Here is a 54,455-nt window from a genome sequence, read left to right as displayed (position 1 = left end):
CTGGCGAGATTGCGGATCTGGGTGCTGGCGTCGAAGGCTGGGCCGTGGGCGATCATGTCTGCGTGGGCACGCAAACGCCTTGTGGGGAGTGCCGTGAATGCCAGCGTGGCGAACCGCATAATTGCGACATCAATTGGGGCTTTGCGCCGGGCTTCCCCTTCACGCTGGATGGAAAGCCCGTGGCGTCCTTTGCCAATGTCTCCTCCTTCGCCAGCGAAATCGTGGTGAAGGCGTCGCAGCTGTTCGCCATCGATGACCTGCCGTTGGATCAGGGCGCGCTGATCGGGTGCGCCGTTTCGACGGGTGTCTGCGCCGCGCGCGTTCTGGGCCGCGTGCGCGCCGGGGACACCGTGGCCGTTTTTGGTGTCGGCGGCATCGGCGTCAACGCCATCCAGGGCGCCGCCCGGAACGGCGCCCATGTAATCGCTGTCGACGCCAATCCCGCCAAGGAAGCGACGGCGCGGCAATTCGGCGCGACCGACTTTGTCCTCGCAGACCCCACACAGGACAGCGAAACGGCCGCCGCCGCTTTGGCTGGCAAATATGGCCCTATCGATGTGGTGGTGGAGTGCAGCGGCGCGGTGGGTGCCATCAACACTGCCTTGCGCTGCACGAAGCGCGGGGGCCGGGTGGTGCTGATCGGCATGTCACGCCCCGGCGCGGAAGCGGCGCTGCCGCTCGGCAGCTTCGTCATGGGTGGCGAGGTGATCGCAACGATGAACGGCGGCGCGCTTCCTGATCGGGATTATCCCGAACTCATCGCACAGGCGCGGGACGGCCGGTTGAACATCGCCGACCAGATCAGCGGCATCTGGCCGCTCGATCAGATCAACGATGCCATCGCCGCGCTGAAGGCAGGGGAAGTAACCCGCGCCGTCATCGACCACGAAATGTGATTGACGGGCATCCTACTCCCCTTCGTCACCCCGGGCTCGACCCGGGGTCCCGCTTCTTTTCCGACGCTGCTGAGGTAGCAGGACCCCGGATCAAGTCCGGGCTGACGATCATTCAAACCCGCACATCCTAGGCGTTCAGCATCTGTAGCAACTCGATCCTGTGGCCTTGGGGGTCGAGGATATAGGCCATCTGCAAACCATGTTCGGGTACGTCGGTCGCACCGAGTTCGATCGTCGCACCGGCGGCGGTCGCAACCGCCAAAGTCGCGTGAAGATCATCCACCACGAACCCCGTCGTTGCCTCTCCGGTGGCGGGGCAATTCCGGTTGGGATAGCTGACCAGAATGAAATTGGGCGCGGGCGGCTGAGCGCCAGCAGTCTTGAGGATCACCTCGTTCATCAACGCTTCGCCTTCGCCAAGATTGATATACCCCACCACCTCAAGGCCGAACAGCTGGGTGTAAAAATGTTCGGCCGCTGCAAGGTCCTTGACGATGATCTTGGTGAAACTGAAGGCTAATGCCGTCATTCCTCAACCCCTTCCATGTTACGCATTTATGTGAGACAATCTCCATATCAGCGCCTGAAAATGGCGTAAACCAATCCATCTAATACGCATATAGGAGAGTATGGTGACCGGACAGGAAGGTGGAGAATTGCGGTTGTCGGCCGTCTGGCGGACTTTCTGCGACCAGCTGGCACAAGCGGGCGACGTTCTGGACCGCCCCAGCGCACCCGGCACCGCGATCGATCAGGCGGAGGGATTGCGTTATCTTTCCCGGCTCACGCGGTCGGCTCTCAACATGCTGGTCGATTCCAGCGATCCGGATTTTCCGCGCATTTTCCTGCTGACCGATGACGCGATCAAGATTGGGGCCGATAATCCGGACAATCTCTATCAGCAAATGGTCGTCCGGGGTGATCGCGACTATCGCATCACTGGCAAGCGGAACAGCGTGCCCTATTTTTCGATCGGGTCGAAGGCAAACCGTTACGCGATCGATGGCACAATGGCCTCCACGGGCGAGATCGAACTTGCTGACATGCAGGTCGGGCCGGATGGCAGCTTCGAGATCATCGTCAGCAAGACGCAAAAGCCCGGCAACTGGCTGCCCATGGCGGACGACACGACGCTGCTGATCATCCGTCAGACGTTCAATGACAAGCGCGCGGAAGTCGCGGCGGACGTGCGTATCGAACGGATCAGCGAGGGGCCTGCCGTCCCCGTCATATTGGCGCCCGAAACGATCGAGGCGCAGTTGAACGGCGCTGCTGCATGGGTGCGCGGAACAGCGAACACCTTCGCGGACTGGTCGCAATGGTTCATGGAACAGCCCAACCGCTTCTATGATGGCAAGGATCAGCCTTTTTACCAGCGCGCCGGGGGCGACCCGAAAATCTGGTATGGTCACATCTATTACGACCTTGCGCCTGATGAAGCGCTGGTCATCACAGCCAAGCCGCCCCGCTGCCGCTTCTGGAACTTCCAGATCGACAATTGGTGGATGGAATCCATGGACCATGTGAACCGCAAGGTGTGGGTCAACGGCGCACAGGCGAAATATGAGGATGATGGCAGCGTCATACTCGTCTGCGCCGACAAGGACCCCGGCTACGGCAACTGGATCGACCTGTCGGGCCATCGTCAGGGAACGGGCCTCTGGCGCTGGATAGAGGCAGACGAGCATCCGGTGCCGCAATGCAAGGTCGTAAAGCTCTGACCGCCTCGGCCGATCTCGCCGCGCGTATCGCCATCCTTGAAGACCGGGAGGCGATACGCGACCTGATCGCAAGCTATGGTCCTTTGGTGGACGCGGGCGATTGCGCCGGTGCCGCCGCTCTATGGACGGAGGATGGCGTCTACGAAGTCGGCGGGTTCGGCAGCTACACGGGCCGTGCCGCGATCCAGGCTTTGCTGGAGGGTGAAAGCCACCAGAGCTTGATCCATGGCGGCGCCGCCCATGTCCTTAGCCCGCCGGTCATCGATCTGGACGGCGACGGGGCAACCGCCCGGACCTATTCGGTCGTCTTCCGCAAGACGGGCGATAGTTGGGAAGCCCATCGCGCCTCCGCCAATATGTGGCACCTCGTGAGGGTCGGCACAGAATGGAAGGTGGCGCGGCGCATCAACCGTTTGCTTGACGGATCGGCCGAAGCACGTGCGCTGATCGGCGGCGGCACTTCACAAGAAATGTGACAGCCTGCTTTGGATTGTGAGGAAGGGCGGCTCAAACTGGTGAGCCGCCCCTTCTAGTGTTCGTTCAAGCGGTCTGACGAGCGGCCGCAAACTGCTTTTTCGCAAAGGCGCAGGCATCCGCCATCGCCTCCTGCGCGCCCGGCAGGAAACCGATCCATGACACGAACCCGTGCACCATGCCGGGATAGCGCTTCACTTCCACCTCTACACCGGCCTTTTCCAGCACCGGGGCATAGGCTTCCACTGCGTCGCGGATAGGGTCGCATTCGGCGCTGGCGATAAAGGCGGGCGCCAGGCCTTTGTGGCTCTCGGCCTTCATCGGACTGGCGCGAAAATCGTCGTAATCGCTCTCATCCTTGATGTGCAGTTCCCAGAAATAATGCGCATCTTCCAGGCGCAGCACAGGGCCGTTCGCAAATTCCAGCGCGGACCCTTCTTCGGGGATCGGATGGATGCCGGGGCCATACCAGTTGATCTGCGCCGCGATACGGGGTGCGCCCGCGTCTCGCGCCAGAAGGGCGCAGGCGCTGGCCAGCACGCCGCCCGCACTATCGCCAGCAACGGCGATCAGGGCGGGATCGCCCCCCAGTTCGGCCGCATGCGCCGCCGCCCACTGCGTCGCGGCCCAGCAATCCTCGAAGGCCGCCGGGAACTTATGCTCGGGCGCGAGGCGATAGTCGACGGACACCACGATGGTCTCTGCACCCGCCGCCAGTCCGCGCGCGATCATGTCCTGCGTGTCGAGATCGCCGACAACGAACCCGCCGCCGTGGAAATAGGCAGTGACTGGGAAAGGTCCCGCGCCCTCGGGCGTGTAGATGCGCACCGGAATTTCCCCGGCTGGACCTGGAATGGTGCGATCCGAAATAGACGCCAACGATACCTGCGGAGGTGGCATTTGGATCGAACTTGATCTCACCGCCTCCCGCAATGCGGGTACTGGGACCGTCTTGATCGGCGGCCATTCCGGCTGATTGGCGAACATGGCCTCAAGCTGTGGGTCGAGCGGCATCCCTATTCTCCTCGTTTCAATTGTGCATCTTCTTCTTTAATTCGAGAGCGCCGCCAGGGCCACGCACTGAATATTCCTCACCCTCTAGGCTCCCTTGGCATAGCTAATCCGCGTTCAGCGATGATGTTGCGCTGGATTTGGTCTGTTCCGGCGTAGATGGTATCGGATCGAGACATGAGGTGCATGGTTGTGAGGGGACCCATGCGTTCGTCGTTGACGCCGATTTCGCCGGTTTGGCCCATGACCTCCATGGCGAGGTCGCCGAGGGCGACGTGCCAGCGGGACCAGTAGAGTTTGTAGGTGTAAGCGGCGCCGGAGAGGTCTGCGCCTTCGCCATCGGAGAGCATGCGCAGGCCGTTATAGCGCATGATCTTGAGGCCCGCATGGGCGGTGGCGATCTTCTGGCGGATGAGCGGGTCGCTGGCCTTGCCGTTGGCTTTGGCGATGGCGATGATCTCGTCGAGTTCGTTCTTGAACTGCATCTGCTGGGCGAGGGTGGAGACGCCGCGTTCAAAGCCAAGCAGGGCCATGGCGACCTTCCAGCCTTCGCCTTCTTCGCCGATGCGGTCGATCGCGAGCGCCTGCGCGCCATCGAAGAACACCTCGGCAAACTCGGCCTCGCCGGTCATCTGGCGGATCGGGCGGGCATCGACCCCGGGCTGGTCCATCGGGACCATGAGGAACGAGAGGCCCTTGTTGCCGACGCTGCCGGGCGTGGTGCGGGCAACGACGAAGCACCAGTCGGCGATGGTGCCCATCGAGGTCCAGATCTTCTGGCCATCGATGATGTAGCGGTCGCCTTCGAGGCGGGCCTTGGTCTTGACATTGGCGAGGTCGGAGCCCGCGCCGGGTTCGGAATAGCCCTGGCACCAGATGGCGCGGCCATGGGCGATGTCGGGGAGGAACCGGGCCTTCTGCTCCTCATTGCCCATGGCGAGCAGGGTGGGGCCGAGCAGTTCGACCCCGAGATGCCCGGCGCGCGGCGGACCCTTAGCGCGGGCATATTCCTCGGCGAAGATGATCTGCTGCGCGATCGAGGCGTTGCGCCCGCCCCATTGCTCAGGCCAGCCCACGACGCTCCAGCGCGCCGCCCCAAGCGCCGCTTCCCAGGCGCGGCGCTCCTCGACATTGTCGACCTGGTTGGTCTGGCCGCGAATGGACTTGAACGGGCCTGCGAGCTGTTCGTTGAGCCAGCTCGCGGCCTCCTCACGGAAGGCTTTGAGTTCAGGGGCGAAGGCGAGTTGCATGGATCAGGCGACCTCGAACAGACCGGCCGCGCCCATGCCGCCCGCGACGCACATGGAGACGACCACATATTTGACGCCGCGACGCTTGCCTTCGATCAGGGCGTGGCCAACGAGGCGCGAGCCGGTCATGGCGAAGGGATGGCCTATGGCGATGCCGCCGCCATTGACGTTGAGCTTGTCCGGATCGATGCCCAGCGTGCGCTGGCAGTAGATCGCCTGGTTGGCAAAGGCTTCGTTCAATTCCCACAGGCCAATGTCGTCGATCTTGAGACCGGTGCGCTCGAGCAGCTTGGGGATGGCGAACACCGGGCCGATGCCCATCTCGTCCGCGCCGCAGCCTGCGACCTGGAACCCCCGATAGATGCCGAGGATGGGGAGACCCTCCTTCTGCGCGGTGGCAAGGTCCATGACCACCTGCGCCGAGGCGCCGTCGGACAGCTGGCTGGCATTGCCGGCGGTGACATGCTTGCCTTCCTTGATGACCGAGCCGTTCTTGAACACGGGCTTCAATTCCGCGAGCTTCTCGTAAGTGGTGCCCGCGCGGATGCCCTCGTCCTTGGTCAGGGTCAGCTCTTCCTTGCCGGTCTCATTGCCTTCCTTGTCGAACAGGGCCTTGGTGACCGTGATCGGCACGATCTCGTCATCGAACTTGCCTGCTTCCTGGGCGGCGGCGGCGCGCTGCTGCGATTGCGCTGCGAACCGGTCCTGATCCTCGCGCGAAATGCCATAGCGTTCAGCGACGATCTCGGCGGTCTCGATCATCACCATATAGGCGTTGGGATCGCGCGCCTTGATGAACTCGGAGCGGTTGCGGAACGCGGGATAATGTTTGTCGATGGTGAGCGAGACATTCTCGACGCCGCCCGAGACGGCGCAGTCGATCTCGTTGGCGATGATGCCGCGCGCCGCGAAGGCGAGCGCGTTGAGGCCGGACGAGCATTTGCGGTCCATCGAGAACCCCGCGGTGGTGTCGGGCAGGACCGATCCGTGGACGGTCAGGCGGCCGACATTGTAGCTTTGCGTGTTCCACTGGTTGGCAACGCCGAGATACACGTCATCGACGCGGGCGGGATCGATCCCGGCGCGGGCGATGGCGGCGTCCACGACATGGGAGGACATGAACGGCGCTTCGGTGTCGTTGAACGCGCCGCGATAGGCTTTGCCGACGCCGGTGCGCGCGGTGGAGATGATGGCTGCTTCACGCATGTGTATCGATCCTTGGATTAAAAGCCGTGCATGTTGGTGGGACCCCAATAGGCGCGCATTTCGGTCACTTCATTGGCGTCGTTGAAGCGGAAGGTGTCGATGACGTCGATGCGCTTGGCCCCACCATCATAGTTCAGGTTCACCGAGAAGGGGAACACCGCATAATCGCCCGCGACCCGGACGGGGCCTTCGAGCTTCAATTTCGCGCCGGTCTTCATGGACTCGGCATAGAAGGCGCGGATCGCCTCGCGGCCATGGTGGATGGGTGAGCCGATCGGGTCCTCGACCGTCGCGTCTGCGGCATAGAGGGCGGCCACCTGGTCGGCGCTGCCTGCTTCGAACGCGGCGACATAGGCGTGGACGGCGGCTTCCATTTTGACGGGATCAGGCATGGTTTTGGCTCCAACGGGATTGGCGGCGAGAAGGCAGAGGGCGATTACTGCGCCCAAGCTCAGCTTTCCGGAAAATAGCGGTTGATGGTATCGACCACGCAGGCGGGCTTGTCCTTACCCTCGATCTCGACGGTGACGCGGATCACGGCCTGTATCGCGCCGCCCTTCACTTCCTCGACCGAGACGATCTCGCCGGTGCCGCGAATGCGCGAGCCCACGACCACTGGACTGAGGAAGCGGGTCTTGTCCATGCCGACATTGACCCCTGCGGAGAAGCGGCGGACCTCGACGATCTGCGGCATGAACAGGTTGACGAGGCTGAGCGTCAGATAGCCATGCGCGATGGTCGCGCCGAAGGGGCCGTCCTTGGCGCGTACCGGATCGACATGGATCCACTGATGGTCGCCTGTGCAGTCGGCAAAGGCGTCGATGCGTGACTGGTCGATGGTGAGCCAATCGGCGGTGTCGAGCTTGACGCCCTCCTGCCCCAGCAGCGCGCGCGGCGTTTCGAAGATGGTTGCCATCAGGCCCTCTGGCTGGAGACCGCGACGATCTCGCCGGTCATGTAGGAGGAGAGATCAGAGGCAAGGAACATCATGACATTGGCGATTTCCCAGACCTCGGCGGGGCGCTTGAAGGCTTCCTTCTCAACCAGCTTGTCGAGGGCTTCCTGCGTCGTCACCTTGGCAAGGAACGGGTGCATGGCAAGGCTTGGTGAGACCGCATTGATGCGCACGCCATGTTCAGCCGCCTCGATCGCGGCGCAGCGGGTGAAGGCCATGACCCCGGCTTTCGCGGCGGCATAATGGGCCTGGCCTTTTTGCGCGCGCCAGCCCAGCACCGAGGCGTTGTTGACCATGACGCCGGACTTGTTGGCGTACATGCTTGGCAGGAACGCGCGGGTCATGCGGAACAGCGAGGTCAAGGTGACGTCGAACACGCGCGCCCACTGCTCGTCGGTCATGTCGATGATATCGGCCTCGCCGCCCAGGCCCGCATTGTTGATGAGGACATCGACCTTGCCCAATGCGGCGAGCGAGGCATCGCGCAGACCCTGTACCGCCTCTTCGCTGGTGACGTCGCACACGAACAGGGCGGGGCGCTCGCAGCCCACTTCGTCGGCGATACGGTCGGCCGCTTCGTTGAGACGGCGTTCGTGGAAGTCGCTGATGAGGAGCTTGGCCCCTTCTTCAGCCGCGCGCTTGGCGGCGGCAAAGCCGATGCCGGTGCCAGCGGCGGCGGTCACGACCACGGTCTTGCCCTTGAGCATGCCCAGCGGGGTCGGATAGGGGGGAACAGGCGAGGTCGGGGTCATGCGGCGTCCTTCATGATGATCTGTGCGAGCGCTTCGCGATGCTGGTCCGGCGTGCCGAGCCAGCTGGCGGTGGCGCGCGCGCGCTTGAAATAGAGATGGGCGTGATGTTCCCAGGTGAAGCCGATGCCGCCATGGAGCTGGATCGCGTCGCCCGCGACCGAGCGATAGGCGTCGGACACATAGGCGCGGGCGGCATGGGCGGCTTCGGCCAGTTCCTCGCCATTTTCGTCGATCGCGGCGGCGGCATAATAAGCGGCCGAGCGCGAGGCTTCGACCAGCAGCATCATGTCGGCGAGCATATGCTTGTAGGCCTGGAACGAGCCGATGAGGCGGCCGAACTGGACGCGCTGCTTGGCATAATCGACGGTGGCGTCGAGGCTGTACTGCATGCCGCCGGTCTGTTCGGCGGCGAGCAGGCCCGCGCCGATGGTGAGGGTGCGTGCGATCGCGGCGGCCGCGCTGCCGGGCGCGCCGAGGATCATGGCATCGCTCACGTCGCAATCGAAGGTGAGGGTGGCAAAGCGGCGGGTGCGGTCGAGGCTGGGGAGTGCTTCGATGGTGAGGCCGGGGGTGTCCGCTTCGAGGACGACGAGGCTGTCGTCGGCGGTGGCGATGACGATCAACTCGGCGACATGGGCGAAGGTTGCGAACTCCGCCGTGCCGGTCAGCTTGCCGTTCGACAGGGTCGGGCGGCTTGCGGTGCCCGCGAAGCTGGCGCGGGTGCCTGACGCCAAGCGGGGCAGCAGCGCCGCCTTCTGCTCTTCGCTGCCTGCGGCGAGCACCGCCTGCACGGCGAGCACGGCGGTTTCGAAGAAGGGCACGGGTGCGAGCACCCGGCCGGTTTCCTCGAGCACCAGCGCCATTTCGACAGCGCCAAGGCCAAGGCCGCCTTGGGCCTCGGGGATCATCAGCCCGGCAAAGCCCATTTCGCCAAGGCTCGACCACAGGCTCTCGTCAAAGCCGCTCGTCCCTTCGACGGCGGCGCGGATGACGTCCGGGTTGGCGGCGTCGGTCAGGAAGTCGCGCGCGGCTTCCTGGATCGCGCGCTGGTCGTCGCTGAGCGCGAAGTCCATCAGGCGGCTCCGTAGACGGGCTTTGCAGGCTCGCGGGTCTGGAGGAGCCCGCGCACGATCGCGTCCATTTCGCTCGCTTCAATCCGCGCGCCCTTGTCGAAGGCAGGGCTGTCGGTCCACCCCTGCGAGAGGACGACCTGGCCGCCCTTGAGTTCAAAGACCTGGCCGGTCACCCCCTTCGACTGTTCGGAGACGAGATAGGCGACCAGCGGCGCCATATTTTCCGGCGCGAACAGGTCGAACTCGCCTTCCTTGGCGTCCATGTCGAACGCGCCGGTATTGGTCATGCGGGTGCGGGCGTTGGGGGCAAGGGCATTGGCGGTGATGCCAAGGCGGCCAAGCTCGGCGGCCTGCACCAGGGTGAGCGTCGCGATGCCGCCCTTGGCCGTCGAATAAGCCGACTGGCCGACCGAGCCCTGCAGGCCTGCGCCCGAGGTCGTGTTGATGATGCGCGCATCGACCGGATTGCCGGCCTTCGACTGCGCCCGCCAATATTCAGCGGCATGGCGGCTCGTGCAGAAATGGCCGCGCAGATGGACGCGGATCACCGCGTCCCATTCTTCAGGGGAGCAGGTGAAGAACATGCGGTCGCGCACGAAGCCTGCATTGTTGACCACGGCATGAAGCGCGCCGAAGCTGTCGAGGGCTTGCTCGACCATGCGCTTGCCCGATTCCCATTCGGCGACGTCGTCGGTGTTGGCGACGGCTTCCCCGCCCATCGCGCGGATCTCGTCCACCACCTGCTCGGCTGCGCCCTTGGTCGCGCCTGCCTCGCCATGGGTGCCGACGCCAAGGTCATTGACCACGACCTTGCAGCCTTCTGCGGCGAGGCCCAGCGCATAGGCTTTGCCAAGGCCATTGCCCGCCCCGGTCACGATCGCAACACGTCCTTCGCAGATACCCACTTGCCTTACTCCTTCATTGCGCTGCGACGGGGATCAGCAGATGCTGGCTTAAGTCCCCAACCAGATCGAGCAGGGAATAATCCCGCCCGGAAAAATGCCATGCCTCGTCCACCCGGACGAAGGCGTCATGATAGCGGCCCGCGCAGATCGCCTGGAGCGGCAGGGCCGGGGTCGCCTGAAACACGGTATAGTAAGAGCGGCAGGTGGCGGTGCCTGCCGCCTCGTCCACCTCGATAATGGGATTGGTGATGACATGCTTGGTGCGCGGCGTGCCGCAGGGGTAGAGGCGCACATGGGTGCGCCAGAGCGCCAGCATCGGCGCGGAGCCTTCGACCACTTCGCCGCCGCCGGTCTTGATCCGGGCGCGTTCGAACAGGGCGGCTACGGCTTCCAGATCGCCTGCGTCCATCAGTTCGGCATAGCGGTAGAGGAGGTTGGTGATCGCCGTGGCGCTGTTCATGCCTGACCCTCGCGCTTTGCGGCTTGTTTTTCGCGATGTTCGGCGGTGCTGCCCGAAAGGCGCACGGCGATGGCGTCGGAGGCGATGCGCTGCGCCTGCCGCTCGGCGCTGGCTTGGCTGAGCGGCTCGGCTTCGATGAGATCGGTGAGCGCGGCGCGGGCGAGTTTCTGATATTCGCCCTCGCCATTGTTGCGCCAGGTCACCTGCTGCGGCTCGAACGTCTTGACCACCTTGGCCGGGTTGCCGACGACCAGGCTGCGCGGCGGGGTCACCGTGTCGGACTTCACAAGGGCAAGGGCGGCGACGAGATTTTCGTCACCAATGATGGCATTGTCGAGGATCACCGCGTTCATGCCGATCAGCGCATTTTCACCGATCTCGCAGCCATGGATGATCGAGCCATGGGCGATGGTCGCGCCGCGCTTGATGACCGTGTCGCGCAGCTGGTTGGCATGGATCGACACATTGTCCTGGATCGAGCTGTCGCCTTCCACCACGATCCGCCCGAAATCGCCCCGCAGCGAAGCGCCCGGCGCGATGAAGCAGCCCGGTCCCACGATCACGTCGCCGATCAGCGACGCCAGCGGATGGACGTAGCTGGTCGGATCGACGACGGGAACAATCCCCTGATAGGCGTAGGCGGGCATCGGGGCTGGGTCCCTTAGAGCCGCTCGATGATGGTGACGTTGGCCTGGCCGCCGCCTTCACACATGGTCTGCAGGCCATAACGCCCGCCCGTGCGCTCCAGCGCGTTCAGCAACGTCGTCATCAACCGCGCGCCGGTCGCGCCGATCGGATGGCCCAGAGCGATCGCGCCGCCCTGCACATTGACCTTCTCATGCGGGACATCCAGTTCCTTCATCCACGCCATGGTGACGCTGGCAAAGGCTTCGTTGCATTCGAACAGGTCGATGTCGCTGATCGACATGCCAGCCTTCTTCAGCGCATATTGGGTGGCGGGGATCGGCCCGGTCAGCATCCACACCGGGTTGGCGGCGCGGACCGACAGGTGATGGATGCGCGCGCGGGGCTTCAAACCATGTTCCTTCACCGCCTGCTCGCTGGCGATCAGCAGCGCGGCGGCGGCGTCGCAATTCTGGCTGGCGACGCCTGCGGTGATGATCCCGCCTTCATTGACGGGCTTCAGGGACGCCAGGCCCTCCAACGAGGTCGTCGGGCGGATGGTCTCGTCACGGGCCAGGCCCTCAAGCGCCACCACTTCCTTGTCGAACCAGCCATTGTCCCAGGCGGCCTGCGCGCGCTGGTGCGACGCGAGCGCGAACTGCTCCATCGCTTCACGGCTGATGCCCCATTTGTCGGCGATCATCTCGGCGGACTTGATCTGGTTGACCTCTTCCATGCCATAGCGTTCGACCCAGCCCTTCGACCCGTGGAAGGGGCTGTCGAAGCCATATTGCGCGCCCGCGATCATCGCGGCCATGATCGGGATCTGGTTCATCGCCTGGCTGCCGCCTGCGACCACCAGGTCCTGGGTGCCGCTCATCACGCCCTGCGCGGCGAAGTGGACCGCCTGCTGGCTTGAGCCGCACTGGCGGTCGATGGTGACGCCGGGCACTTCTTCAGGGAGCCCTGCGACCAGCCATGCGGTGCGGCCGATGTCGCCCGCCTGGCCGCCGATGGTTTCGGTGCAACCCCAGACCACGTCCTCGACCTGGGTGGGGTCGATACCGGTGCGCTTGACCAGTTCCTTGATCGGGTGCGCGCCAAGGTCGGCCGGATGGACGGCGGCAAGGCTGCCCTTCTTGCGGCCGACAGGCGTGCGGACGGCGTCGATGATATAGGCTTCAGGCATTTTCATGTTCCCGGGCAAAGGTCTGATCCGGCCCCATGGGCTGGGTGAAGATGCGCGTGGCGATGCGCGCGCGGTGTTGGGCGGGGGTGCCCCATGTTTGCGTGAGCGCAACCGTGCGCTTCAAGAACAGATGGACGTCCACCTCCCAGCTGTAGCCCATCGCGCCATGCACCTGGATCGAGGCGCGGGCGGCCTTGTCGGCGGCTTCCAGGGCGACGAGCTTGGCATGGCTGACACGGGCGCGGGCTTGCGTGTCGCGGGCGCCGATTTCGGCGGCGGCGGCGGCGACCACCGGCTTGGCGAACTCGATCGCGACCTGGGCGGACGCCAGGTGATGCTTGACCGCCTGATAGCTGCCGATGGGCTTGCCGAACTGCTGGCGTTCCTTGGCATAATCGACTGCGAGGTCGACCGAACGCTGGGCAAGGCCGAGGCCAAAGGCGGCGTTGAAGAGGGCGGCGCGGTCGAAGGCGAGATCCCAGTCGGCCTTGCCCAGAGCCGTCGCCTTCTCCTTGCTCCACTCGACCGAAAAGAGGCGGCGGAAGGGATCGATGCTCGGCTGCGCCGTCAGCGTCACCTGATCGGGCGTGGCGAGCCAGGCCTCGCCATCGGCATGCAGGAGGATGCCGCCTGCGCTGTCGGCATTGGCGACATAGGGGTTCGACGGATGCTGGATGGCGATCGTCGCATTGGGATCGCTGAGCAGTTCATGCTCGGGTGCCAACGCGGCGAGCATCGGCGCGGCAACGCCTGCGCTTTCAACCAGCGGTTCGGGCAGCGCGACATAGCCCGCCTCTTGCGCGATCAGGGCAAAGTCGGCTTCCGCCAGCCCGATGCCGCCCGCGCTTTCGGGGAGCAGCACCAAAGTCAGGCCGGTTTCCACGATAGAGGCCCAGCGCGCATCGTCGCGTGCGACGCCCGCTTCCATCATCTTGCGCCAATGGTCGGGCGTGCAGCTGTCCGCAAACAGCGTCCGCGCGGTTTCGGCGAACATCAGCTGTTCATCGCTGAGGGTGAAATCCATTTCTCTGTTCCCCCTTAGCGCGGCAGGCCGAGCATGCGCTCGGCAATGATGTTGCGCTGAATCTCGTTGGAGCCCGCATAGATGGGTCCGGCGAGCGCGAAGATATAGTCGTCGATCCAGTCGACGGCCCCAGCGCCGGGCGCTTCGTGCGTCAGTTCGGCCTGCGGCCCCAATATGGCGAGCGCGGTTTGCGTCAGGTGAATGTCCAATTCCGACCAGAAAATTTTGTTGGTGGACGCTTCCGGCCCGATCTTCGCGCCCGCCATCAGCCGCGAGGCGGTCTGGTAGATGTTGAGCGCATAGGCGTCGGCATTCATGTGCGCGCGCACGACATCGGCTTCGAGCGCGGGGTCGGCGGTTTCCTTGTTCGCCTGCCACAGTTCCGCAAGCTTGCTTGCCGCCACCTGGTAGCGGGCGGGCGAGCGCAGCATGAGGCCGCGTTCAAAGCCTGCTGTCGCCATGCAGATATGCCAGCCCTGACCCTCGTCGCCGAGGCGATTGAAGGCGGGGACGCGGACATTTTCGAGGAAGATCTCGGCGAAACCGACATGGCCGTTGATCTTCTTGATCGCGTTGACCGTGACCCCCGGCGCGTTCAGCGGGAAGAAGATGAGGCTCATGCCCTTGTGGCGCTCGGAGCCGGGCTCGCGGAACAGGCCGAAGGCCCAGTCGGCGAACACCGCGCGGCTCGACCAGATTTTGTGGCCATTGAGGATATAGTCGTCGCCATCCCGAACCGCCGTCGCGCGCACGCCGGCAAGGTCTGAGCCCGCCATCGGTTCGGACCAGGCTTGCGCCCAGATTTCCTCGCCCGACGCCATCTTGGGCAGGAAGCGCTGCTTCTGCTCATGGGTGCCGAACTCGATCAGCGTCGGCCCCAGCAGGAAAATGCCATTCTGGTTGACCCGGCCCGGCGCACCCGCGCGATAATATTCTTCCTCGAAAATCAGCCACTGGATGAGGTCAAGGCCGCGCCCGCCATATTCCTTGGGCCATGTCACCATGCCCCAGTCGCCGGACTTCAGGGTCTTTTCCCATTGGCGGTGGGCCTCGAAACCCTCGCGCGTGGCGTCGAAATGCTCCAGCGGCTCGCCGGGCACATGGGCTTCGAGCCAGCTGCGCACTTCGGCGCGGAACGCCTGCTGTTCGGGGGTATAGGTCAAGTCCATCAGAATTTCGCCGCGCCCTTATTGTCCACAAAGGCGTCACGCGCCTTCTGGCTGTCTTCATGCATGTACATTTCGAGCGTGAAGCCCTGCTCGATCCGGTAATGGGCCGACGGGTCGGTCGGCTCGATCAGGTTCAGCGCCTGCTTGGCGATCACCAGCGCCGCCCGGCTCTTGGACGCAATTACTTCGCAGAAGGCGTAGGCCTCGTCCCTGAGCTGCTCGAGCGGCACCACCTTGTGCACCGAACCGTGACGGTAGGCGTCTTCCACCGGAATGCGCCCGCCGGTGAAGAAATTGGCGCGCACCATCTGGACGGGCAGCATGCGACTCATGAAGGCCGCGCCGCCCATCGCGCCGCGATCGATTTCAGGCAGCGAGAAATAGGCCCCCTCCGCCGCGATCAGCGCGTCGCACGCGCCCGCGATATTGACGCCGCCGCCGATGACGAAGCCATGCAGCGCGCCGACCACCGGGATCGCGCATTCGCGGATCGCCTTGAACGTCAGGTAATTATCCTTGTTCAGCTTGGCGATGCGTTCGGGATGCGCCGCCATCTCCTTGATGTCGACGCCGCCGCAGAAACCCCGGCCTTCGGCGCGGATCAGGATGCACTTCACATCCTCGTTCGCTGCGGCTTCGTAAACCAACGCCGGGATCGATTCCCAACCCTTGGTGTCGAAGGCGTTGACCGGGGGATGGTCGAACAGGATTTCGGCGATGGCGCCCTTGACGGTCAGCGTAATCGGCATGTCTTGTCCCTCTTCCTCAGGCGGCGCTGGCCGTCTCGCGGCCCATGGCGGCGAGCGCGGCGAGCCGCTCATGCGCCTCTTCGACGATGCGGTCGACCAGCTGTTGGCAGGTCGGGACCTCGCCAATTCGCCCGCCCACGACGCCGGTCGCCATCACGCCATGTTCGATGTCGCCATCGACCACGGCTTTCTGGATCAGCATCGGCATGGTCGCGGCCATCATCGCCTGCTTCAATGGCATCGCGCCATGGGCGGTCATGCCGCGCGCCGACTTGATGAAATCCATCCAGCTCGCGCCGGTCTGCTTCTTCATCGCCATGCCCGCCTCGATCGCGCGCAGCCACATGGCGAGCGGGCCGGACTTCTCGATCCGGTCCATCAATTTGGTGCGGACCATCCGCTGGGGGATGCCGTCGAGCTTGGTGGTGACAACGATGCGGTCGGTCGAGGCCTTGAGATATTCCGCTTTGGCGCTGTCGGGCACCGGGCTTTCCTTGGTCAGCAGGAAGCGCGTGCCCATGGCAATGCCGACCGCGCCATAGGCGAGCGCTGCCGCCAGCCCGCGTCCGTCGGCAAAGCCGCCGCTCGCGATCACCGGCACCTTGACGGCGTCGAGCACCTGGGGGAGCAGCACGGTGGTCGGGACGGAACCTGTATGCCCGCCGCCTTCGCCGCCCTGGACATTGACCATGTCGACGCCCAGTTCGACCATCTTCTGCGCATGCTTGACCGCGCCGACGGTGGGGATGCACAATATGCCCGCATCCTTGAAACGGCCGATCATCTTGGCATTGGGGCCACGGCCAAAGCTGACCGCGCGCACCTGATCCTTGTTGGCCAGGATCAGTTCGACAATCTGGTCAGCGCCCGGCTGAAAGCTGTGGAAGTTGACGCCGAAGGGCTTGTCGGTGCCCTTGCGCACGGCGAGGATCTTTTCGCGCGCTTCGTCCGGCGTCATCACCGCTGCGCCCAGAAAACCGAACGCGCCTGCATTGCTCGACCCGATCACCAGCGAAGGCTCGGCGACCCAGCCCATCGCGGTCTGGATGATCGGCCAGCGGCAGCCAAGCCGTTGGCAAAGGACTGTGTGCAGCGGATCGCCCATCATTCGCTCGCCTGTTTCTTATTGGCCTCGGCCATCTTCTTGGCGTCGAGGCCCGCGATCGAGCTGCCCTGGACGAGGTCATTCTGGGCATGGGCGAAATGGTGCATATGATATTGCGCGTCCATCGCGTTCCTCTTGCCCATCAGCTCCTCGACATGGTTGATCGCCTGCTTGGTCAGCCAGTTGCCAAGGCGGGGCTGGGCGACGAGCTTGGCCGCCATGGCCGCGACGGTCTCGCGCAGCGCCTCGCGCGAGACGATCTTGTTCACCATGCCGAACTGTTCGGCGCGCTGCGCGCTCATCCGCTCACCCAGCAGCAGGAATTCCTTGGCGATGCGCGGGGGCAGTTCATAGGCGTGGGCGAAATATTCAACGCCCGGGATGCCCATGCGGTTGACCGGGTCCTGAAAGAAAGCGTCGTCGGTGGCGACAATCAGGTCGCACACCCATGCCAGCATCAGCCCGCCCGCGACGCACGCCCCCTGCACCATGGCGATGGTGGGCTTGGGCGCGTCGCGCCAGCGGCGGCACATGCCGACATATTGCTCCTTCTCGCGGGTATAGAGCAATTCAGCGGCGGGCTTGTTCACATGACCCGGCACCAGCAGCCGGTTCTCGAAATGCTGGTGCACGTCGCGGCCGGGCGTGCCGATGTCATGCCCGGCCGAAAAATGCTTACCGTTACCGCCCAGCACGATGCAGCGCACATCGTCATCGTTCGTCGCCTTGATGAAGGCGTCGTCGATCGCATAGGTCATCTGGCCGTTCTGGGCATTGTTGAAGCCCGGGCGGTTCATCATGATCCATGCGACATTGTCGATCACCTCATAGGTGACCGGCTCGTCCGTTTCGTAAACAATGTCGACCTGCTGCGGTTCGACCAGGCGGTCGGTCTCGTTCATCTTCAGGCTGCCCTTCTGTCTCCGGCCGGATTGTCCTTGAACACGGTCGCCCGGACATTATTGGGGTCGATCTTCGCGATCAGCTCCAGTTGCTCGGCCGTCGGCGCAGGGGTGGTCGGGATTTCGCCATCGACCTTTGCCAGCGGGAAGCCGGTATTGTCCTGCACTTCCTCGAAGGTGACGCCCGGATGCAGCGAGATCACGCGGATCTGGTGATCGGGGCCGCCAAAGTCCATCACGCACAGGTTGGTGATGATGCGACGCAGGTCCAGGCCCTGGGGCGGAGCGCCATTGCGGTAGCGTGCCGGATTATAGCCCGCCATGCAGACGAAATCGACTTCGCCTTCCACGAACGCCCGCTTGTTGTGGTTCTGGAAGAAGAAGCTGTTGGGATGGCTGATCGAGTTGCCGGGGAAGCCGCGCGCGCCGAGCATCGCCGCCTTGGGCTTCTTGTGGTCGCCGATCACCGAGATGTTCGCCTGACCGAAACGATCGATCTGGACCGGGCCGACCAGCGCGTGGCGGCGGCCGCTCCAGAGCGCCGAGAAGACGCGGTCATAATTGGCGATGCCCTCGAACTCGGGCTCGGCGGTGCGCTTGCCCGGGCCGACGGGTTCGCTGGTATAGAATACCTCGCCATCGGTGGTCTGGATCGCGGGCGCGAAGGAGAGCTTGGCCACGCCCGCGCCAATGCGGGGGAGGGGGCCGATGCCGGTCGCCATTACTTCGCCATCTTCGCGCCAGACTTCGGCGCAGGCGGCGATGACGAGTTCAGCGAGCGAATAGCTGTTCTGGGTCATGGGTCTCTCGCTTAGTAAATGGGGACGGGGAGCTGCTTGACGGCGTCCGCGCCGCCGATCGCTGCCTGATAGTCGGCTTCCGACACATCGATGAACTTCGCCTTATAGTCGGCCCAGGCCTCGGGCGAGGCGGCGCTTTCGACATAGGTCTTGATGTGCTTGAGATCGAGCTGATAGTCGGGATCGGCGCTCGACGGGTGCGCGCCCAGCGGGGCTTCTGCAACACCATTGATCATCGCCCGCTCGACCAGATTGTAGCGGCTGTTCTTCTTCATATCGAGCTCGCCCGTCGGCACGATCTTCTCGACCGTGGCGAAGCTCCTGGTTGCCGCACGGACCAGCAGTTCGTCGAACAGCGCGTCCTTGCTGAGCGTCAGGAGGTTGCCGCGCTCGTCGGAGCGGTGGGCGTGGATCAGCGCGATGTCGGGCACCAGCGCGGGCATGGCGACGAATTCCTCGCCATCGGCATAGGGGCTTTTCACGAATTTGAAGTCGAAGCCGTCTTGCGTGATGATGTCGGTGCCGATGCCGACGCGGGTCGGCAGGAAGGGCAGCTTCATCGCGCCTGCGCGCAGGCCCCCAATGATACATGCCCTCGTCAAGCTCGAGCACCTCGAAGGCGCCCGCCTGGCGGGCGTTGCGGAAATGGGGTTCCAGCGGATAATGGTCGAGGCTGGCAAAGGCGAAGACCAGCTTCCTGATCTTGCCGGTGGCGGCGAGCAGGCCGATGTCCATGCCGCCATAGCCCGCCATGACGGTGAGGTCCTTGAGGTTCGATCGGGCGATGGCGCGGATCAGCGCCATGGGCTTGCGGCGCGTGGCCCACCCGCCGATGCCGATGGTCATCCCGTCGGAAATCTGGTCGACGATGTCGTCGACGCTCATGCGCTTGTCGAGCATAATGTCAGTCATCCTTTTGCGTCAGTCCTGCTCATGAGCCCATTTATGGCCCCAGTCGCTTACAGCAAGGCTGGTGGTGGGGACCCATGTTTGCGGGTCTATTACCAGGCCGTTCCAGCCATATTCGATGTCAAATCCACCTGGTGTCTGCATGTAGAAAGAGGTCATCTTGTCATTGACATGGCGGCCAAGGGTCGCCGAGAGCGGCACCTTGCCCTTGCTCTTCAAGACCCGGTCATAGGCGCGGCCGACATCCTCGAGGGAGCCGACCTCGAGCATCATATGGACAGCGCCATTGGGGCTTTCGGGCAGCTGGCCGAGCGCCAGGCTGTGGTGGCGCGGGTTGCAGTGGAGGAAGGCAAAGCCCACGCCCGGATCGTCCGCGCCGCCGCCCATAAGGTAGAAGCGGCCAAGGTCGGTGTCGCCAAAGCCCATGACGTCCTTGTAGAAGGCGTGGGTCTCGTCGAAATTGGGGGCGGTCAGCACGACATGGCCCATCCCCATGTCGCCGTCCGCGCCATGGGGGCTGCCGGTCACGAAGCGGCTGACGCCCACAGGCGAGACGAAGGGGGCATAGTCGACGAAGCGACCGTAGAAGATCTCCATGGGATTGCCCGCCGGGTCCGATGAACGGGCGAGTTCATAGACCTGACGGCCACGTGCTTCCATGACGCCCGCCCGTTCCACCGGACGGCCTGCTGCCTCGAGGCGGGCCAGCACCGATTCGAAGGCGTCACGATTCGCGCATTCCCAGCCCGGCGCCACGAAGCGGTCGGCCGCGCCTTTCTGCACCCGCAGGCGCCAGGGCCGGTCGTCCATGCGGAACAGCGCGACGTCCTCGTCCGGCGAAGGGGCCGCCATCAGCCCTGCGATATTGCAGGCAAAATCCTGCCAGGCGCCCAGGTCCCGCGCCTCGATCACTACATAGCCTAGCGATATCACTGCCATTTCAAGCGCCTCGCCTTCTTTCCTGTCTGCCAGCCATGCTCTGCCGCAGAGCGTTGCAAAATGACCTTCCCCATACGCATATGGCAAGCGCTGCCGCCTGTTTTGCACTTGCTGGGGGAGGCGCAGTTAAGCGCGCTCACGAGCTTATGGCAATTCGTTCCCAATCCGCCTATAAGTAACGGCCAAAATGCGCAAGCCCTGTTTGTCTTGACAGTTTGCGTAATGGCATTTTACATAAACTACGCATATAGCAAATCTGAAGCAGAGTCGCCTACAATGGAGAAGATCATGACCGGGGCAGTAGCAAGCCGACCCATTGACGAGGCGAATGCCGCGATACCTTCACCCGAAAGTCTGATCGCCAAAGCCAAGGCGATGATCCCGGTGCTGCGGGAACGCGCCCGGGCCTGTACGCTCGCCCGGGACGTGCCGCCCGAGACCGTCGCCGAGATGAAGGCGGCAGGCTTCTTCCGTGTGCTCCAGCCCAAGCGCTACGGCGGCTATGAGATGCACCCCAATGTCTTCTTCGAGATCCAGAAGGCGTTGGCGCAAGGCTGCATGTCGACAGGCTGGATCTACGGCGTGCTGGGCTGCCATCCTTACGAACTCGCCCTCTTCCATGACGAGGCGCAGAAAGAAGTATGGGGCGATAACCCCGACATGCTCGTCTCCTCCACCTATCAGCCGGTCGGCAAGGTGGAAAAGGTCGAAGGCGGCTTCTATCTTTCGGGCCGCTGGGGCTTCTCGTCGGGCTCCTCCCATTGCGGTTGGGTGCTGCTGGGCGCGATCAATTTCGACACCGATGGCGGCCCGCCCGACATGCGCACCTTCCTGCTGCCGCGCTCCGACTATCAGGTGATCGAAGGCAGCTGGGACACGTTCGGCCTCCAGGGCACCGGCAGCTTCGATATCGTCGTCGAGCGCGTGTTCGTGCCCGAGCATCGCACCCACAAGGCGAGCGACGGCTTTGCCGGCACCAATCCGGGCCAGGAAACCAACACCGCGCCGCTCTACCGCATCCCCTGGGCGCAGCTCTTCATCCGCTCGGTCTCCAGCGCCGCCTTCGGCGGCATCCGCGCCGCCACTGGCGCTGCGATGGAGATCATGGGCAACCGCGTCTCGACCAACACCGGCAAGGCGTCCAAGGCCGACCCCCATCTCCACGCCGCCATCGCCCGCGCGATCGCCGAGGCCAACGAGATGGAACTCACCCACCGCACGACCTTCAACGAGCTGATGGACTATGCCGAGCGCAATGAGCCCGTGCCGATGGAAAAGCGCGCGCTCTTTGCCTATCAGTCCGCCAGCGTCGTGCGCCGCATGGCCGAGCTTGCCGACGGCATGGTCAAGCTGCTGGGCGGCCGGGCGGTCTATATGTCGAGCCCGATCCTCCAGCCCTGGCTCGACCTCCACGCCGCGCGCGCCCATGTCGCCAATGACCCGGCCAACCGCACCAGCGACGTCATCGGCACGATCAATGGCGAACCGCCCGCCTTCACCTTCATCTGAAGCGAGCATCTGACCATCTGACATCTGGACAGCATCGGGCCAGGACAAAAGAGGATATCCATGGGCAGTGAATTGATCCGCAAGACCTATAGCGTTGCGGGCGGATATGAGATTTCGATCGCGGAAATTGCGGGCGCTGCGGCTGATGCCCCCACCGTCATCTTCATCCATGGCAGCGGTCCCGGCGCCTCGGGCGCGTCCAACTTCCGCAACAATGCGCAAGTGTTCGCCGATGCGGGCTATCGCGTCATCCTGCCCGACCTCATCGGCTATGGCGCCTCGTCCAAGCCCGAGACCGACTATCCGCTCGAGCTGTTTACCGAGACTTTGCTCGATGCGCTGAAGCAGCATGGGATCACAGGCGGCCACCTCATCGGCAACTCGCTGGGCGGCGGCATCGCCCTCCAGATCGCGCTCGACCATCCCGACTTCACCATCGGCAAGCTCGTCCTGATGGCGCCGGGCTGCGTGGCGGAGCAGATGAGCTATTTCACCATGCCCGGCATCGCCAAGATGCGCTCGGGCTTTGGCAGCCCGGAATTCAACATCGAGGAACAGCGCCGCCTCATCGGCAACCTCATGCATCCCTCGTCCGCGCACCACATCACCGACGCGCTGGTCGAGGAACGCTTCGCCGTCGCGCGTACCCAGCCCAAGGATGTGCTCGCCCGCGTCAAGACCCCCGACCTTGGGCCGCGCCTGGGCGAGGTCACCCAGCCGATCTTCGTCCTCTGGGGCCTCAATGACGAATTCTGCCCCGAAAGCCATGCGCGTCTCTTCCTCGATGCTTGCCCCGACGTGCGCTGCCTCACCTTCTCGCAGACCGGCCATTGGGTGCAGGTCGAGCGGACAGAAGAGTTCAACCGCTACTCACTGGACTTCCTGAAGAATGGCTGACGCTGCTCCTGCGCAATCCGTGCCTGTTCCAGAGCCTATCGATGTCACCACCGGGCTGAAGGGCGCGATGCGCCGCCTGCCCTCGGGCGTGGCGATCGTCACCGCGCTGGGCGAAGGCAAGGCGCCGGTCGGCATGGCCGCGACCTCGATCACCTCGCTTACCATGGACCCGCCCGCCGTGCTCGTCTGCGTCAACCAGACAGCGGGCATCCACGCCCATCTCTCGCCCGGCTGCCCGGTCAGCATCAACCTCCTCTCGCGCCACCAGCGCGAAGTGTCGGCAGCATTCGGCGGCGCGGTGGCGCGCGAGGCGCGCTTTGGCGTTGGCAGCTGGACCCCCGATGCCCATGGCCTTCCCATCCTTGATGAAGCGCAGGCCAACCTCTCCTGCACGATCGAGAGCATGACCCCCTTTGGCACCCACAGCATCGTCATCGCCCGGGTCAAGGCGGTGCGCCTGTCGGATGCGGTCGATCCCCTCATCTTCCAGGACGGAGCCTATCTGTGAGCGAGACGCTGAACGAAACATTGGCGGACGAGCTCTACCGCGCGCTGCGGGACAAGCGCACCGTGCCGCCGCTCATCGCCCGCCACCCTGAGCTGACCATCGATGATGCTTATGCGATCTCGCTGTGCGCGCTCGACAAGCGCAAGGCGGACGGCGAAAAGGTCATCGGCAAGAAGATCGGCGTTACCTCCAAGGCCGTGCAGGACATGCTGGGCGTGCACCAGCCCGATTTCGGTTTCCTGACCGACCGGATGTTTATCGAGGGCGATATCGATGTCGCGGCAAACGGCCTGATCGCGCCGCGCGCCGAGGCCGAGATCGGCTTCATCCTGAAAGACAGCCTCAAGGGGCCGGGCGTCACGGCCGAGGACGTGATCGCCGCGACACAGAGCATCGTCCCCTGTTTCGAGATCGTCGACAGCCGCATCCAGGACTGGAAGATCGGCATCGTCGACACCGTTGCCGACAATGCCTCCTGCGGTGTCTATGTGCTGGGCGAGGCCCGCGCGAACCCGCGTGACCATGACCTCCCCAATCTCCACGTCACCGTGACCAAGAACGGGCAGCCGCTCTCCGAAGGCCATGGCCATGCGGTGCAGGGTTCGCCAGCGCAAGCGGTCGCCTGGCTCGCCAATACGCTCGGCGCCTATGGGGTAACGCTCGACGCCGGCGATGTGATATTGTCAGGGAGCCTGGTGCCGCTCGAACCGGCACAGGCGGGAGATGTGTTCGAGATGCAGCTCCACGGGGTTGGCAGCTGCACCGCGCGCTTTATCTGAAGATTTATGAAGAGGGTATCGCTGGCACGCGATGCTGTGAGGAGTATCTGATGACGGGCAAGGTCAAGGCGGCGATCATCGGGTCGGGCAATATCGGCACCGACCTCATGATCAAGATGATCAAATATCCGCAGAATATGGAGCTGGTGGCCGTGGTCGGCATCGACGAGGCGTCCGAGGGCCTCGCCATGGCGCGCGAGCGCGGCGTCGCCACCACCCATGAGGGGCTGGAAGGCCTCATGAAGATGGACGTTTACCCCGAGATCGGCATCGTGTTCGACGCGACCTCGGCTTACGCCCACAAGGTCCATGACGAAGCGCTGCGCAAGGACGGCAAGCAGGTGGTGGACCTAACCCCCGCCGCGATCGGCCCCTACACCATCCCCACGGTCAACGGCGAAGCCAATCTCGATGCTGGCAACGTCAACATGGTGACCTGCGGCGGGCAGGCGACGATCCCGATGGTTGCCGCCGTCTCCCAGGTCGCGACGGTGCACTATGCCGAGATCGTCGCGTCGGTCTCCTCGCGCTCGGCAGGCCCTGGCACCCGCGCAAACATCGACGAGTTCACCCGCACGACGGCAGGCGCCATCGAAAAGGTCGGCGGCGCCGCGCAGGGCAAGGCGATCATCATCCTCAATCCCGCCGAACCGCCGATGATCATGCGCGACACGGTTTTCACCCTGTCGGAAGGCGCGGACGAGGACACCATCCGCGCCTCGGTCGAAGCGATGGTCAAGAAGGTGCAGGCCTATGTGCCGGGCTATCGCCTGAAGCAAGACGTGCAGTTCGAGCGCTTTGGCGACAACAACAAGCTCACCATCCCCGGTCGCGGCGAATTCACCGGCATCAAGACCATGATCCTGCTCGAGGTCGAGGGCGCGGGCGACTATCTGCCCAGCTATTCGGGCAATCTCGACATCATGACCGCCGCCGCCAAGGCGACCGGCGAGCTGCTCGCGCAGCGCATCGCCCAGGGCAAGACGGTCGCCGCTTGAAGCGCGCGCCCACGGAGTATCAAGACATGACCAGCACATTCAACGTCGAGGCGGGCGACAAGCTCTACATTCAGGACGTGACGCTACGCGATGGCATGCACGCCATCCGCCACATGTATGGCATCGACCATGTGAAATCGATCGCCAAGGCGCTGGACGATGCAGGCGTCGACGCGATCGAGGTCGCCCATGGCGACGGCCTCAATGGCGCGAGCTTCAACTATGGCTTTGGCGCGCATACCGATTGGGAATGGCTCGAAGCGGTCGCCTCGGTGCTGACCAAGTCGGTGCTCACCACGCTGATCCTGCCCGGCGTCGGCACGGTCGAGGAACTGCGCCGCGCCTATGATATCGGCGTGCGCTCGGTGCGGGTCGCGACCCATTGCACCGAGGCGGACGTCTCCAAGCAGCATATCGGCATTGCCCGCGATCTTGGCATGGACGTCTCAGGCTTCCTGATGATGAGCCATATGATCGAGCCGGACAAGCTCGCTAGCCAAGCCCTGCTCATGGAAAGCTATGGCGCGCAGTGCGTCTATGTGACCGACAGCGGCGGCGCGCTCGACATGGACGGGGTCAAGGCCCGGTTCGAAGCCTATGACCGGGTGTTGAAGCCCGAGACCCAGCGCGGCATCCACGCCCACCATAATCTCTCGCTTGGCGTCGCCAACTCGATCGTCGCCGCCCAATGCGGTGCGGTGCGGATCGACGCGTCGCTCACCGGCATGGGCGCGGGCGCTGGCAACGCGCCGCTCGAAGTGTTCATTGCCGCTGCCGAGCGCAAGGGCTGGAATCATGGCTGCGACGTCAATGCGCTGATGGACGCGGCCGAGGACCTCGTTCGTCCCTTGCAGGACCGGCCGGTCCGGGTCGATCGCGAAACCCTCGCGCTTGGCTATGCCGGGGTCTATTCCTCCTTCCTGCGCCACGCGGAAAAGGCCGCCGAAACCTATGGCCTCGACACCCGCGCCATCCTGGTTGAACTCGGCCGTCGCAAGATGGTCGGCGGACAGGAAGACATGATCGTCGATGTCGCGCTCGACATGCTGAAAGAACGCGCCTGACCCCATGCCGGGGCGGCCGCACGAGGCCACCCCGGCAGGCCAGCCAACCAACAAGAGGAGAGGATATGGCCGATAGACGCCTGTCGCTCGACCATATCACCGTCACCGACACCACCCCCTGGCAGCTTGCCGAGATCGCCGCAGAGGTGGGCTGCCAAGGCATCTGCCCGTTCCTCCATTCCATGGAGGTGTTGCCCGCCATGCCCGCCTATGACCTGGTGCGCGACCCGCAAGCGCTGCGCCAGACCCGCGCCGCGCTCGCCGCCACCGGGGTCAGCGTCGACCTCCTCTACCCCTTCACCATGGCGGGGCGCACCAACCCCGCTGACTTTATCCCCGCGCTCGAAACAGGCGCAGCGCTCGGCGCGCCGCTTGCCAATGTCCTGTGCTATGATCGCGATCCCATCCGCCGTACCGAAAGGCTCGTCGAACTGGCCGAGCTTGCTTCAGGGTTCGATATCGCCCTCGCCATCGAATTTTATCCCCCCTCCCAGGTCCAAAGCCTAAGCGCCGCCCTCGAGGAAATAGCCCGCTCCGGCCGATCCGACATCAAGGTCACAGCAGACCTTCTCCACATCATGCGCGGACCCGAACCCGAAACCAGCTTCCCCCTCCTTGCCCATCCCGCCATCGCCATCGCCCAGATCTCCGACGGCCCAACAACCATCGATCCCGACCAGATCGAACGCGAAGCCGGCATCCAGCGCCAACTCCCCGGACAAGGCGCGTTCCCTATCCCAGCGTTCCTCCACGCCCTCAATCCCACAACACCCCTCAGCGTCGAAATACCCCAGCAACACGCCATCGACAAAGGCTTCAACGCCCATCAACGGGCAAAATGGGCGGTGGATTGCGTGAAGGAAGTGGTGAAAAGAACGCACTGAAAAACAAGAAATAGGAAAATAGGAAAAATAGGAGAGTATGATGCGTGACTTGATCGACCCCACCCTGTTGCCGGGGTTGGATTTCATGCCGGCGCTGGACATCACGGCAGAGAGCCTGCCTGCGATCCGCGAGGGTATGGAGCAGATGACGGCGATGGCGCCCGAGCCGCAGGATAGTGGTGTTGAATGGCGGGAGGAGCGGATCACGGCGCCCGATGGGCATGAGCTGCTGGTCAGGATTTATCGTCCGGCCGATGCGCAAGGGACTCTGCCCGCGATCCTGCACATCCATGGTGGCGGCTATGTGCTGGGGTCGGTGCGTACCAATCACCTTTCCAACATCGAGCTTACGCTTTCCGCTTCCGCCCTCGTCGTTTCGGTTGATTATCGGCTCGCGCCGGAGACGGTGGCGCCGGGCGCGGTCGAGGATTGTTACGCGGCGCTGCAATGGCTGCATGATGGCGCGGAGCAGTTGGGCGCCGATCCCAAGAGGATCGCCATTCGCGGGGAGAGCGCGGGCGGCGGGTTGGCCGCGGCCCTCGCGCTGCTGGCGCGCGACCGGGGCGGCCCGGCGATCGCGCACCAGAACCTGATCTATCCGATGCTGGACGACCGTACCTGCATCACTCGCCATCCCGAACATCTGGGCGCATTCGTGTGGACGCCGCAGGCCAACGCCTTTGGCTGGCGATCCTTGCTGGGTAAGGAGCCAGGATCGGCGGACGTATCGCCCTATGCGGCCCCCGCGCGGGCGGAGAGCCTGGCTGGTTTGCCGCCCGCCTTCATCTGCGTGGGCGCGCTCGATCTCTTCCTGGTGGAGGACATGGATTATGCCCGGCGGCTGATTGAAGTCGGCGTCGCGGCGGAACTGCATGTCTATCCGGGGGCCTATCATGGTTTTGACGTGACGCCCGACGCCGCGCCAGTCCGCCAGATGAAGCGCGACGCGATCGCTGCCCTTCGCAAGGCGCTGCATCCCGCCGAAACACGGTAGGATGAGCGGTAGATAGCCGCGCAAATTGCGGCGGCATCAGCTTTGACACTGGTGCTGCCCGCAAGTGCGCGCTATTGAACCGGCTACATTTTTGAAGGCGGGGCAAGAATGCAGATCAGGAGCGGGCGGAAAATGACGCCGCCATCGCTGGATACTCTCGATACGAATATCATAGAGATACTCCGGACCAACGGCCGCGCAACCAATCAGGAAATTGCCGAACGGCTGTCCGTTACCGCTGCCACGATTTCAGCCCGGCTGCAAAAGATGGACGACGGGAAAGCGATGCGCGTCGTTGCCGTCACCGATTTTGCGGCCCATGGCTATAATGTGATCATCGCCCTGGGCGTGAAGGTTCAGGGCCGCAATGTTCAGGAGGTCGGCCGCGATCTGGCGGATCTTCCCGAAGTGCTGAGCGTCAATGTCATGAGCGGCGACCATGATGTGGAATTGCTCGTCGCGCTGCGGGATTTTGGCGAGGTGCAGGAGATGTTGTTTGAGCATATCGCCAGCGTGGAGGGGGTCGTTCACATCACATCAGGGGTGGCGGTGGATATCGTGAAATATGAATTCAACGTGGTGCCGCTGTGACCGGGAAGGCTGATTGGGCACGCCTGGACAAGCTGGACCAGGGGATCGTCGAAAAGCTCGCCCGCGACGCGCGCATTTCCAACCGCGCCATCGCCGCCGAACTGGGCGTGACGGAGGGCACCATTCGTACACGCGTCAAGCGGTTGCAGAATGAAGGGCTGATCCAGTTCACCGTCGTCACCGATTTCCGCATGGCGGGGTCGCCCAACCTTTGCATGCTGGGGATCGATGCCGATCCATCCCATGTGTCGGAATTGGCGCGCCGTCTATCCGACATTCCGGAAATCACCTGCGTCATCGTTCTGCTGGGCCGTTACAGTCTGTTGGCGATGGGGTTGTTCACCAATATCGAGCAATTGAACGACCTGGTGACGGAGCGCATCCGGCCGATGCCGGGCGTCCAGCGGGTGGAAACGTCCGTGTCCGTTCATAATTTGAAATATGAGGCTGGCATCGCGAAGATCACGCGAGAAGCGCCCTAAAAACAGGTCGGGACGGTCGATCTGTCCAACCGCAGAAAAACGGGGGGGAGGTTCAACCCCTGAGGAGAGTATCATGTCGATCAATCTGGAAGAGCTTGCCGCCCGCGTGACCGCATTGGAGGACGTCAACGCCATCCGTCAGTTGAAGGCGCGTTACCTGCGCGCCTGCGACCTGAAGCTGGTGGACGAATTGCGTGAGACGTTTCTGCCGCAGGGCATAAGGCTGGATTACCAGAATTTCCCGCTATTCACGGATCGCGACGAGTTCATCGCCATATTCCAGAAAATGGCGATGGCAGGCGGCGTTTATGACATTCACCATGCGACCAATGCGGATATTGAATTGGTGAGCGCGGATGAAGCGCGTGGGCTGTGGTCGCTCAATTTCCGGACGATCATCCTTGCCACCCGATCCGTGACCCGGCTCGCGGTGGAATATCAGGATGTCTACCGCAAGCAGGACGGGCGCTGGTGGATCGCGGAGTCTGTGAGCCGCGTCACGTCCATCCTGACCGAAGAGATTGGCGAGGATGGCACGCCGCGTTATCTGGCCTGGGGTGAGATGCCCGCTGCGGTTTGAATTCGTGAGGGCAGGGGTGCGATCGTTGCTCCTGCCCTACATTTGAGAAATAGAGCATGATCCGATCAGACTGAACCGGATCATGCTCCATTTATCTTTTGTTTTCCGCATTTTCCGAGCCAGCAGATGATGCCATCTGCTTCGAAAATGCTTTAGCTGGCACTTCCGAACTGGAGAATTGCAGCTTCTGGCAAATCGGGGATTGTATGGCCGCCTCTGCCAAAATGCAGCTCATGCAGATGGCGCGCTATCATGGTTGGGCGACTGAACGTCTTTTGAAGGCCGTGGCGTCGATCCCGGACGAACCTTATCATAAATCATGCGGCCTCTTTTTCGGATCGATCCACGGGACGCTGAATCATCTGCTGCTGACAGATAGCGAGATTTGGTATCCGAGATTTACGAAGGCGCAGGCAACGGCCGTTTCTCTTGATGCAGAGTTGGAGAGCAATCGGGCGCTACTCGCGTCCCGCTTGATCGCGGCAACGGCGCGCTGGCGCGACTATGTCGATAATCTGGACGAGGCCGCACTGGCTGACGATCTTCGCTATATAATGACGACGGGGCAGGCTCGCGCACTTCCCATGTCCAGCGCGCTGCTCCATGTCTTCAATCACGCCACGCATCACAGAGGCCAAATTACCGCCGCGATTTCAATGCTGGGATTCCAGTATGAACCGCTTGATCTGCCCTTCCTGATATTTTCCGAACAGGTGTAGACGGCGACGAGCATCACGCTCGCTATCGCCTGCCCCCTGCCGCTTCTTGATAGCAAAGCCCGAATCCAGTTGCCCTTGTTCTTGTGCCGGTTTACCAACGCGTATCTAGATGCCTGCGAAGAAAAGACGCTAAAATGCGTACCGAGGGGCAGAAAATTTGTTGGAGAGGCAGGGCGCCATGGGCCGTTTGCAGGGTAAGGTTGCGATCATCACCGGGGGCGCTCGCGGCATGGGCGCCGCCACCAGCCGCCTTTTTGCCGAGGAGGGCGCGAAGGTTGCCATCACCGATGTGCTGGACGAGGTGGGCACGCAACTGGCGACCGAACTGGGCGACGCTGCGCGCTTCTATCATCATGATGTGACGAGCGAGCAGGGCTGGGCCGAACTGGTCGGCGCTGTTGAAACTGATCTTGGGCCGGTCGATATATTGGTGAACAATGCGGGCATATTGCTGTTCCGCACGCTGCTGGACACGAGCCTTGCCGAATATGAGCGGGTGTTGAAGGTCAATTTGACCGGCGAGTTTCTGGGCATCAAGGCCGTTGCGCCGGGGATGATCGCCCGTGGCAAGGGCGCGATCGTCAACATCTCTTCCGTCGATGGCATGAAGGGGGCGAACGGGCTTGCCGCCTATTCGTCCAGCAAATGGGGCGTGCGGGGGCTGACCCGTGTCGCCGCGCTGGAGCTTGGCCATCGGGGCATTCGCGTCAATTCGGTGCATCCGGGCGGCGTCGATACGGTGATGACCAATCATGACGGATCGACGCGGGAAAAGGTGAGCGAGCGGTTCGGCAATGTGCCGCTGCAACGGGTCGGCGCGCCGGAGGAAGTGGCGCGCGCGACCCTGTTCCTGGCGAGCGACGAGGCGTCCTATCTGGCGGGCGCGGAGATTGCCGTGGATGGCGGCATGCTGACCGGGCAATATTATCCACAATTTCCCGGCGCGCCGGGCGTGGATTGAATAGCGGGCGGGTGAAAGACAAGACAGCGACATAAGGAGAGATGCCATGATCCGTATCGACTTACCCGAGCAGGATGCCGCCGACCCCTATGGCTATGCATCGCGCAATTATGCGCGCGAGATCATGGGTGCGGCGGGCGGCTTTTCGAAAGCGGTCTACCAGCACAGCCTGTTGTCGCTGCGGGAGTTTGAGGGTGCGCGGTCACGGACGGCGCAGATCAACGGTTGTGTCATCTGCCAGCAGTTCCGCGCGGCGCGGGACGTTCAATCGATGTTTGCCGCATCGGGGCAGCGGCCGGGGCATACGGTTGCCGACAATGGATCAGCGCCCGATGAGGACTTTTATGCGGCGGTCGAGAATTGGCGGACGTCGCCTGTCTTCAGTCCTCGCGAGCGGACGGCGATTGAATTTGCGGAGCGCTTTGCGCAGGAGCCGAAGGTGATCGCCCAGGATGAGGATTTCTGGGAGCGGGCGCATGCGCTGTTTTCGGACGAGGAGATTGTCGACCTGGCGCATAGCGTGGCGGCGTGGGTAGGATTGGGGCGCGTTGCGCATGTGCTGGGGTTTGACAGCGTGTGCCTGCCCTTTGCCGAGGTGGCCTGATTAGTAGACGGTTGGTTGTGTCCAAGCGACTTGCTCCCTCTCCCCTTTAGGGGAGAGGGGAAGTTGGGTGTCAGCCGAGATTGCCCGGTTCAGCGTGCAGGATCATCGGGTCGCCTGTATGCGCGGCCCAGATGGCGTCGCGGCGGACGATGCGCCAGCCTTCGGCGCGCCTTTCCCACTGATCGACATATTCGCCGTTGGAATCGAATATGGGTCCGGCGGGGTCATCCACCCGCTGATGCCGGGCCTGCACATAGGATCGGCTCGTCGCGCGGTCGCCATCGACATCGACCAGGATGCTGCCGATGAGATGCTGCGTGCCACCGCAGCGGTCGAGGAAGCGGCGCATGTTGGTGGTGAGCGCCGCCATGCCGTGCTGGTCGCCGCCGGTGCCATAGTCGAAGCTGATGTCCTGCGCGAAAACGTCGCTCAAGCGGTCCCATTGCTTGTTGTCGAGGATGCGGGCGAAGCTGGACAGGCCGCGTAAGATTTCCCGCTCGTCCAATAATGCTTGCGGGGTGGGGGCGGCGCGCATGTCTGCGCCTTTTTCGTCTACCACCAGCATGCGCGTTGCCTTGCGGTCGAGGAAGTTTTCCTCATCCTGCGCGATCTGGTTGGCGATATCCTCTTGCACGGCGGCGGCGATGAAGCGGTCATAGGCAGCGCGGTCGGCGAGCCATATTTCGGTGATCACGTCGAAGTCGACCGGCGCGGCGCCGGGGAACAGGAACGCGCCTTCCAACTGCACATAGTTGCGCCGATAATCGACTATGTCCGGCAGCAGGCGCCGGATCAGGGGCGCGTGATGTGTTTCATAATAAGCGATAAAGTCTTCGCGCGAGAGATCCGGCCTGCGTTTCAGCAGCGCAATGCATTTGAACATGGGCGCACCTCCTTGAGGATTATGGCGCCATCCACTGGCCGCCGTTGACGTCCAGCGATGCTCCGCTGACGACGCGCGAATAGTCGGAGATCATCATCAGCACGGCGCGGGCGCAGTCATCTTCCGGCGGGATGATACCGATGGGGATATTCTTGGTAACGCCTGCGATCACGTCATCACGCTTGAAACCGGCGTCGACCTGCGAGGCGATGAAGCCTTCGACCGGCTCGCCATGAATCCAACCCATGCGGCAGGTGTTGACGCGGATGCCGTGGCGGCCAAGGTCGGACGCCATATATTTGCTCAGCGTGTTGAGCGCGCCCTTCGCAGCCGCATAGGGCATTTCCATGCCGCCCTCGGTGCCATAGGGATTGACCGTCGCCATGGTGGACACGTTCACGACCGCGCCGCCGTCGCGCAGATAGGGGACGCAGGCGCGTGTGAGGCGGAGGGCGCCGAGGCAGTTGACGTCGAACGCCTTGGCGAAGTCGCCCAGGTCGGCATTATCGACAAAGCACCAGTCGCCGTGGAAATAGGCGCTGTTGACGAGGCCGTGGACGCGCCCGCCAAATTCGGCGGCGGCGCGTTCGGCCAGCGTCTTGCACTGGGCTTCATCGCTGACGTCGCAGGTGACGGCGATGGCCTTGCCGCCCTTTGCCTTGATGTCGCTGCACACTTCATCGAGGAAGGCCTGGTTACGGGCGGCGAGCACGACGCTCGCGCCTTCGGCTGCGGCTATCCGGGCCAGCGCCTGACCCATGCCGGGGCCAACGCCACTGACGATCACGACCTTGTCCTTGAGCAGCATCCTCTTTCCTTTCCGAATCCTTGTACCGCTTACCCGCCGTGCGGGGAGCAGCTTTGGCGCGCAGGATAGGTGAAAAAAACATTTGATCAATGCGCTTTTTACAACATTAGGCGCTATTTTACCTGCATATGCGTAGTGGCGGGCGCCAATGCGCACGAAGCAGATCATCGGCGGAGTTGACTGAATTTTCCATCGACGGACGGTCACTATTGCTATTCGCTTTTGTGATCGCTCATTATCGATCAGCTGTCGCGCCGCCCTGGCGCAGTTCGCGCCAGCGGCTTGGCGATGATCCGGTCCATTGCTGGAAAGCGCGGCGGAAGGCCCCGGTGTCGCTGAACTGCGTGCGGCGGCCGACTTCGGTGATGGTGAGGCGGGGGTCGTCCAGCAGCCGGGTTGCGAGGGCGCGGCGGGCCTCTGTCTTCAGCTGCACGAGCGAGGTGCCTTCATCGGCGAGGCGGCGTTTCAGGGTGGCGACGCTGATGCTGAACTGGCGGGCAAGTTGGGACGCGGTTGCGGGCGCCTCGCCACTTCCGAGCATGGCGCTGAAGAGGTGCTGGATGCGTTCGGAGAGCGGGGCGTCGAGCGATTGCGGCTGTTCGACGTCAAAGGGGAAGCGTTCGAGCAGATGCTCCAGTTCATGATGGCTGCGGAGCACTGGGCGGTCGAGATAGCTGGCCGGGAAACGCAGGCTGTTTTCGGGCGCGCCATGCTGCATGGGTACGGGCATGAGGTAGGAAATGGTCTGTTCGTCCAGCAGGGGCGGGTAGCGCATTGCCGCGCCCAGCAGCGGGATATCCTCGCCGATCAGCCAGCCGAATAGCCGGTAATAGGTGGAAAGGCCCGCAAGGTCGGACACATAGGCGCTGGCGTTGCGGATATGGCGCGGGGTCGCCATGTCGAGCCGTGCGACGCCGTCATCGACCTTCAGCCGCAGCCGCCCTGCGCGCGGCCCGATAAGCTCGGAAAAGCGATCCGTGCGATCAATCACATCCGCCAAGGTGCGGCAGGTGATGATGCAGTGGCAGAGCATGTCCACCCCCGCCTTGGTCAGAGGCTCGCGTCCTTCCTGACGGGCTGCCTGTGCATCGAGCGCCCAGGTGCAATGGGCATAGAGGCGGGTGAAATCATCCTGCGAAAGCCCGCGCTGCGCGGCGGTTCCGCCGATCGGCGGCCCTATGAGGTGGGACAGGCTCGCCTGCCGTAGAAGATCGGCGGGATCGACGCCGATTTCCGCCACCAGCCGCAGCAGATCGCGGGCGATGGCGACGGGCACGCGGGTCGCCACCGGACGAGACAGATGTTTTGTGTTGAGCCGTTTTGTCATGACCTTTGAGCTATTCTGGCATTTCCAGAGGCAGGGAGAAAGCGGAAACAAACGGTCTAAATAGAAAGGATCGAGAGGGTGGCGGACGAGAGCCTGATTGCGCGCATAGACCGGTTGGAATCGCTGGATGCGATCCGTCAGTTGGCCGCGAAATATTCGCTGGCGCTGGACATGCGCGATTCCGACGCATGGGTGAACCTGTTTCCTGAGGATGTGAAGGTCGGCGGCGGCAAGCAGGGACGCAAGGCGTTGCGCGACTGGTTCGATGAAACCCATTCGATGCAGTTCGATGGCACGTCCCATCATATTGGCGGGCACATCATCGATTTTGATGATCCGGACCATGCGCAGGGCGTCGTTTATTCCAAGAATGAGCATGAGACCGGCGCCGAGTGGGTCATCATGCAGATGATGTATTTCGACAAATATGAGCGGATCGATGGCCGCTGGTATTTCCGCCGCCGCCTGCCGCTTTACTGGTATGCGACGGACCTCAACAAGCCGCCCATCGGCGACCGCAAGATGCGCTGGCCGGGCGTGCAGCCCTATCATGGCAGCTTCCACGACCTGTTCCCGAGCTGGAAAAGCTATTGGGACCGGCACGGGCAGCCGCATGACGGCCCGGTCGATGCGCCAGCGCCGCTGGAAAAATTCATTGAAACGATGCGGCGTGGCGCTCCGCTGCCCAAGCCGCGCGTACGGAGCTGATTTGCTATGACGGATATTTTCTCGCCCGTGACATTGGGTGACATTGCGCTGTCCAACCGTATCGTCATGGCGCCGATGACCCGCGATCGGGCGGGGCCGGGTGACGTGCCGACCGACATCATGGTCGAATATTATCGCCAGCGCGCAAGCGCCGGGCTGATCGTGACGGAAGGGACGCAGCCTTCGCCGACAGGCAAGGGATATTGGCGCACGCCGGGCATCCATAGCGCGGCGCAGGTCGAAGGATGGCGCAAGGTCGCGGACGCGGTGCATGGCGCTGGCGGGAAGATCGTCATGCAGCTGATGCATGTCGGCCGTGCCGCAGTGCAGGCGAACAAGGACGCGGATGCGGAGACGGTTGCGCCGTCCGCCATTCAGTGCCCGGACAAGATCCCCGGCCCCGATGGCGTTCCGGTGGAAACGGTCGTGCCGCGCGCGCTGGAGACGGATGAGATTCCCGGCGTCATTGCGGAATATGTGACGGCGGCGCGCAACGCGATCGCCGCCGGTCTGGACGGGATCGAGCTGCATTGCGCCAGCGGTTACCTGCCGATGCAGTTCCTGTCATCGAACAGCAACCAGCGCACCGATCGCTATGGCGGGTCGGTGGAGAACCGCATTCGTTTCGTGGTGGAGTTGCTGGAGGCACTAGCCAGTGCCGTGGGTGCGGGCCGGGTCGGCTTCCGCATTTGTCCGGGCGTCAAGTTCAACGGCATGGATGATGCGAACCCGCATGAAACCTATGCGGCGCTGCTCAAGGCCATCGACGGCATGGGGCTGGCCTACTGCCATCTGATCCACATTCCGCTGGAAGGGCAGGACGCGCTGGAGCTGGTCCGCGCCAATTGGAGTGGCGCGGTGATCGAGAATGGCGGCCTGAACCTGGAGAAGGCTTCGGCGGTGGTCGCAGAGGGGAGGGCCGAGGCTGTGTCGTTCGGCTATCTCTACATCGCCAATCCCGATCTGGTGGAGCGTTTCCAGACGGGGGCTGCGCTCAACAAGGCCAACAAGGCCAGCTTCTACACGGGCAGTGGCGACGATCGGGTCGGTTATCTGGATTATGCGCTGCTGGACGCATGAGCGGCGAGTAGGGTCACAAGACTATAAGGAGAGGTAATATGGCAAAGCTACTGGAAGGGCGCACGGCGCTCGTGACCGGGGGTGGGCAGGGTGTTGGTCAGGGCATCGTGCGGGCGCTGGCCGCTGCCGGGGCGAATGTCGCTATTGCCCAGCGCAAGGCGGATCAGGGTGAGGAAGAGGCGCGATATCTGCGTGACACGCATGGCGTCGATGCTTTTTTCATCCGCACCGATGTGACGCAGCGGGCCGAGGTGGAAGCCATGGTCGAGGCCGTGCACCAGCGGTTCGGGCGGCTCGATATATTGGTCAACAATGCGGGCGCCAGCTTCCCCAAGCGGATCGAAAAGCACACGGACGAGGAGATGGAGGGATCGTTCGCCCTCAACTATTATGCCGTGTTCTGGGCCATGAAGGCCGCTTTCCCGATCATGAAGGCGCAAGGCTATGGCCGCGTGATCAACCTGGGGTCGCTGAACGGCGTGAACGCGCATATGTTCACCGTCGCTTATAATGCCAGCAAGGAAGCGATGCGGGCGCTGACCCGGACGGCGGCGGTGGAATGGGGACCGCACGGCATCACCTGCAACACCATCTGTCCTTCGGCGACGAGTCCGCAGGCGCAGGATTATTTCGCGGCCAATCCGGAGATGACGCAGGCGATCCTGCAACAGGTTCCGGCCGGGCGCTTTGGCGACGCAGAAGCGGATATTGGTCCGATCGCGGTGTTCCTCGCTAGCGAGGGCGGCGGCTATATGAGTGGCAACACCCTCTTTGCCGATGGTGGCGCGCATGTGAACGGCGTCGCCTGGCGTCCCGAAGTAGAGGATTGATCGCCATGGAACGGCTGAAGGGAAAGCGCGCTGTCGTGACCGGCGGCGCGCAGGGGATTGGTGCGGCTATTGCGCGGCGCCTCGCTGCCGAAGGGGCGACGGTCGCGATACTTGATCTGGATGCGGCGGCGGCTGGCGCGGTGCTGCCTGCGCCGCATGTGGGGATTGCCTGCAACGTGGCGGACAGCGCTTCGGTGGACGGGGCCTTTGCGCAGGTGAAGGAGGCGCTGGGCGGCGTTGATGTGCTGGTCAACAATGCCGGGCGGGGTAGCGCGGCAGGGGACGGCATGGACCGCTATTATGCGGCGCAGGGGGAGCGGGCTGAGCAAATCGCGCGGGGCGAGGCGCCGACGACCTTTGTCGATCAGACGATCCATTGCGAGGATGAGGGCTGGTCCGGGGTGCTGGCCGTGACGTTGGACGGGACGTTCAAATGCAGCCGGGCGGCGGTTCGGTTGATGGCGGAACAGGGGACTGGCGGCAGCATCGTCAACATCGGATCGACGTCTGGCGTGAAGGGCGATGGACCTATCCCTTATTGCGCGGCCAAGGCGGCGGTTCTGGGCATGACGCGGGCGATGGCGCGGGAACTTGCCGATCGCGGCATCCGGGTTAATGCGGTCAATCCCGGCGCTACCGAGACGCCCATCTACGCAACGCTGCCCACTGAAATGAAGGACATGATCGCGGCGGACAGCCTGATGAAGCGTCTGGCCCATCCGGACGAGATCGCGGGCGCCGTGGCGTTTCTGGCAGGCGATGACGGCAGCTTTGCCACCGGCAGCATCGTGACGGTGAATGGCGGGGCTTACTTCGCATAATGAGAGCGGATCGGAGCAGGACATGAAGGCACTGGAAGGCAAGGCAGCGATCGTAACCGGCGGCGCGCGCGGGGTGGCCAAGGGTGTGGCAACCGCCTTCGTCAAGGCGGGGGCGCGTGTCCTGATCGTTGATCGGGAGGAGGAGCTTGGCCGCGCGACCGAGGCCGAGTTGCGCGCACTGGGGGGCGAGGCGCATTTCCTGGCCGTCGACCTGGCGCAGCGGGCGGAGTTGCCGAAGATCATCGAGGCGGCGATCGGGCATTTCGGCGGTTTGGATGTGCTGGTGAACGCGGCGCAGGCTTCGCGCCAGTTGCCGATGGCCGAAACGACCGATGAGGCAATGGAACTTGCTTTCGACACCGGCTTCTGGCCGACTTTCGTGTTGATGCGTGAAGCCTATCCGCATCTGGTTAAAGCCAAGGGATCGGTCATCAACTTCGCGACCGGCGCGGCGTTCGATGCGATCCCGACGCAGGGGTCTTACTGCGCGGCGAAGGAAGCGATCCGCGCCATTTCCAAGATCGCGGCGAGCGAATGGGGCGCGGAGGCGGTGCGGGTGAACATCATTTGCCCGTTCGCCAATTCACCGGGCGTGATGGCCTGGAAGGAATGGGCGCCCGCCGACTATGATACGCAGATCAGCAAGGTATCACTGAAGCGTATTGGCGATTGCGAAAAAGATATTGGCGCGGCCGCCGTTTTCTTGGCAAGCGACGCGGCAGGTTATATCACCGGCCAAACGCTGATGGTGGACGGGGGGCAGACAAAGGCCTTCTGATCTCGATCGCATAAGGAGAGGAAAGTTCTTTCGTGACCGACATTACGCTTCATCGCCCCTATCCCGCCAGCAAGGTCGAACGGTGGGATTTCGAAACCGACGTCGCGGTGATCGGCTTTGGCGCGACGGGTGCGTGCGCGGCAATCGAAGCGGCGGCCGGAGGCGCGCGGGTGATGTTGTTCGAGCGCGGTTCGGGCAGTGGCGGCGCGTCGGCACTGTCGGGCGGTGAGATTTATATCGGCGGCGGCACGGATGCCCAGCGCGCGGCGGGGTTTGAGGACAGCACGGAGGATATGGCCGCCTATCTGAAGGCGGCGGGCGGGCCGTGCGCGGATGAGGCGAAGTGCGATCTTTATGCGCAGGAGGCGCTCAATCACTATGCCTGGCTGAAGGAGCAGGGCATCCCCTATCGCGGCAATTATCTGCCCGGAAAGCATATCGAACCTACCGACGATTCCACCCTGATCTGGTCGGGTAGCGAAGCGGCATGGCCCTTTTGCGAGATAGCGAAGCCTGCCCCGCGTGGGCATGTGATCGCCCATATGGGTTGGGGCGGTGGTCGGCCGCTCATCGACCTGCTGGAGGCTCGGGCGAAGGCGCTTGGCGTTGAGGTGACGACGGACGCGCGGGCGGTGGCGTTGGTGCAGGATGACGATCGGCGGGTCGTGGGCGTCATCGTGCGCATCGATAATGTCAATCGCTTCGTCCGTGCGGCGAAGGGCGTTATCCTCTGCACAGGCGGCTTTGCCTTCAACGAGGATATGCGCCGCCGCTATTGCGCGGAAACCTTCAAGATCAGCAGCCCGATCGGCGATCAGGATGATGGCGTGGGCATCGAACTGGGCGTCAGCGCGGGTGGCGATGCCATCCATATGGAACAGTTCTTCACCACCTGTCCCTGGACCATGCCCGAACCGCAGGCCTATGGCGTTTTCGTCAATCAGGCGGGGCAACGCTTCATCAATGAGGATTGCTATCACGGACGGGTCAGTCGCGCTGCGATCGACCAGTTGGGGGACAGGGTCTACCTGTTGCTCGACATCGCCCATTTCGACGAGCCGCTGCCCATGGCGGCTATGACGATCGCGGGGACTGGCGACAGCTGGGAAGAGGTGGAAGCGGAACTGGAAATGGCGCCGGGCACGCTGTCTGCCACCATGGCCTTCTATAATGAACATGCGCGGGAGGGGCGTGATCCGCTGTTCCACAAGCGCGCGCCGATCCTGACGCCGCTGGATCAGGGGCCATTCGTGGCGCTGGAGCTGAATTTCGCGACCAGCTATTTCAGCTTCTTCACGCTGGGTGGATTGCGGACCTCAACCGATGGCGAGGTGCTGGATCGCACTGGCGCGCCGGTCGCGGGCCTGTTCGCGGCGGGACGCTGTACTTCGGGTCTTCCGGCATGGGGTCATGGCTATAGCTCTGGCCTCAGCCTTGCCGACTGCACTTTCTTCGGGCGTCAGGCCGGGCGGAAGGCGGCGCGGGGCTGATCTTCGCCTGTCGGTCAAGACCTGATCCATTTGCATGATGTGCGGCGTTGCCCGTCGCATCATCATGATGGTCAGAAACATAACCGACAGGAGAGTGACTTGACCATCGATCAGGGCCGCAAAGGTCTGCGCTTCGCCGTTATTGGAGCGGGCATGGCGGGCATCCTTGCCGCCATTCGCCTGCGCCAGGCGGGGGAAGATTTCACCGTATATGAAAAGGCCGGGCGGCTGGGCGGCACCTGGCGGGAAAACCGCTATCCGGGCCTGACCTGCGATGTGCCTGCGCATGCCTATACCTACAGCTTTGAGCCTTATGCGGAGTGGGACGCCTATTATGCCAAGGGCGGCGAGATTCAGACCTATTTCGAAAAGACGGCCGAGAAATATGGCATCATGCCGCATGTCCGCTTCAACAGCGAAGTGGTGTCGACCGTGTGGGACGAGGGCGCTGGCGTCTGGCGGCTGGGGCTGATCACTGGTGAGGAGGTTGAGGCCGAAGTCGTCATCGCCGCTTCGGGTGTGCTGCACCATCCCAAGTTGCCCGATATTGAAGGGCTGAGCAGTTTCGAGGGGCAGGCTTTCCACAGTGCCCGCTGGCAAGATGATGCCCCGGTCGATGGGGCGCGGGTCGGCGTCATCGGCAATGGGTCTACCGGCGTGCAGATCATCACGGCACTCAATACATGTGCGTCGAAACTGGTGCATTTCCAGCGGTCGCCGCAGTGGATCATGCCGGTTCCCTATTTCCAGTATAGCGAGGAAGAGAAGGAAGCATTCCGTCGCGATCCCGCGTTGATCGACGACATTCGCAACAACAAGGAATATTGGGACAACATCTTCCGCTTTACGCACGCGATCACGGACACGCATGGCCCGGAGATTGCGGCGATCGAGCAAATTTGCCTCGACAATCTGGAAAACAGCATCCGTGATCCTGAATTGAAGGAAAAGCTGCGCCCCAATTATCGGGCGGCGTGCAAGCGGCTGATCTACAGCTGGTCCTATTATGATGCCGTCCAGCACCCCAACGTCGAGGTGGAGCGTGACCGCATCGCGCGCGTCGAAGCCAAGGGCGTGCGGATGGAGGATGGACGGCTCCATGAACTCGATACGCTGGTGCTGGCGACGGGCTTTCATGCCGATCGTTTCATCCGGCCGACAACGGTGTTGGGCCGGGATGGCGTATCCCTGGACGATGTGTGGTCCGTTCGTCCGACCGCTTATTATGCTGTGACGATACCGGGCTTTCCGAATTTCTTCATGTTGAATGGGCCGACGGGACCTGTCGGCAACTTCTCGCTGATCGATATTGCGGAGAAGCAATGGGCCTATGTCGATCAGTTGCTGGACCTGCTCCGGTCTGGAGAGGTGCGGACGGTTGAACCGAGTGCTGACGCTCATGCCGATTATGAGGAACGGCGCATTGCGGCGGCGCGCACGACGATCTTCGGATCGGGTTGTAACAGCTGGTATCTGGATGCGACCGGTGTCCCGGCTAGCTGGCCGTGGAGCTATGAGGCGTTTGCCGATGCGATGGCGGCGCCAGTGATGGCGGATTATCGGGTTGAGGCTGGGGCTGAATTGGTTGGGCGCTAGGGCCGTTGGCTTGGGGCGCACTGCCCCTTGTTACCGTTCACCCTGAGCCTGTCGAAGGGTCCTACTTCTTTTTGGAAGTAGAGGGCTTCGACAAGCTCAGCCCGAACGGGGGAGGGGGTAGATCAAATAGGCAAGGGGAGCGTTGTGGCGCTCCCCTTCTTCATTCCAAAAGGCTTTTTAGCGGCCCATTGCCGCCACCGCCTCAGCCGCGCCACGGATCGCGCCTTCGATATAGGTGACGCCGGTGCCGTCGCCGACCTCCACCACATCATGGCCCTGCGCGCGGAGCGCGTTGGCGAGGGTGGAGTCGCCGTGGGCGCCCATGGCCACCACGACATGGTCGGCAGCGACGCTCTTCTGCTCGCCGTCTGCATTGGTGAAGCTGACGCTGTTCTTGCCGATCGCGATGCCGCTCGCGCCGGGGAACATGGCCACGCCATGTTCGCGCAGTTCCGCCAGCAGGCGCATGCGGCGCACCAGCAGCAGGCCGCCGCCGAACTTCACGGCTTCGCCGATGACCGTGACTTCACGGCCGCGCTCCATCAGGAATTCGGCTAGCTCCACGCCGACCAGTTCACCGCCGATGATGACGACGCGCTTGCCGAGCGGCATCCAGGCGTGGGTGGCCTTGCGCACCAGATCGAGATTGGCGGTTGCGCCGGTCGCCGCGCCGAGCTTCGTCGCGACGCGGGTCGTCCAGCTGGTCTTGCGGCGGATTTCGGCGGAGTCCTCGCCCAGCATCATGCCGCGCAGGTCGTCGCCCGACAGCACGAAATCCTGATCATTGCCGGGGATCGGCGGCATGTCGCGCACGGCGCCGGTCGCGACGATGACCTTGTCGGGCATCAGGCTGGCGATCAGTTCCGGGGTCGCCACCGTCTTCAGGCGCACATCGACCTTCGACTGGCCGATCTGGTCGCGCAGCCAGTTGAGCAGCCGCTCATTGGGTTCATAGGCGAGACCCGCGAAGCGCAGCGTGCCGCCCAGACGATCGGATTTTTCAATGAGCGTGACCTTGGCCCCCGCAAGCTCCAGCCTGCGCGCGGCCTCCATGCCGCCGGGGCCACCGCCGACGATCACGACATGGCCCGGAACCTTGGCCGGTGACCAGTCCAGGTCCTCATAGCCCGTTTCCGACCGGACGGCGCAGCGGACCTGTTCGCGCAGATAGGCGGTGCTGACGCAGGTATAGCAGTAGATGCAGGGGCGAATGTCGGCGACCCGGCCCTCCGCCAGCTTGCGGGGCAGATCCGGGTCCGCGAGCAGCTTGCGGCCCATGGCGAGGAAGTCGAATTCGCCCTGCGCCAATCCCTTTTCGCCCCGGTCGATTTCCACCCGGCCCGATGCGATCACGGGGATGGAAACGACCTTCCGGATGGAGGCGGCGGCTTCCAGATTGAAGGCGGGTTCGTGCGGGATGTTGGAGCCGGAGTGGAGTTTGCCCTGGCCAACGTCATGATAGGCGGTGATCGTGAGGGCGTCGGCCCCTGCCGCCTCGACCAGCGGCGCCAGTTCGAGGGCATGGTCGATGGTGATGCCGTTCTTCTTGCCCAGTTCGCGTGAGTCCATCTTGACCCACATCGGGAAGTCGGGGCCGACCGCCGCGCGAACGGCGCGCACGACCTCCAGCAACAGGCGTGCGCGGCCCGGCACGTCGCCGCCATATTCATCCTGCCGCGTGTTGGTGGACGGGGAGACGAAGGAGGAGAGGAGGTAGCCATGGCCGCCATGGATTTCCAGGCCGTCCATTCCGGCGCGCTTGGCACGGAGCGCTGCGTCGGCGAACTGGCGGACGGCATGGTCGATGTCGGCCTTCTCCAGCACCTTGATTTCCGGCACCACGCCGCCCGCGAATGCCGCCATCTCTTCGGGCAGGAAATAGTCGGGGAAGTCGCCTGCGAATGGTGGCGGATAGGCCGGAGCCCAAAGGGGATGGCCGTCCTGCGCGCTATGCCCGGCGACGAGGCCGCCATGATGGAGTTGTGCCGCGATCCGGCCGCCAGCAGCGTGGACGGCGGCGGTAAGTTTCGTGAGTCCCGGCAGGAAGCGGTCGTCCGAGATCGCGGTCTGGTTGGGCTGAACCGCGCCCACGGGCCAAGCGACGCCGGTGACGCCCATGATGATCAGGCCCGCGCCGCCCTTTGCCTGCGCGACATGATAATCGATCAGGCGCTGGCTGACCGTGCCGTCCGCTTCGGCCAGGCTGACGCCCATGGCGGTGACGATGATTCGGTTGGGGAGGGCCAGCGCGCCGATCTGGCCCGGACTGGTGAGAGATGCAGGCGCTGCGCCCGACCGTGATTGTGAAAGGGCAGCGGTCATCATGATCTCCTAGATTTGCCACATGCGTATGGTCGTCATCCTTTTATCGCGTTCTTTGTCGTTAGTCAGGCAAAAATAATGGTGATCGCGTAAGAATTTGCACGATCTATTCCAGATTGATCGCTTCGCGCAAATTTGATCGGGATGAACAATAAAAAAGGGGACGATCGTCGGATCGCCCCCCTTTCATTCATTTTGAGCTTAGGAAGATCAGCCGATCTTCAGCGCCGCTACCTCGTCAGCCGACAGGGTGAGCGAGGCGGCCTTGACGGCTTCCTCGATACGGGCCGGGCTGGACGCGCCGAAGATGGGGATCACCTGCTGCGGCTGGTTCAGGAGATAGGCCAGCGCCACGTCCGAAACGCTGACGCCATGCTTGGCGGCGATGTCCTTGGCAGCGGCCAGGCGGTCCTTGTTGACCGGGTTGTCGTAGAAGCCCTGAAGATGCTCGGGCACTTCACCCTTTTCGGCGAAGGCGAAGTAGCCGCGGCTCTGCGAGCAATAGGGGATGATGGCGAGGCCAGCATCCTTGAGCTTGCCGCCATGATCTTCGAAATACATCTGGTAGCCCTGAGCCGTGGCGGCCTCTTCATTGGGCTTGGCGAGGCCCCAGAAGGGTTCGACGGCGATGAAGCCAGCCTTGCCGTTTGCCTTGGCGTATTCATTGGCTTCGAGCACGCGGGCGTCGGACCAGTTGGATGCGCCGAAATAGCGGATCTTGCCCGCATTCTTCGCTTCGTTCAGGAAGTCGATCAGTTCGGCGACCGGGGTTTCCGGATTGTCCATGTGAACCCAGTAGAGGTCGATCGTGTCGACGCCCAGATGCTCAAGGCTCTCATTGAGGTCGCTGCCGATGTCGGTGGCGTTGACGCGGTTGCGATAGTCGCCAGCGCGCATGTCGAAATGGCCGCCCTTGGTCGCGACGATGACGTCTTCGCGCTTCTTGCCCTTTAGCCAGGCGCCGATGGCGCGTTCGCTGGCGCCCTTCGGCGCGTCGGGCATCCAGTCACCATAGGAACGAGCGGTGTCGACGAAATTGCCGCCCAGCTCGACGAACTTGTCGAGGATCGCGTTGCTGCGGTCCTGGTCGATCGACCAGCCGAGCATGTTGGTGCCATAGCACAGACGGCTGACCGAGAGGTCGGTATTGGCGAGCGTGACCTTTGAAAGCATGGCTAACTCCTGCATGGCGGCGTCTCTTGCGGGTGCAAAAGCGTGCCCTAAACTACCCCGCGGACATCCGAACTAGTGCTCAGCGCCGCTCCGGACATCCCGCGACGCGCGGACAATCAATGTTGCGCGCGCGTCATGGCGAGAGCGGACAGTTACGCAGCCGTCGGCGAAAAGGAAAGGGGGATTGTTGATATTCGTAGACGGTGCGGCATGGCGGCAAGCCGGGCCGGTCAATAGCTGCCGTTGGTGACGATCACCGTCGCGCCGAGCGTGGTCGAAGGCAAGGGGATGAAGGTGGAGTAGCGCATCAGTGGCGACCCGCTCATGTCGTAGCTAACCTGAACCTTGAACTGTCCTATGCCATCCGGCGCAGCCTGAATGTCGGGGGTCCCTCCGGAAGAGAGCAGCGCGCCATAGCCGTTGATGACGGCCTGCGCGCGGGTGCGGGCCAGTGTGGCGCGTTCGCTGGAGGAAAGGCCCGCCATCGCGGCGCGCGCGCCTTCCGCAGCGGCATGGCGGACGCCGAGCAGGGCCGAGAACCAGAAGGAATAGATGATGATCGCGAAGATGAGCATCAGCAGCGCCGGAGTGATGAGCGCGAATTCCAGCGCGGCGATGCCTTTCTGGCAATGGAGGAGCCGGGGGAGGAGCCGGGGCGCGGACGCGCGGCTCCTCCTGCGATGGGCTTTCATCGGGAGTTTAGGTGACGCTGTTGAACAGGGACGTGAAGGCGCCGTCCAGCGCTGCGGTGAAGTCGCCGCGTAGTGCAGAGATGGCGGCTACGACCACGCCGCCCAGCACGGCATATTCCACGGCGGTGAGGCCTTTTTCGTCGCGCGCCAGGCGCTTCATGAACTTTCGTGCGACATCGATGATCATCGTCATTCTCCTCATATCCCTCCGGTCGGAACGGGCGGCGCGTGGAGGGGATCGCGCCGCCGGTCTCCTTTAAATCAGCACCGGCACGCCGCAGCGGGCGCCCGTGACCCACATGGTCGCATGGCCAAGCTGGATGCCGAGCGCGGCGAGCAGATTGTCGAGCAGTGGGTCCGCGGTGTTGCCGATGAGCGCCGCCAGCGGCGTGGTGATGGCGCCGAGCAGCTGGGACCGCGTGGCGCTCGCGTCGCAGACCGGCCAGATGCAGAGGTTGAGCGCCTTCACCTGAAGGCCGCTCGGGCCGCTGAGGCTGTTGGTGAGTGATGTCAGCAGCGGTCCCGTTTGCGACCCGTTGCCGATGGTGGCCGGTGTTCCGGGCGTGCCGGGGCGGCCGATCGTCCCCTGACCGCCCGGCCCGAAAATCAGCGTTCCGCTATTGCCCATCACCGGCTGCGCGACTGCGCGGGCGTCGGCGGTGATGAGGTTGAGGACGTTCAGGATGCGGGCGGGCGCAATATCGTCGGCGGAGAGCGGCGGCATCGGGCGGCTCATGGCGTTGGCGGGCGCCTGACCGATATAGGCGTTGACGAGGCCGGAGGTGGCGACAATGCTCACCCGGCTGTCGCGCGCCTGCTCCGCCGTGTTGGCGCAATCTATGGCGCTGACTTCGGCACGGGCTGCGGCGATGTCGATAAGCAGCGGGACGGATTCGACGCCGATCCCCAATATGTTGAGGTTGAGGCCAAGGTTCAGCTGCAACCGTAGCGCCGATGTGCTGGCGCTGGTTTCGCCCGCTGGTCCGAAGGAGAAGCGGGGCCGGTCGACCGGGCCGGTGGCGACGGCGGCGAGGCGGATCGTGCTGCCCGATGCGACGCGGCTGATGGCGTCGGACAGGTCGATGCTGCCATTGCCCGCCTGAACGGCGAAGGCGAAAAGCTGATAGGCGTTGAGTCCGGCGCGCAGGCCGGGTTGCTCGTCCGCCTCGCCGACTGGCATGTTCTTCCATACGCCAAGGCCGAAGAGGCCCTGCAATGGCACGGAGTAGCTATTGCTCACCTGGCCTGCGACTAGGGTCAGGGTGGCGGCGGTGGCTGGTTGGTCGGCCGCGCTTGCCGCCGCTAGCATCAGGTCGCGCAAACCCACGCTGCGGCTGGTCAGGGTGCCATAGGTGCCCGTTTCGCCTACGCGCTGCGCCAGTGCGTCGAAGAAGCGGCCTGCATCGACATAGCCGCCCATCAGCGTCTGAACGTCGCTGGCTCCCAACTGCAACTGGATACCGAGCAGCCCGCCGAGCAGATCGTTGACGCTGTTCACCAGCGAATTGGTAACGGCGAGGATGCCGGAACTGACGCCGATGCCTGCTTCGTCGATGCGCGCGGCGGTGGCGGTGGCGGACAGGTCAGGTATGGGATTGGCGCCACCCAGAACGCGGGTGAAGAATTGGCGGCTGGGCTTGCCGGTGCGGATGCGGATGGCATTGGGCTGGCCGTTGCCGGGGCAGCGGGAGAAGCTGGCGTCGAACCGCTGGGGCGCGGATAGGGCCGCGTCGGGGCAATAGCGGCCAAGCTCCACCGAACGCAGGATTGCGGGATCATAGCCGTTACGGCTGAGGCTGTCGCGGGCGCGCGCTTCGGCTTGTGCGGGATACAGGGCGGCGGCGAGGGCGGCGCTTTCGGTCGCGGCGCGCAGGTCGCGGTTTCCCGCATAATAGAGGCCTGCGTCGAGGGCGAAGCCCATCGCGCCGACCAGCGCTGCGCCGAACGCCGCGACCATCGGCACCACGGCTGCGCGCCGGTCTTGCCACAGGGGATGGAGGCGGCGGAGCAGCATCATGGGAAGGCGGGGGCGTCCTGATCGGCGGAGCGGGGCAGGGGCTGGCCGATGGATTGCAGGTAGCGGTTGCGAATGACCTCTGCTTCTTCCGCGCTGAGGCCGGTGCTTTCCGGGGCGCGGGGTGGTGAGCGTAGCTGCCATTCGATGACGCGGCGCGCCTGATCAGGCTGGGGGAGCGTGGGGGCAGCGGCCGACAGGAGGCAAAGGTAGAGCATCAGCGGTCCTTTGGTGCGGGAAGACGAGCGGCTTGCGCGGCGATCTGACGGCGAAGCGCGTCGCGCTCATGGCTATCGCGGATGGTGGAGAGGAGGGCTTCCGCCTCGGCATTTTGACCGGCTGCCTTTAGCGCGAGCAGGAGGTTGTTGCGGATTACTGGTGTGCCCGGCGACAGGTCCAGCGCGCCGCGCAGGCTTTCCGCCGCGTCTGCCGCTAGCCCCGCGCGTAGCTGGGCGAAGCCGAGGGCGTTGCGGAGCATGGGGTCGGCGGGGCTTGCCTGCACGGCTTGGCTGTAGGACGCTATGGCTTCGGACCAGTGTCCGCGTGCGGCGAGCAGGTGGCCGCGTAACGCGCTGCCGCCGTGGTCGGGGAGCGCTGCGGCTGCTGCTTCGGCCGCATTGAGGTCGTTGAGGTCTAGCAGGCTGTTGACGCGCAGGATGCGGGCGTCGCGGTCGCCGGGGTAGCGGCGGTCGAAATCGTCGAGATAGGCGATGGCGGCGCGCGGCCTGCCGTCGGCGCGCGCCTGATGGATGAGTTGTAGATAGAGGCTGCGGGTCGAACCGGATGTGTCGGCGGCAGCGAGCAGCAGGGGGAGGAGCCACATCATCGCGCGCTCGCTCGCAAGGTGTCGAGGATGGCGACGACCGGCGGCCCGCCCAGAACGATGAACAGGGCGGGCATGAAGAAGAGGATCATCAGCACGACCATGCGCACGGTGATGCCGCCCATTGCTTCCCGCGCACGGGCTACGCGGCGCTGGGTGAATTCGCGGGCAAATTCGCGCAGGGCCGGGGCAAGCTCTATCCCCTGGAACATGGCCTGGCGGAAGAGGGATGCGAGTTCTTTCGCGCCGCTGACTGCTACCCGTGATGCCCAGCGGTCGAGTGCCAGTTCGTAGCGCATGCCCCGGTCGAGATCGGTTACGAGCAGGGCGATCAGCTGGCCGTGGTGCGGCACCGCGACCTGCTCGTCGCGGGCGATGGAGCGGAAGCATTGGTCTAGCGACACGCCGCTTTCCAGCATCATCAGCATGAGATCGAGCAGGAAGGGAAATTCGGCGGTGATCTTCCTTGCCCGGCCGGATGCGAGCAGGTTCAGCACCTGCCGTGCGCCGACGAAGGCGAGCCCTGCAGCAATGACGATCAGCATCGGGCGGGATAGCCAGCCGTGCCAGAGGATGCGGCAGAGGAGCGCGGCCAGCAGCGCGGCTAGCAGGGTTGCGGCTAGGCGCAGCCAGAGGAAGTGGTTGATGGCGCGGGGGTCTTGATAACCGGCTAGCTGCAATTGGCGTTCGAGGGTGGACCGGTTGCGGCCCTCAGCTCCTAGGATGGTGGGCAGGCGCAGCGCGGGCTTGGCTTGCCTCGTTGGCGCAAGCCGGGCGAGCCGTGCCTCAAGCCTTTGGTCGGCGATCAGCATTCGGCCGCCGAGCATGGCGACGCCAATCCCGATGAGCGCCATGAGGAGGCAGGCGAGGAGAAAGGCCGAGGGCATCAGAAGGCGAGCCTCATCACCCGGCGCATGACGAGCATGCCCGCAACCTGAAGCCCGATGGCGATCACAGCCATCCGGTGCCCCCGCGCATCATCTAGGAAGAAGTCGATATAGGCGGGGTTGGACGCCATCAGCAGCGCCATCGCGACGATCGGCATGGCGATCAGGACGCGGGAGCTGACCTTTGCTTCGGACGTCGCGGCCTTCAGCTCTCGGGCGATGCGGATGCGTTCGCGCAGGATGGCGGAGAGGTTCGACAGCACCGCGCTGACGGGGCCGCCATAGCGCATATTGGTGCGGATCGCGGCGGCCAGCATCGACATTTCAGGAACGCGCAGCCGGTCGGCGAGTTGCTGCATTGCCTCGCTCACCGGGGTGCCGAGTTCGAGGCGGCGTGCGGCGGGCGCAAGATAGCTGCGGACGATGCCGGGTGCGTCGGTGAGTGATCGTTCCAGCGCCTGAGGCAGGGAGCTGCCGACCGCCTGCATCTGGCGCACGGCGTCGATGTAGAAGGGGAGGGCTTCGATAAGGGCATTCACGCGGCGCTGCGCCCGTGCCCTGATCCACAGGAACAGAATCGCGGGCGGGAGCGGTAGCAGGATGACTGTCGCGACTGGACCGGCGGCCAGCAGTGTGGCGAGGGTGAATAACGCCATGCAGCCGCCCAAGATGCCGATCGCGCGGGTCGTGATCTCCAGTTGCGCGCGGGCCAGTAGTGGCGCGGCGAGGCTGGGGACCGTCAGGCGGACGCTTTGGCGGGATGCTGGGGCGTCGCCGGGAACGATCGCCGCCAACCGTCGCGAAAGCCGCGCCTGTTCCCGTATGCGCAGGATCAGCAGCGGGGATGCCGCCGCCGCCAACGTCAACAGCGCGAGCAGGAGGAACGCCGCCGCCTTCATACTATGTTCTGCCTGAGGGGGGCGGGCGCATAGTCGCGCAGGCGGGGTTCGAAAAATGGGCGGGACGAGTGTATGCGAAATTCGCCTATGCCGGACATGGCGGGCTGTTCGTGAAAGCTGAACAGTTCGTTGAAGGAATAGGCTTCGCCTTCGATGCCGGTGACTTCCGTCACGCCGGTGACGCGGCGGCTGCCGTTGGAGAGACGCTGAATATGCACCACGACATGCACGCTGCTGGCGATGAAGCGCCGGATCGCGCGGATGTCATTCTGGACCCCGGCAAAGCCCATCAGCATTTCGAGGCGGGCGAAGGCGTCGCGGGGGGAATTGCCGTGGAGGGTCGCCATCGATCCGTCATGGCCGGTGGACATGGCTTGCAGCATTTCCACCACCTCGACGCCGCGCACTTCGCCCAGGATGATGCGGTCGGGGCGCATGCGCAGCGCGTTGCGGACGAGTTCACGCGCGCTGATCTCTCGATTGCCATCGACATTGGGCGGGCGGGTTTCCAGCCGGACGACATGGTCCTGCCGCAACTGCAACTCGGCGGCGTCCTCTATGGTGATCAGCCGCTCGCGGTCGCTAATGAAATGGGATAGCATGTTGAGCAGGGTGGATTTTCCCGCGCCCGTCCCGCCGCAGATGAGGATGTTGAGCCGCGACCGCACAGCGGCGGCGAGATAGGCGGCCATTTCAGCGCTCATCACCTGACGGTTGATGAAATCTTCTATGCCCAGTGCCTGCATGCGGAACTTGCGGATCGACAGCATCGGGCCGTCCAGCGCGACCGGCGGGATGACGATATTGACGCGGGAGCCGTCGGCAAGGCGCGCGTCGACATAGGGGCTGGCCTCGTCCACGCGGCGGCCGATGGGGCCGACGATGCGCTGGATGATGTTCATGAGGTGGGCGTCGTCGCGGAAGCGTCGGTCGACCTTCTCCAGGAGGCCGCTACGTTCGACATAGATGGTGCCCGAGCCGTTGACGATGATGTCGTCGATGCTGCCATCGCGGAGTAGTGGGGCTAGCGGGCCGAGTCCGGCGACTTCGTCCTCCACATCCTCGATTAGCAGTAATCTTTCCGCTGCATTGAGGGCTAACTGCCCGCGCCTGCTTCGGCTGGTGATGACCTGCTCGATCTCAGCGCGCAGTGCCCGTGCGCCTAATGTTTCGGCGGTGCTGCCGCGTGCTTCCAGCTGTTCGATGACTTGCGCGCAGGTCTGGGCCATGACGGCCTGATAGCTGTCGCTCATCCGCTGGGCGGCTGGCTGCGCTACCGGAGCGGGGCGTGCCGTGCCGCGTGGCAGGCCGGTGTCGAAGAGCAGGCTCATGCTGCTGGTTCCACCGGGCGCTGGAGGAGGCGGCGGAGACGCTCCAGGCTCTTGGACGATCGCTGTGGTTCGATGCCGCAGGCGGTGCGGATCGCGCGCATGTAGCGGTCTGGGGTGGCTTCCATCGCAAGCGGACGGCCTGCGTTCAGGGCATTGCGCAGGCGGACTTGGTCGATGGGGAGCGGTAGGGTGCTGTTTGTGCGCAGGATGTCGGCCATGCGGCGGCTGTCCAGCAATATGGCGGGCTGATGATCCCAGACGAGCAGGCGTGTGCGTGACAGGCTTGCCTCATCGTCGCCGATGCGGTCGAGCAGGCGGCGGCAGGCGTCCATCTCGCGGATGGATTGCGCGCAAACCAGCTCGATGCGGTCGGCGAGCGAGGCCAGCGTGCGAAGCAGGACCGGGTGACGCAGGCTGCCCGCGCAGAGGATCAGGTCGCCGCAGCATGCCCGCAGCAGGCGGACGAGCGCGGCTATATCGGCTGGCGCGATGCCCGCAGGCTCCGTCCCTGCTCCGCCGTCCAGCGTGAGGAGCATCAGGCCGCTGGGATCATGCCGGGCGAGAGCGCTCGACAGCAGGCTCGCGTCGAGCCGCTCTATGTCGGCGATGGCTGAGGCGATGCCGTAGCTCACTGGCAGGTCGAGATAGGCCTCTGCCGCGCTGGTTGGCATGGTGAAGTCGATCAATAGCGTCGATGAACCGGCGCGGGCGCGGCTGACCGCCATGTCGGTAGCGACCATCGCGGCGGCTTCCGGATCGGCGCCTAGGACCAGGGTCAGCCGTCCGCCCTTGCCATGATCGGCGGTCGAGCGGTTGAGGAGGCGTCCGAGAATCGCGGCGATTTCGTCACCCTCCGCCGCGCGGGGGATGACATCGTCCGCGCCGGAGCGGATGGCGTGCAATATCTCGTCGGCACCTGTTTCGCCGGTGACAAGCACGATCGGGCGTCCGGTCGCGCCTTCGGCCACTGCCGACAGGGCTGTTGCTATCGAGCGTTCTGTAGGGATTGCGTCCCGGTCCACCAGGATTACGCAAGGCCCCTCGACCATATCCGGCGTGACTGCTTGTACCAGCTCGACGGCCGCGCGGCCTTGCATGGCTTCGCTGATCCGGGTGGCGAGGCTATGATCGACCGACAGAAGGATGATGCGCGCCATCGTCATGGCCTCACCACGCCGAAGGGGACGACCGGGTCTTTGGTGTCGAGTAGCGATCCGGGCAGGGCGGGCACATCCTTGGCCTGCACCGGCCCCACCAGCCGGGGCGTTGCGACGATGACCAGTTCCTGCCGTTCCTTCTGGGTCTGCTGGCGGCGGAAGAAGGCGCCGATCACGGGGATGTCGCCTAGCAACGGCGTCTTTTCTCGCGTGGTCGATTGGCTGGAATAGCTTAGGCCCGCGATCACGAAGCTCTGGCCGCTGCCCAGTTCGACCGTTGTTTCGGCCGATCGGCGGCGCAGGCCGGGCACGACATAGCCCTGCAACTGGACTCCGCTATTATAGTCGAGTTCGCTGACCTCCGGCGCGATCTTCAGCACGATCTGGTCGGGAGAGAGGACGAAGGGGGTGACGGAGAGGCGGACGCCGAATTCCTTATATTGGATGGAGATGGCGTTGCCCGACGCTTGCGGCACGGGCACGGGTATTTCGCCGCCCGCGAGGAAGCTTGCCTGTTCGCCCGAGCGGACGAGCAGGGTGGGTTGGGCCAGCAGTTCGGACAGGCCGTTGGAGGACAGGGCGCTCAGCACCGCGTTGATGCCGCGATTGGGGGCGGACAGGAACAGGTTGAAGGCATTCTGGATGGGCACGCTGGCGTCGAGCGAGGAGCCGCCGGGCGAGAAGCTGGCGCTCTTGAAGCTGCTGGGCGAGACGACCGCGCCCTGAATGTCGCCGCTGAGTTTGGAGAAGTTGAAGCCAAGCGCCTTCAGAGTGGAGGAGGACACGGCGGCAAACTGGACATCGACGGCGACGACCTGTTCGCCTGCGACGATCCGGGGGCTCATGAGCGCGCCCGGCTCCCGTGCGGTTGCGGGGGAGGACGACACGGCAAAGCGCGTTTGCGCCATCAGCGACCCGTCGCGGCCGAATATGCTGATTGTGGTGGTGCCTGCGCCTATTCCGGTGACGCTCAAGGACCGGGCGGTTGGCGCGGCGACCGAAATGATGTCGTCGCGATCCACTTCTATCCGGCCAATGGGGCGGGGATAGGTGAGCGTGCGCTTCTGCTGGATTGCCAGCGACCTTTGATCCTGCGCCTGGGCGGGAGGTGCTGCGGCGAGCGCCACTGCGAGGGCGAGGATGAGTTTCAACG

Annotated in this window: 60 protein-coding genes and 1 pseudogene (2 of these 61 cut by a window edge); 24 read left to right on the top strand and 37 right to left on the bottom strand. The window is 63.9% G+C overall.

What is annotated here, in order from left to right:
* Window positions 1-896: the 3' portion of an alcohol dehydrogenase catalytic domain-containing protein gene (locus ACZ5U1_RS13970; RefSeq protein ID WP_464780511.1), read on the top strand. It extends 178 nt beyond the left edge of the window; only the last 896 of its 1,074 coding nucleotides appear in the window; its start codon lies off the left edge, out of view; it ends in the stop codon at window positions 894-896.
* Between the two features lie 127 nt (window positions 897-1,023).
* Here ACZ5U1_RS13970 and ACZ5U1_RS13965 read toward each other — a convergent pair whose 3' ends face one another.
* The gene (locus ACZ5U1_RS13965; RefSeq protein WP_464780510.1) at window positions 1,024-1,425 is read right to left on the bottom strand and encodes a VOC family protein; all 402 of its coding nucleotides are present in this window, start codon (window positions 1,423-1,425) and stop codon (window positions 1,024-1,026) included.
* A gap of 100 nt (window positions 1,426-1,525) precedes the next feature.
* On the opposite strand from ACZ5U1_RS13965, the gene ACZ5U1_RS13960 reads away from it, so the two are divergent.
* Window positions 1,526-2,617 carry a DUF1214 domain-containing protein gene (locus ACZ5U1_RS13960; RefSeq protein WP_464780509.1) on the top strand — a complete coding sequence of 364 codons (1,092 nt, stop codon included), beginning with the start codon at window positions 1,526-1,528 and terminating at the stop codon, window positions 2,615-2,617.
* On the top strand, window positions 2,596-3,093 hold the full coding sequence (locus tag ACZ5U1_RS13955) for a nuclear transport factor 2 family protein (protein ID WP_464780508.1): 498 nt from the start codon (window positions 2,596-2,598) through the stop codon (window positions 3,091-3,093). The genes ACZ5U1_RS13960 and ACZ5U1_RS13955 overlap by 22 nt, the downstream gene beginning before the upstream one ends.
* 64 nt (window positions 3,094-3,157) lie before the next feature.
* Here the strand turns inward: ACZ5U1_RS13955 and ACZ5U1_RS13950 are convergent, their stop codons facing one another.
* From ACZ5U1_RS13950 to ACZ5U1_RS13855, 20 genes and pseudogenes are all read right to left on the bottom strand, one after another.
* Window positions 3,158-4,105: an alpha/beta hydrolase gene (locus ACZ5U1_RS13950; RefSeq protein WP_464780507.1), complete on the bottom strand. Its 948-nt coding sequence runs from the start codon at window positions 4,103-4,105 to the stop codon at window positions 3,158-3,160.
* A 77-nt stretch (window positions 4,106-4,182) separates the two neighbouring features.
* Window positions 4,183-5,352 (bottom strand): acyl-CoA dehydrogenase family protein, encoded by a 1,170-nt coding sequence (locus ACZ5U1_RS13945; RefSeq protein WP_464780105.1) that lies wholly within the window; start codon window positions 5,350-5,352, stop codon window positions 4,183-4,185.
* Window positions 5,353-5,355: 3 nt separating this feature from the next.
* Window positions 5,356-6,558, bottom strand: coding sequence for an acetyl-CoA C-acyltransferase (locus ACZ5U1_RS13940; protein ID WP_464780106.1), 1,203 nt, complete (start codon window positions 6,556-6,558; stop codon window positions 5,356-5,358).
* A 17-nt stretch (window positions 6,559-6,575) separates the two neighbouring features.
* Window positions 6,576-6,950, bottom strand: coding sequence for a nuclear transport factor 2 family protein (locus tag ACZ5U1_RS13935; protein ID WP_464780107.1), 375 nt, complete (start codon window positions 6,948-6,950; stop codon window positions 6,576-6,578).
* Between the two features lie 59 nt (window positions 6,951-7,009).
* Entirely contained in the window at window positions 7,010-7,474 is a 465-nt protein-coding gene (locus ACZ5U1_RS13930) for a MaoC family dehydratase (RefSeq protein WP_464780108.1), read from the bottom strand.
* On the bottom strand, window positions 7,474-8,265 hold the full coding sequence (locus ACZ5U1_RS13925; RefSeq protein WP_464780109.1) for an SDR family oxidoreductase: 792 nt from the start codon (window positions 8,263-8,265) through the stop codon (window positions 7,474-7,476). The genes ACZ5U1_RS13930 and ACZ5U1_RS13925 overlap by 1 nt, the downstream gene beginning before the upstream one ends.
* Window positions 8,262-9,338: an acyl-CoA dehydrogenase family protein gene (locus tag ACZ5U1_RS13920; protein WP_464780110.1), complete on the bottom strand. Its 1,077-nt coding sequence runs from the start codon at window positions 9,336-9,338 to the stop codon at window positions 8,262-8,264. The genes ACZ5U1_RS13925 and ACZ5U1_RS13920 overlap by 4 nt, the downstream gene beginning before the upstream one ends.
* Window positions 9,338-10,243: an SDR family oxidoreductase gene (locus ACZ5U1_RS13915; protein WP_464780111.1), complete on the bottom strand. Its 906-nt coding sequence runs from the start codon at window positions 10,241-10,243 to the stop codon at window positions 9,338-9,340. Before ACZ5U1_RS13915 ends, ACZ5U1_RS13920 begins: the two co-directional genes overlap by 1 nt.
* A 13-nt stretch (window positions 10,244-10,256) precedes the next feature.
* A complete protein-coding gene (locus ACZ5U1_RS13910) occupies window positions 10,257-10,703 on the bottom strand; it encodes a nuclear transport factor 2 family protein (RefSeq protein WP_464780112.1) in 447 nt (148 codons plus the stop codon).
* The gene (locus tag ACZ5U1_RS13905) at window positions 10,700-11,350 is read right to left on the bottom strand and encodes a gamma carbonic anhydrase family protein (protein ID WP_464780113.1); all 651 of its coding nucleotides are present in this window, start codon (window positions 11,348-11,350) and stop codon (window positions 10,700-10,702) included. Before ACZ5U1_RS13905 ends, ACZ5U1_RS13910 begins: the two co-directional genes overlap by 4 nt.
* Window positions 11,351-11,364: 14 nt before the next feature.
* Entirely contained in the window at window positions 11,365-12,516 is a 1,152-nt protein-coding gene (locus ACZ5U1_RS13900) for an acetyl-CoA C-acetyltransferase (RefSeq protein ID WP_464780114.1), read from the bottom strand.
* Complete coding sequence (locus ACZ5U1_RS13895) at window positions 12,509-13,540, bottom strand: acyl-CoA dehydrogenase family protein (protein WP_464780115.1); 1,032 nt, start codon at window positions 13,538-13,540, stop codon at window positions 12,509-12,511. The genes ACZ5U1_RS13900 and ACZ5U1_RS13895 overlap by 8 nt, the downstream gene beginning before the upstream one ends.
* 14 nt (window positions 13,541-13,554) lie before the next feature.
* Window positions 13,555-14,709 carry an acyl-CoA dehydrogenase gene (locus tag ACZ5U1_RS13890; protein ID WP_464780116.1) on the bottom strand — a complete coding sequence of 385 codons (1,155 nt, stop codon included), beginning with the start codon at window positions 14,707-14,709 and terminating at the stop codon, window positions 13,555-13,557.
* Complete coding sequence (locus tag ACZ5U1_RS13885) at window positions 14,709-15,458, bottom strand: enoyl-CoA hydratase family protein (protein WP_464780117.1); 750 nt, start codon at window positions 15,456-15,458, stop codon at window positions 14,709-14,711. The genes ACZ5U1_RS13890 and ACZ5U1_RS13885 overlap by 1 nt, the downstream gene beginning before the upstream one ends.
* A 16-nt stretch (window positions 15,459-15,474) precedes the next feature.
* Window positions 15,475-16,563, bottom strand: a complete 1,089-nt coding sequence (locus tag ACZ5U1_RS13880) for an NAD(P)H-dependent flavin oxidoreductase (protein ID WP_464780806.1) — start codon at window positions 16,561-16,563, stop codon at window positions 15,475-15,477.
* Window positions 16,563-17,465, bottom strand: a complete 903-nt coding sequence (locus ACZ5U1_RS13875; RefSeq protein WP_464780118.1) for an enoyl-CoA hydratase — start codon at window positions 17,463-17,465, stop codon at window positions 16,563-16,565. The genes ACZ5U1_RS13880 and ACZ5U1_RS13875 overlap by 1 nt, the downstream gene beginning before the upstream one ends.
* A 2-nt stretch (window positions 17,466-17,467) precedes the next feature.
* Window positions 17,468-18,265, bottom strand: a complete 798-nt coding sequence (locus ACZ5U1_RS13870; RefSeq protein ID WP_464780119.1) for a CoA-transferase subunit beta — start codon at window positions 18,263-18,265, stop codon at window positions 17,468-17,470.
* Window positions 18,266-18,276: 11 nt separating this feature from the next.
* Entirely contained in the window at window positions 18,277-18,825 is a 549-nt protein-coding gene (locus tag ACZ5U1_RS13865; RefSeq protein WP_464780506.1) for a CoA-transferase, read from the bottom strand.
* An 88-nt stretch (window positions 18,826-18,913) separates the two neighbouring features.
* Window positions 18,914-19,111 (bottom strand): annotated as a pseudogene (locus tag ACZ5U1_RS13860) (CoA-transferase); the annotation flags it as partial.
* 75 nt (window positions 19,112-19,186) lie between these two features.
* Window positions 19,187-20,113: a VOC family protein gene (locus ACZ5U1_RS13855; protein WP_464780121.1), complete on the bottom strand. Its 927-nt coding sequence runs from the start codon at window positions 20,111-20,113 to the stop codon at window positions 19,187-19,189.
* A gap of 288 nt (window positions 20,114-20,401) precedes the next feature.
* Between ACZ5U1_RS13855 and ACZ5U1_RS13850 the strand changes: the two genes are divergently transcribed.
* The 14 genes from ACZ5U1_RS13850 to ACZ5U1_RS13785 all read left to right on the top strand — a co-directional run bounded on the left by ACZ5U1_RS13850 (window position 20,402) and on the right by ACZ5U1_RS13785 (window position 31,683).
* Entirely contained in the window at window positions 20,402-21,622 is a 1,221-nt protein-coding gene (locus ACZ5U1_RS13850) for an acyl-CoA dehydrogenase family protein (protein ID WP_464780122.1), read from the top strand.
* A 60-nt stretch (window positions 21,623-21,682) separates the two neighbouring features.
* Window positions 21,683-22,519, top strand: a complete 837-nt coding sequence (locus ACZ5U1_RS13845) for an alpha/beta fold hydrolase (RefSeq protein ID WP_464780123.1) — start codon at window positions 21,683-21,685, stop codon at window positions 22,517-22,519.
* Complete coding sequence (locus ACZ5U1_RS13840; RefSeq protein ID WP_464780124.1) at window positions 22,512-23,027, top strand: flavin reductase family protein; 516 nt, start codon at window positions 22,512-22,514, stop codon at window positions 23,025-23,027. Before ACZ5U1_RS13845 ends, ACZ5U1_RS13840 begins: the two co-directional genes overlap by 8 nt.
* The gene (locus ACZ5U1_RS13835; RefSeq protein ID WP_464780125.1) at window positions 23,024-23,806 is read left to right on the top strand and encodes a fumarylacetoacetate hydrolase family protein; all 783 of its coding nucleotides are present in this window, start codon (window positions 23,024-23,026) and stop codon (window positions 23,804-23,806) included. The genes ACZ5U1_RS13840 and ACZ5U1_RS13835 overlap by 4 nt, the downstream gene beginning before the upstream one ends.
* 50 nt (window positions 23,807-23,856) lie before the next feature.
* The gene (locus tag ACZ5U1_RS13830; protein ID WP_464780126.1) at window positions 23,857-24,804 is read left to right on the top strand and encodes an acetaldehyde dehydrogenase (acetylating); all 948 of its coding nucleotides are present in this window, start codon (window positions 23,857-23,859) and stop codon (window positions 24,802-24,804) included.
* Between the two features lie 26 nt (window positions 24,805-24,830).
* Window positions 24,831-25,868: a 4-hydroxy-2-oxovalerate aldolase gene (gene dmpG / locus ACZ5U1_RS13825; protein WP_464780127.1), complete on the top strand. Its 1,038-nt coding sequence runs from the start codon at window positions 24,831-24,833 to the stop codon at window positions 25,866-25,868.
* Between the two features lie 65 nt (window positions 25,869-25,933).
* On the top strand, window positions 25,934-26,752 hold the full coding sequence (locus tag ACZ5U1_RS13820; protein ID WP_464780505.1) for a sugar phosphate isomerase/epimerase family protein: 819 nt from the start codon (window positions 25,934-25,936) through the stop codon (window positions 26,750-26,752).
* A gap of 37 nt (window positions 26,753-26,789) precedes the next feature.
* On the top strand, window positions 26,790-27,746 hold the full coding sequence (locus ACZ5U1_RS13815) for an alpha/beta hydrolase (RefSeq protein WP_464780504.1): 957 nt from the start codon (window positions 26,790-26,792) through the stop codon (window positions 27,744-27,746).
* 108 nt (window positions 27,747-27,854) lie between these two features.
* A complete protein-coding gene (locus ACZ5U1_RS13810; RefSeq protein ID WP_464780503.1) occupies window positions 27,855-28,337 on the top strand; it encodes an Lrp/AsnC family transcriptional regulator in 483 nt (160 codons plus the stop codon).
* Window positions 28,334-28,819, top strand: coding sequence for an Lrp/AsnC family transcriptional regulator (locus ACZ5U1_RS13805; protein ID WP_464780502.1), 486 nt, complete (start codon window positions 28,334-28,336; stop codon window positions 28,817-28,819). The genes ACZ5U1_RS13810 and ACZ5U1_RS13805 overlap by 4 nt, the downstream gene beginning before the upstream one ends.
* Window positions 28,820-28,892: 73 nt before the next feature.
* Complete coding sequence (locus ACZ5U1_RS13800; RefSeq protein ID WP_464780501.1) at window positions 28,893-29,399, top strand: nuclear transport factor 2 family protein; 507 nt, start codon at window positions 28,893-28,895, stop codon at window positions 29,397-29,399.
* Window positions 29,400-29,638: 239 nt separating this feature from the next.
* Window positions 29,639-30,118, top strand: coding sequence for a DinB family protein (locus ACZ5U1_RS13795; RefSeq protein ID WP_464780500.1), 480 nt, complete (start codon window positions 29,639-29,641; stop codon window positions 30,116-30,118).
* Window positions 30,119-30,296: 178 nt separating this feature from the next.
* Entirely contained in the window at window positions 30,297-31,079 is a 783-nt protein-coding gene (locus ACZ5U1_RS13790; RefSeq protein ID WP_464780499.1) for a glucose 1-dehydrogenase, read from the top strand.
* A 46-nt stretch (window positions 31,080-31,125) separates the two neighbouring features.
* Window positions 31,126-31,683 carry a carboxymuconolactone decarboxylase family protein gene (locus ACZ5U1_RS13785; protein WP_464780498.1) on the top strand — a complete coding sequence of 186 codons (558 nt, stop codon included), beginning with the start codon at window positions 31,126-31,128 and terminating at the stop codon, window positions 31,681-31,683.
* A 70-nt stretch (window positions 31,684-31,753) separates the two neighbouring features.
* Here ACZ5U1_RS13785 and ACZ5U1_RS13780 read toward each other — a convergent pair whose 3' ends face one another.
* From ACZ5U1_RS13780 to ACZ5U1_RS13770, 3 genes are all read right to left on the bottom strand, one after another.
* Window positions 31,754-32,566, bottom strand: coding sequence for a nuclear transport factor 2 family protein (locus ACZ5U1_RS13780; RefSeq protein WP_464780497.1), 813 nt, complete (start codon window positions 32,564-32,566; stop codon window positions 31,754-31,756).
* 19 nt (window positions 32,567-32,585) lie between these two features.
* A complete protein-coding gene (locus ACZ5U1_RS13775; RefSeq protein ID WP_464780496.1) occupies window positions 32,586-33,374 on the bottom strand; it encodes an SDR family oxidoreductase in 789 nt (262 codons plus the stop codon).
* A gap of 235 nt (window positions 33,375-33,609) precedes the next feature.
* Complete coding sequence (locus ACZ5U1_RS13770; protein ID WP_464780495.1) at window positions 33,610-34,701, bottom strand: helix-turn-helix transcriptional regulator; 1,092 nt, start codon at window positions 34,699-34,701, stop codon at window positions 33,610-33,612.
* 78 nt (window positions 34,702-34,779) lie between these two features.
* Here ACZ5U1_RS13770 and ACZ5U1_RS13765 point away from each other — a divergent pair, with 78 nt between their 5' ends.
* The 7 genes from ACZ5U1_RS13765 (at window position 34,780) to ACZ5U1_RS13735 (ending at window position 42,004) form a co-directional block, all read left to right on the top strand.
* On the top strand, window positions 34,780-35,409 hold the full coding sequence (locus ACZ5U1_RS13765) for a nuclear transport factor 2 family protein (RefSeq protein ID WP_449468788.1): 630 nt from the start codon (window positions 34,780-34,782) through the stop codon (window positions 35,407-35,409).
* 6 nt (window positions 35,410-35,415) lie between these two features.
* Complete coding sequence (locus ACZ5U1_RS13760) at window positions 35,416-36,489, top strand: alkene reductase (RefSeq protein WP_464780494.1); 1,074 nt, start codon at window positions 35,416-35,418, stop codon at window positions 36,487-36,489.
* 38 nt (window positions 36,490-36,527) lie between these two features.
* Window positions 36,528-37,319 carry an SDR family NAD(P)-dependent oxidoreductase gene (locus ACZ5U1_RS13755; RefSeq protein WP_464780493.1) on the top strand — a complete coding sequence of 264 codons (792 nt, stop codon included), beginning with the start codon at window positions 36,528-36,530 and terminating at the stop codon, window positions 37,317-37,319.
* 5 nt (window positions 37,320-37,324) lie between these two features.
* Window positions 37,325-38,140 carry an SDR family NAD(P)-dependent oxidoreductase gene (locus tag ACZ5U1_RS13750; RefSeq protein WP_464780492.1) on the top strand — a complete coding sequence of 272 codons (816 nt, stop codon included), beginning with the start codon at window positions 37,325-37,327 and terminating at the stop codon, window positions 38,138-38,140.
* A gap of 22 nt (window positions 38,141-38,162) precedes the next feature.
* Window positions 38,163-38,918, top strand: a complete 756-nt coding sequence (locus ACZ5U1_RS13745) for an SDR family NAD(P)-dependent oxidoreductase (RefSeq protein ID WP_464780491.1) — start codon at window positions 38,163-38,165, stop codon at window positions 38,916-38,918.
* A gap of 32 nt (window positions 38,919-38,950) precedes the next feature.
* Window positions 38,951-40,408 carry an FAD-dependent oxidoreductase gene (locus ACZ5U1_RS13740; protein ID WP_464780490.1) on the top strand — a complete coding sequence of 486 codons (1,458 nt, stop codon included), beginning with the start codon at window positions 38,951-38,953 and terminating at the stop codon, window positions 40,406-40,408.
* A 153-nt stretch (window positions 40,409-40,561) separates the two neighbouring features.
* The gene (locus tag ACZ5U1_RS13735) at window positions 40,562-42,004 is read left to right on the top strand and encodes a flavin-containing monooxygenase (RefSeq protein WP_464780805.1); all 1,443 of its coding nucleotides are present in this window, start codon (window positions 40,562-40,564) and stop codon (window positions 42,002-42,004) included.
* A 177-nt stretch (window positions 42,005-42,181) separates the two neighbouring features.
* Here the strand turns inward: ACZ5U1_RS13735 and ACZ5U1_RS13730 are convergent, their stop codons facing one another.
* From ACZ5U1_RS13730 to cpaB, 13 genes are all read right to left on the bottom strand, one after another.
* A complete protein-coding gene (locus ACZ5U1_RS13730) occupies window positions 42,182-44,329 on the bottom strand; it encodes an oxidoreductase (RefSeq protein WP_464780489.1) in 2,148 nt (715 codons plus the stop codon).
* Between the two features lie 207 nt (window positions 44,330-44,536).
* On the bottom strand, window positions 44,537-45,499 hold the full coding sequence (locus ACZ5U1_RS13725) for an aldo/keto reductase (RefSeq protein WP_464780488.1): 963 nt from the start codon (window positions 45,497-45,499) through the stop codon (window positions 44,537-44,539).
* 230 nt (window positions 45,500-45,729) lie between these two features.
* On the bottom strand, window positions 45,730-46,074 hold the full coding sequence (locus tag ACZ5U1_RS13720) for a pilus assembly protein (protein WP_464780487.1): 345 nt from the start codon (window positions 46,072-46,074) through the stop codon (window positions 45,730-45,732).
* 124 nt (window positions 46,075-46,198) lie between these two features.
* Window positions 46,199-46,384, bottom strand: coding sequence for a Flp family type IVb pilin (locus ACZ5U1_RS13715; RefSeq protein WP_464780486.1), 186 nt, complete (start codon window positions 46,382-46,384; stop codon window positions 46,199-46,201).
* A gap of 63 nt (window positions 46,385-46,447) precedes the next feature.
* Entirely contained in the window at window positions 46,448-48,208 is a 1,761-nt protein-coding gene (locus ACZ5U1_RS13710; RefSeq protein ID WP_464780485.1) for a TadG family pilus assembly protein, read from the bottom strand.
* A complete protein-coding gene (locus ACZ5U1_RS13705) occupies window positions 48,205-48,423 on the bottom strand; it encodes a hypothetical protein (RefSeq protein WP_464780484.1) in 219 nt (72 codons plus the stop codon). The genes ACZ5U1_RS13710 and ACZ5U1_RS13705 overlap by 4 nt, the downstream gene beginning before the upstream one ends.
* Window positions 48,423-49,031: a tetratricopeptide repeat protein gene (locus tag ACZ5U1_RS13700; protein WP_464780483.1), complete on the bottom strand. Its 609-nt coding sequence runs from the start codon at window positions 49,029-49,031 to the stop codon at window positions 48,423-48,425. The genes ACZ5U1_RS13705 and ACZ5U1_RS13700 overlap by 1 nt, the downstream gene beginning before the upstream one ends.
* Window positions 49,028-49,915, bottom strand: coding sequence for a type II secretion system F family protein (locus tag ACZ5U1_RS13695; RefSeq protein ID WP_464780482.1), 888 nt, complete (start codon window positions 49,913-49,915; stop codon window positions 49,028-49,030). The genes ACZ5U1_RS13700 and ACZ5U1_RS13695 overlap by 4 nt, the downstream gene beginning before the upstream one ends.
* A complete protein-coding gene (locus ACZ5U1_RS13690) occupies window positions 49,915-50,814 on the bottom strand; it encodes a type II secretion system F family protein (protein ID WP_464780481.1) in 900 nt (299 codons plus the stop codon). The genes ACZ5U1_RS13695 and ACZ5U1_RS13690 overlap by 1 nt, the downstream gene beginning before the upstream one ends.
* On the bottom strand, window positions 50,811-52,145 hold the full coding sequence (locus ACZ5U1_RS13685; RefSeq protein WP_464780480.1) for a CpaF family protein: 1,335 nt from the start codon (window positions 52,143-52,145) through the stop codon (window positions 50,811-50,813). The genes ACZ5U1_RS13690 and ACZ5U1_RS13685 overlap by 4 nt, the downstream gene beginning before the upstream one ends.
* Window positions 52,142-53,302: an AAA family ATPase gene (locus tag ACZ5U1_RS13680; RefSeq protein ID WP_464780479.1), complete on the bottom strand. Its 1,161-nt coding sequence runs from the start codon at window positions 53,300-53,302 to the stop codon at window positions 52,142-52,144. Before ACZ5U1_RS13680 ends, ACZ5U1_RS13685 begins: the two co-directional genes overlap by 4 nt.
* A 2-nt stretch (window positions 53,303-53,304) precedes the next feature.
* A complete protein-coding gene (locus tag ACZ5U1_RS13675) occupies window positions 53,305-54,453 on the bottom strand; it encodes a type II and III secretion system protein family protein (protein ID WP_464780478.1) in 1,149 nt (382 codons plus the stop codon).
* Window positions 54,450-54,455: the end of a Flp pilus assembly protein CpaB gene (gene cpaB, locus ACZ5U1_RS13670; RefSeq protein ID WP_464780477.1), read on the bottom strand. The gene runs 903 nt beyond the window's last position; only the last 6 of its 909 coding nucleotides appear in the window; its start codon lies off the right edge, out of view; its stop codon occupies window positions 54,450-54,452. Before cpaB ends, ACZ5U1_RS13675 begins: the two co-directional genes overlap by 4 nt.

The organism is Sphingobium sp. TomTYG72, assembly GCF_055394715.1.
The sequence above is the reverse complement of the archived record's forward strand: the minus strand, read 5'-3'. Positions and strand labels throughout refer to the sequence as shown.

What these genes read in the sequence shown, in the direction of transcription:
- ACZ5U1_RS13965 (WP_464780510.1), bottom strand. Translation starts at nt 1,425, where the DNA reads ATGACGGCATTAGCCTTCAGTTTCACCAAGATCATCGTCAAGGACCTT.
- ACZ5U1_RS13960 (WP_464780509.1), top strand. Translation starts at nt 1,526, where the DNA reads ATGGTGACCGGACAGGAAGGTGGAGAATTGCGGTTGTCGGCCGTCTGG.
- ACZ5U1_RS13955 (WP_464780508.1), top strand. Translation starts at nt 2,596, where the DNA reads ATGCAAGGTCGTAAAGCTCTGACCGCCTCGGCCGATCTCGCCGCGCGT.
- ACZ5U1_RS13950 (WP_464780507.1), bottom strand. Translation starts at nt 4,105, where the DNA reads ATGCCGCTCGACCCACAGCTTGAGGCCATGTTCGCCAATCAGCCGGAA.
- ACZ5U1_RS13945 (WP_464780105.1), bottom strand. Translation starts at nt 5,352, where the DNA reads ATGCAACTCGCCTTCGCCCCTGAACTCAAAGCCTTCCGTGAGGAGGCC.
- ACZ5U1_RS13940 (WP_464780106.1), bottom strand. Translation starts at nt 6,558, where the DNA reads ATGCGTGAAGCAGCCATCATCTCCACCGCGCGCACCGGCGTCGGCAAA.
- ACZ5U1_RS13935 (WP_464780107.1), bottom strand. Translation starts at nt 6,950, where the DNA reads ATGCCTGATCCCGTCAAAATGGAAGCCGCCGTCCACGCCTATGTCGCC.
- ACZ5U1_RS13930 (WP_464780108.1), bottom strand. Translation starts at nt 7,474, where the DNA reads ATGGCAACCATCTTCGAAACGCCGCGCGCGCTGCTGGGGCAGGAGGGC.
- ACZ5U1_RS13925 (WP_464780109.1), bottom strand. Translation starts at nt 8,265, where the DNA reads ATGACCCCGACCTCGCCTGTTCCCCCCTATCCGACCCCGCTGGGCATG.
- ACZ5U1_RS13920 (WP_464780110.1), bottom strand. Translation starts at nt 9,338, where the DNA reads ATGGACTTCGCGCTCAGCGACGACCAGCGCGCGATCCAGGAAGCCGCG.
- ACZ5U1_RS13910 (WP_464780112.1), bottom strand. Translation starts at nt 10,703, where the DNA reads ATGAACAGCGCCACGGCGATCACCAACCTCCTCTACCGCTATGCCGAA.
- ACZ5U1_RS13905 (WP_464780113.1), bottom strand. Translation starts at nt 11,350, where the DNA reads ATGCCCGCCTACGCCTATCAGGGGATTGTTCCCGTCGTCGATCCGACC.
- ACZ5U1_RS13900 (WP_464780114.1), bottom strand. Translation starts at nt 12,516, where the DNA reads ATGCCTGAAGCCTATATCATCGACGCCGTCCGCACGCCTGTCGGCCGC.
- ACZ5U1_RS13895 (WP_464780115.1), bottom strand. Translation starts at nt 13,540, where the DNA reads ATGGATTTCACCCTCAGCGATGAACAGCTGATGTTCGCCGAAACCGCG.
- ACZ5U1_RS13890 (WP_464780116.1), bottom strand. Translation starts at nt 14,709, where the DNA reads ATGGACTTGACCTATACCCCCGAACAGCAGGCGTTCCGCGCCGAAGTG.
- ACZ5U1_RS13885 (WP_464780117.1), bottom strand. Translation starts at nt 15,458, where the DNA reads ATGCCGATTACGCTGACCGTCAAGGGCGCCATCGCCGAAATCCTGTTC.
- ACZ5U1_RS13880 (WP_464780806.1), bottom strand. Translation starts at nt 16,563, where the DNA reads ATGGGCGATCCGCTGCACACAGTCCTTTGCCAACGGCTTGGCTGCCGC.
- ACZ5U1_RS13875 (WP_464780118.1), bottom strand. Translation starts at nt 17,465, where the DNA reads ATGAACGAGACCGACCGCCTGGTCGAACCGCAGCAGGTCGACATTGTT.
- ACZ5U1_RS13870 (WP_464780119.1), bottom strand. Translation starts at nt 18,265, where the DNA reads ATGACCCAGAACAGCTATTCGCTCGCTGAACTCGTCATCGCCGCCTGC.
- ACZ5U1_RS13865 (WP_464780506.1), bottom strand. Translation starts at nt 18,825, where the DNA reads ATGAAGCTGCCCTTCCTGCCGACCCGCGTCGGCATCGGCACCGACATC.
- ACZ5U1_RS13855 (WP_464780121.1), bottom strand. Translation starts at nt 20,113, where the DNA reads ATGGCAGTGATATCGCTAGGCTATGTAGTGATCGAGGCGCGGGACCTG.
- ACZ5U1_RS13850 (WP_464780122.1), top strand. Translation starts at nt 20,402, where the DNA reads ATGACCGGGGCAGTAGCAAGCCGACCCATTGACGAGGCGAATGCCGCG.
- ACZ5U1_RS13845 (WP_464780123.1), top strand. Translation starts at nt 21,683, where the DNA reads ATGGGCAGTGAATTGATCCGCAAGACCTATAGCGTTGCGGGCGGATAT.
- ACZ5U1_RS13840 (WP_464780124.1), top strand. Translation starts at nt 22,512, where the DNA reads ATGGCTGACGCTGCTCCTGCGCAATCCGTGCCTGTTCCAGAGCCTATC.
- ACZ5U1_RS13830 (WP_464780126.1), top strand. Translation starts at nt 23,857, where the DNA reads ATGACGGGCAAGGTCAAGGCGGCGATCATCGGGTCGGGCAATATCGGC.
- dmpG (WP_464780127.1), top strand. Translation starts at nt 24,831, where the DNA reads ATGACCAGCACATTCAACGTCGAGGCGGGCGACAAGCTCTACATTCAG.
- ACZ5U1_RS13820 (WP_464780505.1), top strand. Translation starts at nt 25,934, where the DNA reads ATGGCCGATAGACGCCTGTCGCTCGACCATATCACCGTCACCGACACC.
- ACZ5U1_RS13815 (WP_464780504.1), top strand. Translation starts at nt 26,790, where the DNA reads ATGATGCGTGACTTGATCGACCCCACCCTGTTGCCGGGGTTGGATTTC.
- ACZ5U1_RS13810 (WP_464780503.1), top strand. Translation starts at nt 27,855, where the DNA reads ATGCAGATCAGGAGCGGGCGGAAAATGACGCCGCCATCGCTGGATACT.
- ACZ5U1_RS13800 (WP_464780501.1), top strand. Translation starts at nt 28,893, where the DNA reads ATGTCGATCAATCTGGAAGAGCTTGCCGCCCGCGTGACCGCATTGGAG.
- ACZ5U1_RS13795 (WP_464780500.1), top strand. Translation starts at nt 29,639, where the DNA reads ATGGCGCGCTATCATGGTTGGGCGACTGAACGTCTTTTGAAGGCCGTG.
- ACZ5U1_RS13790 (WP_464780499.1), top strand. Translation starts at nt 30,297, where the DNA reads ATGGGCCGTTTGCAGGGTAAGGTTGCGATCATCACCGGGGGCGCTCGC.
- ACZ5U1_RS13785 (WP_464780498.1), top strand. Translation starts at nt 31,126, where the DNA reads ATGATCCGTATCGACTTACCCGAGCAGGATGCCGCCGACCCCTATGGC.
- ACZ5U1_RS13780 (WP_464780497.1), bottom strand. Translation starts at nt 32,566, where the DNA reads ATGTTCAAATGCATTGCGCTGCTGAAACGCAGGCCGGATCTCTCGCGC.
- ACZ5U1_RS13775 (WP_464780496.1), bottom strand. Translation starts at nt 33,374, where the DNA reads ATGCTGCTCAAGGACAAGGTCGTGATCGTCAGTGGCGTTGGCCCCGGC.
- ACZ5U1_RS13770 (WP_464780495.1), bottom strand. Translation starts at nt 34,701, where the DNA reads ATGACAAAACGGCTCAACACAAAACATCTGTCTCGTCCGGTGGCGACC.
- ACZ5U1_RS13760 (WP_464780494.1), top strand. Translation starts at nt 35,416, where the DNA reads ATGACGGATATTTTCTCGCCCGTGACATTGGGTGACATTGCGCTGTCC.
- ACZ5U1_RS13755 (WP_464780493.1), top strand. Translation starts at nt 36,528, where the DNA reads ATGGCAAAGCTACTGGAAGGGCGCACGGCGCTCGTGACCGGGGGTGGG.
- ACZ5U1_RS13750 (WP_464780492.1), top strand. Translation starts at nt 37,325, where the DNA reads ATGGAACGGCTGAAGGGAAAGCGCGCTGTCGTGACCGGCGGCGCGCAG.
- ACZ5U1_RS13745 (WP_464780491.1), top strand. Translation starts at nt 38,163, where the DNA reads ATGAAGGCACTGGAAGGCAAGGCAGCGATCGTAACCGGCGGCGCGCGC.
- ACZ5U1_RS13735 (WP_464780805.1), top strand. Translation starts at nt 40,562, where the DNA reads ATGGCGGGCATCCTTGCCGCCATTCGCCTGCGCCAGGCGGGGGAAGAT.
- ACZ5U1_RS13730 (WP_464780489.1), bottom strand. Translation starts at nt 44,329, where the DNA reads ATGATGACCGCTGCCCTTTCACAATCACGGTCGGGCGCAGCGCCTGCA.
- ACZ5U1_RS13725 (WP_464780488.1), bottom strand. Translation starts at nt 45,499, where the DNA reads ATGCTTTCAAAGGTCACGCTCGCCAATACCGACCTCTCGGTCAGCCGT.
- ACZ5U1_RS13720 (WP_464780487.1), bottom strand. Translation starts at nt 46,074, where the DNA reads ATGCTCATCTTCGCGATCATCATCTATTCCTTCTGGTTCTCGGCCCTG.
- ACZ5U1_RS13715 (WP_464780486.1), bottom strand. Translation starts at nt 46,384, where the DNA reads ATGACGATGATCATCGATGTCGCACGAAAGTTCATGAAGCGCCTGGCG.
- ACZ5U1_RS13710 (WP_464780485.1), bottom strand. Translation starts at nt 48,208, where the DNA reads ATGATGCTGCTCCGCCGCCTCCATCCCCTGTGGCAAGACCGGCGCGCA.
- ACZ5U1_RS13705 (WP_464780484.1), bottom strand. Translation starts at nt 48,423, where the DNA reads ATGCTCTACCTTTGCCTCCTGTCGGCCGCTGCCCCCACGCTCCCCCAG.
- ACZ5U1_RS13700 (WP_464780483.1), bottom strand. Translation starts at nt 49,031, where the DNA reads ATGATGTGGCTCCTCCCCCTGCTGCTCGCTGCCGCCGACACATCCGGT.
- ACZ5U1_RS13695 (WP_464780482.1), bottom strand. Translation starts at nt 49,915, where the DNA reads ATGCCCTCGGCCTTTCTCCTCGCCTGCCTCCTCATGGCGCTCATCGGG.
- ACZ5U1_RS13690 (WP_464780481.1), bottom strand. Translation starts at nt 50,814, where the DNA reads ATGAAGGCGGCGGCGTTCCTCCTGCTCGCGCTGTTGACGTTGGCGGCG.
- ACZ5U1_RS13685 (WP_464780480.1), bottom strand. Translation starts at nt 52,145, where the DNA reads ATGAGCCTGCTCTTCGACACCGGCCTGCCACGCGGCACGGCACGCCCC.
- ACZ5U1_RS13680 (WP_464780479.1), bottom strand. Translation starts at nt 53,302, where the DNA reads ATGGCGCGCATCATCCTTCTGTCGGTCGATCATAGCCTCGCCACCCGG.